General features: G+C 69.2%; 45 protein-coding genes. 22 read left to right on the top strand and 23 right to left on the bottom strand.

Translation table 11 applies throughout. The features are described from left to right. Positions 1–546 precede the first annotated feature (546 nt). The gene (locus tag E5S69_RS10030) at positions 547–825 is read left to right on the top strand and encodes an RT0821/Lpp0805 family surface protein (RefSeq protein WP_171514509.1); all 279 of its coding nucleotides are present in this window, start codon (positions 547–549) and stop codon (positions 823–825) included. Between the two features lie 199 nt (positions 826–1,024). On the opposite strand, the gene E5S69_RS10025 is transcribed toward E5S69_RS10030, so the two are convergent. The 9 genes from E5S69_RS10025 to E5S69_RS09985 are packed head-to-tail and all read right to left on the bottom strand — an operon-like array spanning position 1,025 to position 11,669. Then, positions 1,025–2,179 carry a CMD domain-containing protein gene (locus tag E5S69_RS10025; RefSeq protein ID WP_171514508.1) on the bottom strand — a complete coding sequence of 385 codons (1,155 nt, stop codon included), beginning with the start codon at positions 2,177–2,179 and terminating at the stop codon, positions 1,025–1,027. 56 nt (positions 2,180–2,235) lie between these two features. Beyond that, on the bottom strand, positions 2,236–3,546 hold the full coding sequence (locus E5S69_RS10020; protein WP_236901266.1) for an acyl-CoA thioesterase/bile acid-CoA:amino acid N-acyltransferase family protein: 1,311 nt from the start codon (positions 3,544–3,546) through the stop codon (positions 2,236–2,238). An 11-nt stretch (positions 3,547–3,557) separates the two neighbouring features. Further along, on the bottom strand, positions 3,558–5,138 hold the full coding sequence (locus tag E5S69_RS10015; RefSeq protein ID WP_171514506.1) for an ABC transporter substrate-binding protein: 1,581 nt from the start codon (positions 5,136–5,138) through the stop codon (positions 3,558–3,560). A gap of 57 nt (positions 5,139–5,195) precedes the next feature. Beyond that, positions 5,196–6,266, bottom strand: coding sequence for an ABC transporter ATP-binding protein (locus tag E5S69_RS10010; protein ID WP_236901265.1), 1,071 nt, complete (start codon positions 6,264–6,266; stop codon positions 5,196–5,198). Further along, a complete protein-coding gene (locus E5S69_RS10005; protein WP_171514505.1) occupies positions 6,263–7,273 on the bottom strand; it encodes an ABC transporter ATP-binding protein in 1,011 nt (336 codons plus the stop codon). The genes E5S69_RS10010 and E5S69_RS10005 overlap by 4 nt, the downstream gene beginning before the upstream one ends. After that, entirely contained in the window at positions 7,270–8,217 is a 948-nt protein-coding gene (locus tag E5S69_RS10000) for an ABC transporter permease (protein ID WP_171514504.1), read from the bottom strand. The genes E5S69_RS10005 and E5S69_RS10000 overlap by 4 nt, the downstream gene beginning before the upstream one ends. Next, positions 8,214–9,221 (bottom strand): ABC transporter permease, encoded by a 1,008-nt coding sequence (locus E5S69_RS09995; RefSeq protein WP_171514503.1) that lies wholly within the window; start codon positions 9,219–9,221, stop codon positions 8,214–8,216. Before E5S69_RS09995 ends, E5S69_RS10000 begins: the two co-directional genes overlap by 4 nt. Further along, positions 9,218–10,657: an FAD-dependent oxidoreductase gene (locus tag E5S69_RS09990; RefSeq protein ID WP_171514502.1), complete on the bottom strand. Its 1,440-nt coding sequence runs from the start codon at positions 10,655–10,657 to the stop codon at positions 9,218–9,220. The genes E5S69_RS09995 and E5S69_RS09990 overlap by 4 nt, the downstream gene beginning before the upstream one ends. Next, positions 10,650–11,669 (bottom strand): LysR family transcriptional regulator, encoded by a 1,020-nt coding sequence (locus E5S69_RS09985; protein ID WP_171514501.1) that lies wholly within the window; start codon positions 11,667–11,669, stop codon positions 10,650–10,652. The genes E5S69_RS09990 and E5S69_RS09985 overlap by 8 nt, the downstream gene beginning before the upstream one ends. 244 nt (positions 11,670–11,913) lie before the next feature. On the opposite strand from E5S69_RS09985, the gene E5S69_RS09980 reads away from it, so the two are divergent. Then, the gene (locus E5S69_RS09980) at positions 11,914–13,368 is read left to right on the top strand and encodes a glycine betaine ABC transporter substrate-binding protein (protein ID WP_216621293.1); all 1,455 of its coding nucleotides are present in this window, start codon (positions 11,914–11,916) and stop codon (positions 13,366–13,368) included. Here the strand turns inward: E5S69_RS09980 and E5S69_RS09975 are convergent. Beyond that, a complete protein-coding gene (locus E5S69_RS09975; protein ID WP_171514500.1) occupies positions 13,365–14,783 on the bottom strand; it encodes a PLP-dependent aminotransferase family protein in 1,419 nt (472 codons plus the stop codon). The genes E5S69_RS09980 and E5S69_RS09975 overlap by 4 nt on opposite strands. 161 nt (positions 14,784–14,944) lie before the next feature. On the opposite strand from E5S69_RS09975, the gene E5S69_RS09970 reads away from it, so the two are divergent. The 3 genes from E5S69_RS09970 to E5S69_RS09960 are packed head-to-tail and all read left to right on the top strand — an operon-like array spanning position 14,945 to position 18,334. Then, positions 14,945–15,139 (top strand): DUF2970 domain-containing protein, encoded by a 195-nt coding sequence (locus E5S69_RS09970; protein WP_171514499.1) that lies wholly within the window; start codon positions 14,945–14,947, stop codon positions 15,137–15,139. Positions 15,140–15,152: 13 nt separating this feature from the next. After that, positions 15,153–16,487, top strand: a complete 1,335-nt coding sequence (locus E5S69_RS09965) for a cytochrome c (protein WP_171514498.1) — start codon at positions 15,153–15,155, stop codon at positions 16,485–16,487. Then, complete coding sequence (locus E5S69_RS09960) at positions 16,484–18,334, top strand: NAD(P)/FAD-dependent oxidoreductase (RefSeq protein ID WP_171514497.1); 1,851 nt, start codon at positions 16,484–16,486, stop codon at positions 18,332–18,334. The genes E5S69_RS09965 and E5S69_RS09960 overlap by 4 nt, the downstream gene beginning before the upstream one ends. A gap of 7 nt (positions 18,335–18,341) precedes the next feature. Here the strand turns inward: E5S69_RS09960 and E5S69_RS09955 are convergent, their stop codons facing one another. Together E5S69_RS09955 and E5S69_RS09950 are read right to left on the bottom strand one after the other, a co-directional pair. Then, positions 18,342–19,244 (bottom strand): acetyltransferase, encoded by a 903-nt coding sequence (locus tag E5S69_RS09955; protein WP_171514803.1) that lies wholly within the window; start codon positions 19,242–19,244, stop codon positions 18,342–18,344. A gap of 204 nt (positions 19,245–19,448) precedes the next feature. Beyond that, positions 19,449–20,405 carry a SphA family protein gene (locus tag E5S69_RS09950; RefSeq protein ID WP_171514496.1) on the bottom strand — a complete coding sequence of 319 codons (957 nt, stop codon included), beginning with the start codon at positions 20,403–20,405 and terminating at the stop codon, positions 19,449–19,451. A gap of 286 nt (positions 20,406–20,691) precedes the next feature. Between E5S69_RS09950 and E5S69_RS09945 the strand changes: the two genes are divergently transcribed. From E5S69_RS09945 to E5S69_RS09880, 14 genes are all read left to right on the top strand, one after another. Further along, positions 20,692–21,477 (top strand): hypothetical protein, encoded by a 786-nt coding sequence (locus E5S69_RS09945; protein ID WP_171514495.1) that lies wholly within the window; start codon positions 20,692–20,694, stop codon positions 21,475–21,477. A 75-nt stretch (positions 21,478–21,552) separates the two neighbouring features. Further along, positions 21,553–22,716, top strand: coding sequence for a BamA/TamA family outer membrane protein (locus E5S69_RS09940; protein WP_171514494.1), 1,164 nt, complete (start codon positions 21,553–21,555; stop codon positions 22,714–22,716). A 132-nt stretch (positions 22,717–22,848) separates the two neighbouring features. After that, the gene (locus tag E5S69_RS09935) at positions 22,849–24,093 is read left to right on the top strand and encodes a formylglycine-generating enzyme family protein (protein WP_171514493.1); all 1,245 of its coding nucleotides are present in this window, start codon (positions 22,849–22,851) and stop codon (positions 24,091–24,093) included. A 55-nt stretch (positions 24,094–24,148) separates the two neighbouring features. Then, complete coding sequence (locus tag E5S69_RS09930; RefSeq protein ID WP_171514492.1) at positions 24,149–25,222, top strand: HAD family hydrolase; 1,074 nt, start codon at positions 24,149–24,151, stop codon at positions 25,220–25,222. Positions 25,223–25,338: 116 nt separating this feature from the next. Then, positions 25,339–27,036, top strand: coding sequence for an arylsulfatase (locus E5S69_RS09925; protein ID WP_236901264.1), 1,698 nt, complete (start codon positions 25,339–25,341; stop codon positions 27,034–27,036). A gap of 69 nt (positions 27,037–27,105) precedes the next feature. After that, entirely contained in the window at positions 27,106–29,742 is a 2,637-nt protein-coding gene (locus E5S69_RS09920) for a fused MFS/spermidine synthase (RefSeq protein ID WP_171514491.1), read from the top strand. Then, complete coding sequence (locus tag E5S69_RS09915) at positions 29,739–30,713, top strand: AAA family ATPase (protein ID WP_171514490.1); 975 nt, start codon at positions 29,739–29,741, stop codon at positions 30,711–30,713. Before E5S69_RS09920 ends, E5S69_RS09915 begins: the two co-directional genes overlap by 4 nt. Positions 30,714–30,733: 20 nt before the next feature. After that, positions 30,734–31,756, top strand: a complete 1,023-nt coding sequence (locus tag E5S69_RS09910; protein WP_171514489.1) for a DUF58 domain-containing protein — start codon at positions 30,734–30,736, stop codon at positions 31,754–31,756. Next, positions 31,753–32,268 (top strand): DUF4381 domain-containing protein, encoded by a 516-nt coding sequence (locus E5S69_RS09905; protein ID WP_171514488.1) that lies wholly within the window; start codon positions 31,753–31,755, stop codon positions 32,266–32,268. Before E5S69_RS09910 ends, E5S69_RS09905 begins: the two co-directional genes overlap by 4 nt. Beyond that, the gene (locus E5S69_RS09900; protein ID WP_171514487.1) at positions 32,255–33,334 is read left to right on the top strand and encodes a vWA domain-containing protein; all 1,080 of its coding nucleotides are present in this window, start codon (positions 32,255–32,257) and stop codon (positions 33,332–33,334) included. Before E5S69_RS09905 ends, E5S69_RS09900 begins: the two co-directional genes overlap by 14 nt. Further along, positions 33,334–35,010: a VWA domain-containing protein gene (locus E5S69_RS09895; RefSeq protein WP_171514486.1), complete on the top strand. Its 1,677-nt coding sequence runs from the start codon at positions 33,334–33,336 to the stop codon at positions 35,008–35,010. The genes E5S69_RS09900 and E5S69_RS09895 overlap by 1 nt, the downstream gene beginning before the upstream one ends. A gap of 95 nt (positions 35,011–35,105) precedes the next feature. Next, positions 35,106–36,383 carry a hypothetical protein gene (locus tag E5S69_RS09890; RefSeq protein ID WP_336510572.1) on the top strand — a complete coding sequence of 426 codons (1,278 nt, stop codon included), beginning with the start codon at positions 35,106–35,108 and terminating at the stop codon, positions 36,381–36,383. Positions 36,384–36,418: 35 nt separating this feature from the next. After that, positions 36,419–38,116, top strand: a complete 1,698-nt coding sequence (gene aspT / locus E5S69_RS09885) for an aspartate-alanine antiporter (RefSeq protein ID WP_171514484.1) — start codon at positions 36,419–36,421, stop codon at positions 38,114–38,116. A 131-nt stretch (positions 38,117–38,247) separates the two neighbouring features. Continuing rightward, positions 38,248–39,126: a class II glutamine amidotransferase gene (locus tag E5S69_RS09880; RefSeq protein WP_171514483.1), complete on the top strand. Its 879-nt coding sequence runs from the start codon at positions 38,248–38,250 to the stop codon at positions 39,124–39,126. Positions 39,127–39,158: 32 nt separating this feature from the next. Here E5S69_RS09880 and E5S69_RS09875 read toward each other — a convergent pair whose 3' ends face one another. The 11 genes from E5S69_RS09875 to E5S69_RS09825 form a co-directional block, all read right to left on the bottom strand. Next, positions 39,159–41,576, bottom strand: a complete 2,418-nt coding sequence (locus tag E5S69_RS09875; protein WP_171514482.1) for a spermidine synthase — start codon at positions 41,574–41,576, stop codon at positions 39,159–39,161. 30 nt (positions 41,577–41,606) lie between these two features. Continuing rightward, entirely contained in the window at positions 41,607–42,383 is a 777-nt protein-coding gene (locus E5S69_RS09870; protein WP_236901262.1) for a protein-L-isoaspartate(D-aspartate) O-methyltransferase, read from the bottom strand. Between the two features lie 45 nt (positions 42,384–42,428). Continuing rightward, positions 42,429–45,242 (bottom strand): Hsp70 family protein, encoded by a 2,814-nt coding sequence (locus tag E5S69_RS09865; RefSeq protein ID WP_171514481.1) that lies wholly within the window; start codon positions 45,240–45,242, stop codon positions 42,429–42,431. Further along, positions 45,235–47,082, bottom strand: a complete 1,848-nt coding sequence (locus E5S69_RS09860) for an Hsp70 family protein (protein WP_171514480.1) — start codon at positions 47,080–47,082, stop codon at positions 45,235–45,237. Before E5S69_RS09860 ends, E5S69_RS09865 begins: the two co-directional genes overlap by 8 nt. Further along, positions 47,079–47,669, bottom strand: a complete 591-nt coding sequence (locus tag E5S69_RS09855) for a DUF2760 domain-containing protein (protein WP_171514479.1) — start codon at positions 47,667–47,669, stop codon at positions 47,079–47,081. The genes E5S69_RS09860 and E5S69_RS09855 overlap by 4 nt, the downstream gene beginning before the upstream one ends. A 38-nt stretch (positions 47,670–47,707) precedes the next feature. Beyond that, positions 47,708–49,672: an RNA polymerase sigma factor RpoD gene (rpoD, locus tag E5S69_RS09850; RefSeq protein ID WP_171514478.1), complete on the bottom strand. Its 1,965-nt coding sequence runs from the start codon at positions 49,670–49,672 to the stop codon at positions 47,708–47,710. A gap of 328 nt (positions 49,673–50,000) precedes the next feature. Beyond that, positions 50,001–50,459 carry an Lrp/AsnC family transcriptional regulator gene (locus tag E5S69_RS09845; RefSeq protein WP_171514477.1) on the bottom strand — a complete coding sequence of 153 codons (459 nt, stop codon included), beginning with the start codon at positions 50,457–50,459 and terminating at the stop codon, positions 50,001–50,003. 53 nt (positions 50,460–50,512) lie between these two features. After that, positions 50,513–51,061 carry a cysteine dioxygenase family protein gene (locus E5S69_RS09840; RefSeq protein WP_171514476.1) on the bottom strand — a complete coding sequence of 183 codons (549 nt, stop codon included), beginning with the start codon at positions 51,059–51,061 and terminating at the stop codon, positions 50,513–50,515. Positions 51,062–51,260: 199 nt separating this feature from the next. Next, positions 51,261–52,031 (bottom strand): cell envelope integrity protein TolA, encoded by a 771-nt coding sequence (gene tolA, locus E5S69_RS09835; RefSeq protein WP_171514475.1) that lies wholly within the window; start codon positions 52,029–52,031, stop codon positions 51,261–51,263. A gap of 138 nt (positions 52,032–52,169) precedes the next feature. Beyond that, complete coding sequence (locus E5S69_RS09830; RefSeq protein WP_171514474.1) at positions 52,170–52,538, bottom strand: VOC family protein; 369 nt, start codon at positions 52,536–52,538, stop codon at positions 52,170–52,172. A gap of 70 nt (positions 52,539–52,608) precedes the next feature. Then, on the bottom strand, positions 52,609–53,304 hold the full coding sequence (locus E5S69_RS09825) for a TetR/AcrR family transcriptional regulator (protein ID WP_171514473.1): 696 nt from the start codon (positions 53,302–53,304) through the stop codon (positions 52,609–52,611). A gap of 347 nt (positions 53,305–53,651) precedes the next feature. On the opposite strand from E5S69_RS09825, the gene E5S69_RS09820 reads away from it, so the two are divergent. From E5S69_RS09820 to E5S69_RS09810, 3 genes are all read left to right on the top strand, one after another. Then, entirely contained in the window at positions 53,652–55,376 is a 1,725-nt protein-coding gene (locus E5S69_RS09820) for an AMP-binding protein (protein ID WP_171514472.1), read from the top strand. A 51-nt stretch (positions 55,377–55,427) separates the two neighbouring features. Next, on the top strand, positions 55,428–57,035 hold the full coding sequence (locus E5S69_RS09815) for a carboxyl transferase domain-containing protein (RefSeq protein WP_171514471.1): 1,608 nt from the start codon (positions 55,428–55,430) through the stop codon (positions 57,033–57,035). A 31-nt stretch (positions 57,036–57,066) separates the two neighbouring features. Next, on the top strand, positions 57,067–57,671 hold a 605-nt coding region (locus tag E5S69_RS09810), incomplete at its 3' end, for a biotin carboxylase N-terminal domain-containing protein (RefSeq protein WP_272871708.1).

Below are 57,671 nucleotides of genomic sequence, written 5' to 3'. Positions count from 1 at the left end.
CTTGAGCCGGGGCCACCCGTCATTTTTTGGCCTGTGCGTGGCCGTGGTGCCCCTCAATACTGGTACGTCAGCTGGACACCGCCCGTGACGCCGGCGGTATGGAAGGCGGTCGGCTTGTAGACGGGCATGCGGATGAATTGACCTCGACAGCTTGCGTGCTGTTGCATTGCACCAAAACCGCCTTGCGCGCGCCTTGTGGAAGGAACTGGAAAGTCTGAGAAGACAGGTCGGACGGTAGTCGTTTGTGTGGAGTGGCCTATCGACGGCTTGCTATGTCGGTTAAAGCCGTAGAAGCCGCCGGTGCGCGCCGCCCGCAAGAGATTTCCCTATGCGTGTCGTCGGAGTCCTCATAAATTGAAGGATCAGGATCTCTTCGCTCCATGTTGCATCAGCGGACGCTTGCCACCCGCAATGAGGATCACTGCCATGTCTAGGAAACCAATTCCCGTTCTGATGGCACTTGCTCTCTGCGCGGCTTTGGGCGGTCGCGCTACCTCCGTGGAGGCATACTTCGAACATCCACTGAGCGGAACCGTTATTGGGAGCATGAACAAAGCCGAAAAAGATGAACTGCTGCGAGCTATCAACACGTTGCTCGACAACGGGAAGGACCGCACGGCGGCTCCATGGAACTACCCTGCCAAGGGTTCACGCAAGGAAATCAAGGGCACGCTAACGCCCCTTAAGACAAAGACGGATCAGGGGCAGTCTTGTCGGCAATTGAATGTCCGCCTGCAGCGTGCCCAACAGAGCGGGAACTGGACGGGATGGTTCTGCAAACAAAGCGACGGCCGTTGGCTTTCACGCAGCGTTTCCCGGGACTAGCCGCGTGCAGAGCCCCATACAACTCGTCAACGCCAAGTTATGCCCCAGGGCGCAAAGGACAAGAATAGGTAGGCTGCCAATACAGCCAGGTGCACGATACCCGGCAGGACATTGGTGCGACCCATGCCCGCGGTGCGGGGCAGCACGCTGCAGCTGGCGAGGGCTGCAGCCTATCCTCCGGCCGCAGCCCCCTGACGGTTTATTCCCCGGTCTGCTCCGGGAACACCGGCTCACCCAGGTTCAGCATCAACCGGTTCGCCCACGCGAAGATTGCGACAGAGTGGATCAGGTCCAGGATCTCCGCATCCGTGAGGCCCACGTCGCGCAGCGGCTTAATTTGCCCGGCAGTGACTTGCGCCGGCTGTTCGGTCAGTTCGATCGAGAACCTCGCAATGGCCTGTTCGCGCGCGGTGGTGCCGGCGGTGCGGGGATCGTCGAACACCTGGCGGATCACGTCGTTGCGCTTGGCGAGTTGCTCGAAGCGCTGCGCGTGGACCGATGCGCAGTAGACGCAGCCGTTGATGCGGGACACCACCGTGCTGGCCAGTTCGCGTTCGGCGCGCGGCATGCCGCCGGGGGCATACATGATGGCGTTGAAGGCGGTGGAGCGCTGGCGCAGGATCTCGGGCTGGTGCACCAGGAACAGGTAGTAGTCTGACACCTTGGCCTTGGGATGGCTTTCCTCCAGCACCGCGATCTGCCCGGGCGTGGCGCTGTCGATCCGGACCACATCCAGCCAGGCCTTCCAGTCCAGCACTTCATTGGTGAAGCCATGCGCGCGGATCGGGTTCGGCAGCATGGTGCCGGCCGTGGCGGGCACGGCCTTGGTGGCCGGTTCGCCGGCGCCCAGTGCCTGCATTGCCTTGAGTCCGGCCACCAGGCGCACCTGGTAGGACAGGAAGGCGACCAGTTGCGCCAGCGTTACCACATCGGGTGTGGCAAGGCCGGACGCGGGCAGGGTCTGCAGGGCGGCCTGGTCGCCTTCCACCGGGCGCTCGCTCAGCGTGCGGGTGAACACCAGAATGGCGCGCAGGCGGGCGTCGGCCAGCGTGTCGGGGTTGCCCTGTTCAGCCACGGTGACCAGTGCTGCGTTGGCCTCGATCGCCTGCAGGCGCGCGCGGTAGTGGGCCACCAGGTCGGCGGCGCCGGCCAGGCGGGCGGCGTAGAGCGCGACCAGCAGGCGTTCGGTGAGCGTCAGGCCAGGCAGGGCGGGATCGAACAGCCCGTCGTAGCTGCCCTGGGTGGACGCCACCACCTTGTCGCGCGCGTGACGCAGCGTGTGGATGGCGGAGCCGGCGGCAAGGCCGGCGACTTGATCCACCACGTCGGTGGCGGCAGCGTTGACTTGGGTCATGCGAAGACTCCCGGAGTGTCGAAGGATGTGTTGTCGTGTGGGCTCGGCCGTGAGCGTCAGTCTGCGGCGGCCTGCTGGCGCGCGGCCACGGCCCGCGCGAGGAATGCGCGTACCCCGCGCCAGGACGCCTCATCGGCGCCGGCATTGGCCGCGGGCGTGCCACCCGTGGTGCTGATACGGCGGGACACCGGATGCGCGTAGACCGCCTGCGTGGTCGGCACGTAGGGGAACAGGATCGCATGGCCGGCGTCTTCGAAGTCAAGGTGCTCGACCGGATACGGATGGCCGGCCTCGGCCAGCTTGTCGGCAACCATGCGTGAATACAGGCTGGACGGCCATGAGCCGTCGTCGGTGCCGGACAGCAGCATTACCGGCCCGCGGATGTGCTCGACCCGGATGCGGGCGCGCGCCACGGCGTCGGCATTCTTCAGCGCGGTCAGGATGGCGCGCTCGTGCCGGTGTGGCGCCGGGCCTTCATCGAACGGCGCCCAGCTGGCGTCGGGGTTGTTCTCCCACACATGCGGCAGCGGCTTGCCATGGTGCAGCCAGGCCGCACCCTCGCGGCCGATGGCCGGGTCGGCGGCATTCTGCGCACTGTGCACCACCGCGCCCGGCACGTAGCCGACCACCGCCGACACCAGGTTGGGAAAGGTCGCGCCCAGCAACAGCACCAGTTCGCCGCCGCGCGACTGTCCGGACAGCGCGATGAAACCGTGCGCGGGTTGCAGTTCGCGATGCATCCATTGCAGGCCGCGCTCAAAGTATTCCAGCGGCGTGTTGGAAATGTAGTCCGACAGGCCCGGCGCCTTGAAGTAGCCCAGCGCCAGCGCGGCATAGCCATGCGAGGCATAAAGCGCGGCGCGCGGTTCGTTGATGCCGCCGCCGGAGCCGTTGAGCACCATCACCGCCGGATGCGGGCCGGGGCCTGGCGGGCGGTAGAGCGTGCCGACCAGCCCGTCCGCGCGGATGTCCTCGCGCACCACGCCTGGCGCGGCGAGGCGCTGCACCAGCTCGCCGCGCGCTTCGCCGCCGGCGGCACTGACGGTGATCCCGGTCAGCAGCGGCCGGGTGGCATCCGCATGGAACAGGTCGCGGCTGTCCGATGCCAGCGGGCGTTGCGCCCACAGCAGGCCCATCGGCGCCACGCCGCTGTAGGTGCCGCGCACCGGCGCGTCGCGCTCCAGGTCCACGCTGCCGTCGCTGGCGGCAATGAACTCGGCCTGGCTGGCCCAGGCGACGTCGCGGCCGCGCACGGTGCGCGTGCTGACGGCCACGGTCTCGCCGGGTTGCAGCCCGGTGATGGCGATGCGGCGCGGCACGTCGATCAGCGCATCCGCAGGCGTGACGGCAAGGGTGGGGACGGTCATCGTGGCCATGCTCACTTGCCCGTGCGCGTCACCATCATGGCGGCGGTGCGGTCGCTGGTCATCGGCGCTACCTTCAGGCCCTTCTTCGCCGCCCAGATGTTCTGGTAGTGGTATAGCGGCAGCACGCCCACGTCATCGGACACCAGCTTGACCGAGCGGCGCAGGATGGCTTCGCGCTTGCCTATGTCGAACTCGGCGGTGGATTCCTCCAGCGCGCGGTCCACGGCCGGGTTGCTGTAATGGCCCCAGTTGGATGCGCCCAGGCCTTTCTTCGCGTCCACGGTGGCCAGCACGTTGACCAGCGCATAGCTGGCCTCGCCGGTGCCGTTGCCCCAGGCCAGCATGCTGACCGCGTACTCGTTCTTGTTGGCGCGGCCGGAGTAGACCGACCAGGGCACCACCTCCACCTGGGTCTTCACGCCCACGCGGGTCCAGAACTGCGCCACCGCCTGCGCCGTTTCCGGGCCCTGCGGGTAGCGGTCGTTAGGGGCATGGATGGTCAGCTTGAAGCCGTCGGGAAAACCGGCCTCGGCCAGCAGCTTCTTCGCCTGGGCGGGGTCATAGGCAATGTCCTTGACCTCGGGGTTGTAGCCAAAGGTCCCCTTGGGCATCCATTGATTGGCTACGGTGGCGGTGTTCTGCAGGATGCGGCCCACCACGGCTTCGCGGTTGATGGCCAGCGACAGCGCCCGGCGCACGCGCACGTCAAGCAGCGGATTCTTGTCCAGCGGCTTGCCGGCGTTGTCGGTGATGTTGGGGTTGGGACCCGGCTTGAAGCTCGGCTGCAGCAGCATCACGCGCAGGCCGTTGTAGGGGAACACGCTGACGCCGGGCGACTGCTTGAGCTTGGCGAGGTCAGACACCGAGACCTTGTCGATCACGTCCACGTCGCCGGACAGCAGCGCCGCGGTGCGCGCCGGGCCGTTGTTGATATAGCGGTAATTGACCTGTTGCCAGGTCGGCTTGCCGCCCCAGTAGCCGTCATTGCGCGCCATGATCACACGGTCGCCGGGGGTGTAGGAAACGAACTTGTAGGGGCCGGTGCCCACCACCGCGCGGCCCGCGTTGTAGTCGTCGGTGCTGGCCTTGTCGCCCACATGCTTGCTGACGATGTGCACGGAGGCCAGGTTCAGCGGCAGGTCGGGGTTGGCAATATTGGTCTTGACCAGCAGCGTGTACGGGTCTTTCGCGGTAGCGGATTCGATGGTGCGCAGGTAGCCCGAGAACGAAGCCACGCTGCCCGGCACGTTGCGCGCGCGCTGATAGGAGAAGACCACGTCCTCGGCGGTGAAGGGCTTGCCGTCCTGCCATTTGACGTCGCGGCGCAGCTTGAACTCCCAGGTCTTGTCGTCCAGGGCCTTCCATGAGAGCGCCAGCCCAGGCTGCAGCTTGTTGTCCTTGTTTTCGACCAGCAGGTCCCAGAAGTGCAGGTCCACCGAGCGGTCACCGGCGTGGTTGTTCAACTGGGGGTCCAGCGACGACAGCGGATCGGCAAAGCCGATCGTCAGCGACTGCGCGGATGCCACTGCCGCGCCGGCGCAAAGCACGGCGGCCACGGTGGCGCGCAAGGAGAAGGACAGCGAGCGTTTCATGGGGCGATTCCTCGGGGCGGTTTCTGGAATGGGCGGGCAATAAGAGGGCATGCGGCGTCAGCCATCGTTGAGATGGCAGGCGCTCAAATGGTTGACGGCGATGCCGCGCAGCCTGGGCACCTCCACCGCGCAGCGCGGCATCGCATGCGGGCAGCGCGGGTGGAAATGGCAGCCGGCCGGCGGCTCCAGCGGGCTGGGGATCTCGCCGCGGATTGCGGTGAAGGTCTTGTGGCGCGCGTCCAGGCGCGGGATTTCAGCGAGCAGCGCCTGCGTGTAGGGGTGGTTGGGGCGGCGGAAGATCTCAGGAGTCGGCGCGCTTTCAACCACGCGGCCCAGGTACATGATCATCACGCGATCGGAGATATGTTCGACCACGCCCAGGTCGTGGCTGATGAACAGGTAGCTCAGGCCCAGCTGCTCGCGCAGGTCCATGAACAGGTTCAGCACCTGGGCCTGGATCGACACGTCCAGCGCTGCCACCGCCTCGTCGCATACCAGCAGTTCCGGCTGCACCGCGAGCGCGCGGGCGATGCCGATGCGCTGGCGCTGGCCGCCGCTGAACTGGTGCGGGTAGCGCTGGCGCAGCCGGGGGTCCAGGCCGGCACGCTGCAGCTGCGCGCTGACGTAGTCGTCGAAGCCGGCCGCATCCACCAGCCCTTGCAGGCGCGCGCCCTCGCCAACGATGCGGTCCACGCGCAGGCGCGGGTTCAGGCTGGCGTAGGGGTCCTGGAACACCATCTGGATTTTCAGCCGCAGCGCCTGTCGCGCGGCGCGGTCCAGGCTGGCCGGACTGCGGCCGTCGATGCGGATCTCGCCGGCGGACGGGTCGAGCAGGCCCGCGATCATGCGCCCCAGCGTGGACTTGCCACAGCCGGATTCGCCCACCAGGCCGAGCACCTCGCCGTGCTTCAGTTCCAGGTCCACGCCATCCACGGCGTGGGTGATGCGCGCGGGTTCGGACCAGCCCAGGCGTGCCAGCGCTAGGCCGATGCGCCCCGGCTTGCTCTCGCCAAAGCGCTTGGCCAGCGCGCGCGCTGACACCAGCGGCGGCCTGCCGCTTGCCGCCGCCGGCACGGATTGCGGGTGGCCCGCCTGGGCGGGATGCAATTCGCGTTCGCTGACGGTCATGCCGGCTCCATGCTGGCGGCCAGCTGGCCGGGGTGGAAGCAGCGCACCTGGCGCAGCGGCGCGGGGGTGCTGATGGCGGGCGCTTCAGCACACGCGGCGCTGGCGCGTGAGCAGCGCGCGGCAAACGCGCATCCGGGCGGCAGCGCGGCCAGGTCGGGCGTCATCCCGGGAATCTGCCGCAGCCGCTGGCCCCGCGGGTTCAGGCTCGGCAGGCTGGCAATCAGGCCGGCGGTGTAAGGGTGCAGCGGATGGTCCAGCACGTCGTCCACGGGGCCTTGCTCGACGATGCGCCCGGCGTACATGACCGCCACGTCATCGGCGAGGCCCGCCACCACGGACAGGTCGTGCGTGATCCAGATCAGCGCAGTGCCGTGCTGGCGTGCCAGCGCCTGAACTTCCGAGAGGATCTGCGCCTGGATGGTGACGTCCAGCGCCGTGGTGGGCTCGTCGGCAATGATCAGGTCGGGCCGGTGCAGCATGGCGATGGCGATGGCCACGCGCTGGCGCATGCCGCCGGAGAGCTGGTGCGGGTAGGCCAGCAGCCGTTCGTCCGGGCTCGGGATGCCCATCATGCCCAGCGTGTCGCGGGCCAGCTCGCGCGCCTGCCGGTGGCTGGCCTTGCCGTGCGCGCGCACCGCCTCGATCATCTGCGCGTCAATCCGCATCACCGGGTTCAGCGTCATCATCGGATCCTGGAAGATCATGGCGATGCGGTTGCCCTGCAGCTGGCGCAACTCGGCCGGGCGCATGCGGGTCAGCTCGCGGCCCTGGAACAGGATCTCGCCACCGGCGATGCGCCCCGGCGCATCCACCAGCCCCATGATCGAGAAGCCGGTGACCGACTTGCCCGAACCGGACTCGCCCACCAGCCCCAGGATGCGGCCGCGGGCCACGGCGAACGAGACATCGTCCACCGCCCGCAGCGCGCCGTTGCGGGTGTCAAAGTGAGTGCGCAGGTGGCGCACTTCCAGCGTGGGGGGAGCCGATGGCGTGGCGGGCGCGCTCATTTCTGCAGCCTCGGGTTGAGGACGTCGCGCAGGCGGTCGCCCACCAGGTTGATGGCCACCACGGTCAGCAGCAGCGCGATGCCGGGGAAGAAGCTGATCCAGTACTCGTCGGACAGCATGAACTGATAGCCATTGGCGATCAGCAGGCCGAGCGAGGGCTCGGTCACCGGCACGCCCAGCCCGAGAAAGGACAGCGTGGCCTCCAGTGTGATCGCGCGCGCCACCTGCAGCGAGCCGATCACGATCAGCGGCGGCATGCAGTTGGGCAGTATGTGCCCGACCACGATGCGCCAGTGCGCGATACCTTGTCCGCGCGCGGCTTCCACGTATTCGCGCCGGCTTTCCACCAATGCCTGGGCGCGCGCCGTGCGGGCGTAGTAGGCCCACTCCAGGATCACCAGCGTCAGCACCACATTGCCCACGCCCTTGCCCAGGAAGGCCAGGATCATCATCGCCACCAGGATGGACGGGAACGACAGGAGCAGGTCCACGGTACGCATGATCAGGCTGTCCACGCGCCCGCCGGCATAGGCCGCGAGCAGCCCCAGCAGGGTGCCGAGCACGCCGGCCAGCGCTGCCGAGCCGACCCCCACCACCAGGCTGATGCGCAGGCCGTAGAGGATGCCTGACAGGATGTCGCGGCCTTGCCCGTCGGTGCCGAGCCAGTAGCTGTAGGTGCCGGCACCGTTGGCGCTGCCGGGCGCCAGGCGCGCGTCCATCACGTCCAGTTGCAGCAGGTCATAGGGGTTCTGCGGCGTGATCCACGGCGCCAGCAGCGCGGCGAGCACCAGCAGCACGAGCACCCCCAGCCCGAACACGGCGGTGCGCGAGGCGAGGAAATCGGCCGCCACGCTGCGCCATGGCGATTCGCGCCGCAACGCTGGCGCCGGTGGGAGAGCAAAATCCGCGGCCGGCATGGCGCCCGTCTTGTCGCTGGCGTTCATGCCGCGCCCTCCAGTCGCACGCGCGGATCGAGCAGTTTGTAGAGCACGTCGACGATCAGGTTCAGCGTGACGAACAGGCACACCACGACCACCAGGTAGGAGACAATCACCGGCCGGTCCAGTGCGTTGATGCTGTCCAGGATCAGCTTGCCGGCGCCGGGCCAGGCGAAGATGTTCTCGGTCACCACCGCGAAGGCGATGGTGGAGCCGAACTCCAGGCCCAGCACCGTCACCAGCGGGATCATGGTGTTGCGCAGCACGTGGCCAAGCACCACGCGCTGCGGCGACAGGCCCTTGGCGCGCGCGAACCTCACCCAGTCCTGCGGCAGCACCTCGCGCACGCCGGCGCGCGTCAGGCGCAGCACCAGCGAGACCTTGAACAAGGACAGGTTGATGGCTGGCAGGATCATGTGGCGCAGTCCGTCGGCGGTCAGCCAGGACCAGGGCACGCCCAGCCATTCCGCAGTGGCGCCGCGCCCGCCCGAGGGCAGCCAGCCCAGCCGCACGCTGAAGGCCATGATCAGCATCAGGCCGACCCAGAACGTGGGCAGCGAGAAACCAACGATGCTGCCGGTCATCAGCACGCGCGACAGCGGGTGCTCGGGATACAGCCCCGCGAACAGCCCCAGCGGCACGCCCACCAGCACGGCCAGCAGCAGTGCCGCCACCGCCAGTTCCAGCGTGGCCGGCAGCCGCTGCAGGATCAGCTGGATCGCCGGCACGTTATAGACGAAGCTGTTGCCCAGGTTGCCGTGCAGCGCGCCGTTGAGAAAGCCCAGGTATTGGCGCCACAACGGCTGGTCCAGCCCCAGCGCGGCGATGGTGCGGGCGCGGTCGACCTGGTCAACGTCCTGGCCGATCAGGATGTCGACCGGATTGCCGATGGCGTGCAGCCCGGCGAAGACGATTACCGTCATCACCAGCACCACCGCCGCCGCCTGCAGCAGGCGGCGCAGCAGCCAGCGCCAGGGCCAGCGGGTGAGGGCGCCCCTCAGGGTTCTCATGGCGCCGGCGTCCATTCGTCGCCAAACACTTCGGGCTCGGCATAGGCTTCCAGGTTGGCGAAGTGAATCTCGACGTCTTCCTGGTACAGCAGGCCGGCAATGCCCTGGCCCAGCCGGCGCGCGCCGTCGCTGATGGCCGGGATGTCGCCCGACACCGTGCCGTGCGACAGCGCGGCCGGATAGCAGAAGCAGTGGATGCGCGACAGCCCGGGGCAGGCGCCGGGCGTCTTCTCGATGAACTCGAACGCAGGGCCCAGGTCTGGCGAGTCGGCCAGTTCCTGGTCTTCCTGGCCGGGGCGGGGCGTGTAGCGGTCGCGCCAGTAGCGAACCTGCGCGGCGAAGGCAGCGAACTCGGGCCTGGTTTCCAGTGCGATGCGGAAACCGGTGGAGAACACCAGGAAGTCCAGCTCGAACACGCCTTTGGGCGTCAGCACGCGCACGCCGTCGCCATGTGGCTCGATCGCTTCGATCGGACAGCCCAGGTGGAAGCGCGCGTTGGCATGGCGCGAGACCCGCAGGGTGCTGCCGCGCGGGGGCGGTACCTGCTGCGCGTTGATGTAATGGCGGATGCGCCATTTCCATTCATCGGACAGCATGGGATGGCCGTGGACCAGGCCGGGACTGCCCGCGCCCTTGCCCTTGTTGACACGCGGGATGTCGGCGCGGCGGATCAGCATTTCCACGCTGGCGGCGCCGGCTTCCAGCGCGGTTGCCGCGCTGTCCATGGCCGACGCGCCCGCACCGACCACGCCTACGCGCTTGCCGCGCAGCGAGGCATAGTCCATCTCGTCGGACGAATGCGCCCACAGGTGGCGCGGCAAGTGGTCCGCGATTGGCGGCACGTAGGCACCGCCCAGGCCATCGCGGCCGGTGGCCAGCACCACGCGGCGGGCCAGCACCGTCCGCGGGCCGTCCGGGGTCTGCATTGACAGCGCTACCAGCCCGTCCGGGCGCGGCACGATGGCATCGACCTGGTGGTTGTTGCGGATATCCAGCGCCAGCACCAGGCGGTACCAGCGCAGGTAGTCCATCCATTGCAGCCGGGGGATCTTGTCCAGCGCCGCCCAGGCGGCTTCGCCGAATTGCGCTTCGAACCAGGCGCGGAAGGTCAGCGCCGGCAGGCCCAGCGCGGGGCCGGTCAGTTGCTTGGGCGAACGCAGGGTTTCCATGCGCGCGGTGGTGGCCCAGGGCCCTTCAAGGCCCGCCGGCGCACGGTCGAACGCCCGCACGCGGATGCCGAGGTGCGTCAGCGTGGCGCAAGCAGCCAGTCCGGCCATGCCGCCGCCGATGACGGCGACGTCGAGGACTTCCTGGCCGTCCTGGATGCGCGGCACGGTCCAGGTCCTGGCGGGCAGTTCCAGCCAGGACAGGTCCTGGCGCAAACGCGCTTCGAGCGCGGCCAGGCCTGCGGGGGTGGGAGAGGAGAGGTCAGTCATGGCTTGGGAGTCCGGCGTCTTGTGTGAGCTTGTCAGTGTCGTCGCCGGCATCGCCGGCATCCCCATAGAGCGATTGCAGCAGCGCGCCATGTTCGGCGGGCTCGCGCCGGACCAGGTCGGGCAGCAGCCCCGCGGCGGCATCGGCCACGGCCTGCACCAGCCCCAGCACCGCTGTGCTGGCCGGCCGTGCCTGCGGCGTGATCACGCCGAAGTAGAAGGGAATATCCGCATCGATGGGCCGCACGGCGATATCGGTCAGCGGCAGCCCGCGCGCGGTCACGGGTTCCAGCACGGCGATGCCCAGCCCGGCGCGCACCAGGGTGAGCGCGCTGATCGAGGTGTTGGTGTCGATCACGCCAGCCTCCGGCACGCCGGCGCCGGCCAGTGCCCGATCGACACGGCGCCGCAGCCGATACGGGTTCTGCATGGTGACGATGCGGCGCCCGCGGCAGTCCTGCAGCGCGATGGCCGGCTCTCCAGCCAGTGGGTCGTCGGCACGCACCGCCGCCACGCAGGCAGACTGGCCGATCCAGTGCACGGTCACGCCGCGGTGTTCCAGCGGCAGGCTGTTCAGGCCGATATCGGCGGCGCCGGTCAGCACCGCGTGCACCACCTGTTCCGGGGAGACGCTTTGCACGGCTACGCGCTCGGGCGCGCACAGCCCGCGCTCAAAGGCCAGCGCTAGTGCCGGCGGCAGCAGGCCGGCCGCCAGAGCCGGGGTTGCGGCAATGCGCAAGGGGCGGCCATCGCCGCGCGCCAGCGCCGCGGCGCGTGTGCGGATCTGCTGCATGCCGGCCAGTGTCTGCTCCACTTCGTCGTAGAGCAGGAAGCCTTGCTCGGTCGGGCTGACGCGCGGGCCGCTGCGGGTAAAGAGGGCAAAGCCAAGCTCGGCCTCCAGTTCCTGGATCAGTCGCGTCATGGCGGGCTGCGAGCGGCCGAGCAGCCGTCCCGCAGCGGTGACGCTGCCGGTGGTGACTACCGCGGCGAAGGCTTCCAGTTGCCGGATTTCCATGGGGCGGACGCGGGGGGCTTTGTATGTGTAATCTGGATTCTGATGCCTCAAGCATGCAGATAGCAAATACTATTTTTGGATAAGGACATGCGGCAGCTATGATGTAGCGATGCCGGGCGCACACCGGCCCACCATCGGGACAGACGCTTTGGCTTGGATCCGTGGCAGTCGCCAGAAAGGGAGTGCAGGGCGTACGCTATGGCACGCATGGGCCTGGGTGCTGGCCGCGGCACTCGCCGGCGTCATGCCGGCGCGCGCGGCCGACCCGCTGCGCGTCGGCTCCAAGCGCTTCACCGAGTCATACATCCTTGGCGAACTGCTGACCCAGGCCGCAGGGCCGCCCGGCACGGCGCAGCACCAGCCAGGGCTGGGCAATACCGCCATTGTTTTCGAGGCGCTGAAGGCCGGCAGCATCGACCTCTATCCGGACTACACCGGCACGCTGGCCGCGGAGATCCTGAAGCTGCCGCCCGGCGCCGGGCTCGATGCCATCCGGAGCGCGCTGGCGCCGCTGGGCCTGGGCGCCGCGATTCCGCTTGGTTTCGAGAACACCTATGCGCTGGCCGTCTCCGATGCCCGCGCCGGCAACCTGCGCCGGCTGGGCGACCTGGCGGCACAGCCGCAATTCAGGCTTGGCCTGTCCCATGAGTTCCTCGGGCGCGCCGACGGCTGGCCGGGGCTGGCCAGCCGCTACGGCCTGCCGCAACGCCCGGTCGGCCTGGACCACGGCGTCGCCTATGAGGCCTTGGCCGCAGGGCAGGTCGATGCCATCGACATCTATTCCACCGACGCCAAGATCCGCAAGTACAAGCTGCGCGTGCTGGAGGACGACCGGCATTACTTCCCGCGCTACGACGCGGTAGTGGTCTACCGCCTCGACGTACCGCAGCGCTTCCCGCAGGCCTGGCAGGCATTGGAGCGGCTGGCCGGGCGCGTCCATGCCGACGACATGATTGCCATGAATGCTGCGGCGGAGATCGATGGCCAGCCGTTCGACGCGATCGCGCGCGCGTTCCTGACCGGCACTGCGGGGCAATCGGCAACGCATGGCGGCGCCAAACCGCGCGGCCGGCTGGTGGCCGCGCTGTTCGGGCCCGACACCGCGCGCCTGGCGCGGCGCCATGTCGCGCTGGTCGCGGGCGCTGTGGGGGCCGCGACGCTGGTGGGCGTGCCGCTGGGGATGCTGGCGGCGCGGCGGCGCCGCACCGGCCAGGCGGTGCTGGGCGCGGTCAGCGTGCTGCAGACGGTGCCGTCGCTGGCCTTGCTGGCGATGCTGATCCCGCTGCTGGGGCGTATCGGCGTGTGGCCGGCGATGGTGGCGCTGTTTCTGTATGCGCTGCTGCCGATCGTGCGCAATACCGCCACCGGCCTGGAGCAAGTGCCGCAGGGCATGCGCGACGCGGCGCGGGCGCTGGGCTTGCGCGGCGGCCAGGTGCTGCGCTACGTGGAGCTGCCGCTGGCCTTGCCGGTGCTGCTGGCCGGCGTCAAGACCGCGGCCATCATCAGCGTGGGCACGGCAACCATTGCGGCGTTCGTCGGCGCGGGCGGTTTTGGCGAGCGCATTGCCACCGGGCTGGCGCTGAACGACACCGCGCTGTTGCTCGCCGGCGCGATCCCGGCCGCGGTGCTGGCATTGGCGGTGCAGGGCGCGTTCGAGGCGCTGGAGTGGGCGCTGCGCCGCCATCGCGGCGCGCGCTAGCCGGCGTGCTGCTGCGCGATGAGCCGTCCGAGGGTGGCCACGGCGGCCTCGGCCTCGTCGTTCCACAGGTGGCCGTAGTTGAGCCGGATGCAGTTGCGGTAGCCTTGCCGCGCCGAGAAGATCGGTCCCGGCGCGATGCCGATGCCGGCTTCCAGCGCGGCATGGTGCAGCGCCAGCGCGTCGAAGCCGGCCGCGAACTCCACCCACAGGAAATAGCCGCCCTCCGGCCGCGACACGCGCACCTCTTCGGGAAAGTGCTGGCCGATCGCGTCGATCATGCGGCCCTGCTGCATCTCCAGCACGTGGCGCAGCTTGCGCAGGTGCTTGTCGTAGCCGCCATGCTGCAGGTACTCGGCCAGCGCCACCTGCGCCGGCACGCCGGCCGACAGCGTGGTCATCAGCTTGAGCCGCTGGATGGCCTCGCCAAAGCGCCCCGGCGCCACCCAGCCGATGCGGAAGCCGGGCGCCAGGGTCTTGGAGAACGAACTGCAATGCATCACCAGCCCCTGCGTATCGAAGGCCTTGGCCGGCAACGGGCAGCGGTTGCCGAAGTACAGTTCGCCATAGACGTCGTCCTCGATCAGCGGAACCTGGTGGCGTGCGAGCAAGGCCACCAGCGCCTTTTTCTTGTCTTCCGACATGCTGGCGCCAAGCGGATTCTGGAATTGCGTCATGAACCAGCACGCCTTGACCGGATGGCGCGACAGCGCCGTGTCGAGCGCGCCCAGGTCGATGCCTTCGGCGGGGTCGACCGGGATCTCCACGGCCTTGAGCCGCAGCCGCTCCAGCGCTTGCAGCGAGGCATAGAAGCCGGGCGATTCGATCGCGACCACGTCGCCCGGCTGGGTGACCGCCATCAGGCACAGGTTCAGCGCCTCGAGCGCGCCATTGGTGACGACCAGGTCTTCCGCGGGCTGCGGCGCGCCCGCGCCCAGGTAGCGCAGCGCGATCTGGCGGCGCAGCGCGGCATTGCCGGGCGGCAGGTCGTTGACCGAGTACCAGGGATCGAGCGCGCGGCCGGCACGCGCCAGCGACTTGCCCAGCCGCTCCCACGGGAACAGCTCCGGCGACGGGAAGGCCGAGCCGAACTGCACCAGCTCGCGGTCGCGCGCGCCTTCCAGCACGGCGAACACCAGCTTGGAGATGTCCACCTGCGTCGATACCTGCCGCGACGGGCGCGCCTGCGGCTGCGGCAGCTCGCGCCGCGCGGGGCCCGCCACGTAGTAGCCGGAACGCTCGCGCGCCCGCACCAGCCCCCGTTCTTCCAGCCGGTAATAGGCCTGGAACGCGGTCGACGGGCTCACCCCGTACTGCGCCACGGTCTTGCGGATCGAGGGCAGGCGCGTGCCCGGGGGCAGGCTGCCGTTGCGGATATCGGCGGCCAGGGTTTCGGCGAGGGCTTCGTACCGTTTCATGGTTGGGGCCGTGGGATGGTCGGGCAGCGGCGGTGCAAGGATTATCGCCCGGGCCCGTCCAACTGATACGTAATTTTTCCAGTTATCTGATGCTGGTATGGCCGGCAAGGACGGCCCATAATCGGCATCTCGTCCACGCAGGCGTTGTGCAAGGAGATGCCATGAATCCGTTGAGGCTGTTGCAGACCGTGCTGTGGGGCTTCTTTGGCCTGCGCCAGGGCCGGGAGCACCAGCGCGACCTGGACAACCTGCGCCCGGTGCCGCTGATTCTCACCGGCGTGGCCGTCGCCGCCGGGCTGGTGGTGTGCCTGGTGCTGGCGGCCAACTGGGCCGTGTCCGCGGCCCAGGCGGCCTGACCAGGCTGCCTCCATGCGCTGCGATCCCAACCGGCCGGGCCAGGCTGTTTCCCGCGCCTGGCGCAAGCTGGCCGGGCTGGCGCTGGCCATGCTGCTGCCAGCGGGTCTGGCGCTCGCCGCCGACGCGCAGCAAGTCGAGCGCGGCCGCTATCTGGCGCGCATCGCCAACTGCGCCGCCTGCCATACCAGCGAAGGCGGCAAGCCGTTTGCCGGCGGCCTGCCGATCCGCACCGCGGCCGGCACGCTGTACTCGACCAATATCACGCCCGATGCCGGCAGCGGCATCGGCGCCTATTCGCTGGCCGAGTTCGACCGCGCTGTGCGCCATGGCGTGGCGCGCGACGGCAAGCGGCTGTATCCGGCGATGCCGTACCCGTCGTATGCGCGCCTGCGCAGCGACGACGTGGCGGCCCTCTATGCCTACCTGCGCGCCGAGGTGGCGCCGGTCGCGCAGCGCAATCCCGCGCCGCAGATGCGCTGGCCGTTCGGCATGCGCGGCCTGCTGGCGGTGTGGAATGTGCTGTTTCTCGATGACGACCCGATCCGTACCGACCCGGCGCGCGACGCCGCCTGGCACCGCGGCGCGTACCTGGTGCAGGCGGTGGCGCATTGCGGTGCCTGCCATACGCCGCGCGGCACGCTGTTCGCCGAGAAGGGGCTGGACGAGCGCAGCCGGCACTTCCTGTCCGGCGCCAGCGTGGAAGGCTGGTCCGCCACCAACCTCACCGGCGACCAGCTCACGGGCCTCGGCGCCTGGTCGCGCGCGGAGATCGCCGAGTTCCTGCGCACCGGCCGCAATGCCCATGCGACCTCGTTTGGCCCGATGTCGACGGTGGTCTCCACCAGCACCCAGTACATGAGCCCGGGCGACCTCGACGCGGTGGCCGCCTACCTCAAGTCCCTGCCAGGCGCGCGCGGTGAAAAACAGCCGTTCCGGCACGATCCCGCCACCGCGCAGCAGCTTCGGCAGGGCCGCTTCGACCTGCCCGGCGCGCGCCAGTACGCGGTGTTCTGCATGCCGTGCCATGGGGCCGATGGCAAGGGCTTCGCCCGGGTATTTCCGCCGCTGGCCGGCAACCCGACCGTGGCCGATCCGGATCCGGCCTCGCTGGTCAACCTGCTGCTCGACGGCGCCGTGACCGCACGGGTGGGCACCGCGCCGTCGGACTACCACATGCCTGGCTATGGCTGGACGCTGGACGACCAGGAGCTGGCCAATGTGCTGAGCTTTATCCGCCGCAGCTGGGGCAACCGCGCCGCGCCGGTGCCGGAGTCCGAGGTGGCCGTGCGGCGCAAGGCCCTTGCCGCGCAGCGCCAGGCCGACGCCGAAACCATGAGCCGCCGATGACGATCACCCGCAGAGACTTCCTCAATGGCACCGCGCTGACCATCGCCGCGGGACTGGCCCCGGCGCAGCTGCTGCATGCGCAGACCCGCGCCGGGGCACCGTCTCCGTCTTATCCGCCCGCGCTGACCGGCTTGCGCGGCAACCATCCCGGCACCTATACGCTGGCCCACAGCCTGGCGCGCGAAGGCGCGAAGTATCCCGCGGTGCTGGCGCGTGAAGCCTATGACCTGGTGGTGGTCGGCGGCGGCCTCAGCGGCCTGGCGGCGGCGTGGTTCTACCGCCGCCGCTTTGGCGCCAACCGCCGCATCCTGATCCTCGACAACCACGACGATTTCGGCGGCCACGCCAAGCGCAACGAGTTCACGGTGCGCGGCAAGCGGCTGGTGACCTATGGCGGCAGCGCCGAGATGCCGGCAGGCGCCGCCAGCGACGCCGCGGTGCGCGAGCTGCTGGCCGGGCTCGGGCTCGATCCCGCGCAGCCGCCCGCCGGCGCGGCCGCTGACCCCTATGCCGCGCTCGGCATGGGCCGCGCCGTGTTCTTCGATGCCGAGCACTTCGGGCGCGACCAATGGGTCGCGGGCGACCCGTTTGGCGAAGGGATCGACGCGCGCAGCGGAGCGCGCCCGGGGGGGCCGGATGCGGCGGCCTTGTCGCGCTTTCTGGACAGCGCGCCGTTGCCCGCGGCGGACCGGGCCGCGCTGGCGCGGCTGGCCGCCGGCACCACCGATTACCTGCCGGCGCTGTCCGGCGCGGCGCGCACGGCAGCGCTGCGTGCGATGCGCTACGCCACCTTCCTGCGCGACCACGCCGGCATCGGCCTGGCCGGGCAGCGCTTCCTGCGCAGCCGCAGCCATGACGCCTATGCCCTGGATGCCGACGGCATCTCGGTGGCCGCCGCCATTGCCATCGGCCTGCCCGCTGGCGCCAACATGCCGGCGCCGGCGGGCAATGCGCGGCTGGGCAAGTCGCCGGCTTCACGGCTGTGGTTCGCCGATGGCAATGCCTCGCTGGCGCGGCTGCTGGTGCAGAGCCTGATCCCGGGCGTAGCCAGGGTGGCCCGCGCGGCTGAGGTGGGATCGGCCGCGTTCGACTACAGCCGCCTGGACCGCGACGGGCAGCCGGTGCGGCTGCGGCTGAACAGCACCGCGATCGCGGTCGAGCCCGACGGCCCGATCACACGCGTCACCTATGGGTTCAGCGGCGACTTGCATCGGGTCGAGGCGCGCCACGTGGTGCTGGCCGGCTATAACATGATGATTCCGTACCTGCTGCCGTCGCTGCCGGCGCAACAGAAAGCGATCCTGCACAACGGGGCCAAGGCGCCGCTGGTCTACACCAAGGTGGCACTGGACCACTGGCAGGCGTTTGCGGCGCTGCGTACGCGCCGCATCCATGCTCCGGCCATGGCCTACACCGATTTGTGGCTGGAGCCGCCCGCCGGCACGGAGCCCTCCGACCCCGCCGTGCTGCACATGCTCTATGTGCCGACGGTGCCCGACAGCGGCATGCCCGCGCGTGACCGCTTCCGTGCCGGCCGCGCCTTGCTGCTGGGCACGCCGTTCGACGCGATGGAGCGCGACATCCGCACGCAGCTCGACCGCATGCTGGGGCACCAGGGCTTTGCCGCGAAGGACGTGGTCCGCGGCATCACCGTCAACCGCTGGGCCCACGGCTACAGCTACATGCCGGACAGCCTGGCCGGCGAGAACGTGGCGCCCGACGCGGCGTGGCCGGGGCTGGCCGGTGTCGGCAACATCAGCATCGCCAACAGTGACAACGCCGGCAGCCCTTCGCTGACGGCCGCGGTGGGGCAGGGCAAGCGCGCCATCGAGCGACTCCCCGGCTAGCGCCGGCTCAGCCCTGGCGCGGCCGCATCAGCGCATCGATCTCGGCGTCCTTGGCCTCCCACTGGCGTGCCAGCCAGTGGTGGAATTCGGTGCGGAAGGCCTTGTCGCTGCCGTAGTCGGCCTGGCAGAAAGAAGGTGGCACCGGCAGCTGGCGCATGCGCACCAGCACCGGGCCCGCGCGCCCGCAGGCCAGGTCCCAGAAGCCCGGTGCGCCGTCCGGGTAGGCGATAGTGACATCGATCAGCGAGCGGAACTTGTCGCCCATTGCGTTCAGCGCCACCGCCAGCCCGCCGGCCTTGGGCTTGAGCAGGTGGCGGTACGGCGAAGCCTGCGCGGCGCGCTTGGCCTCGGTGAAGCGCGTGCCTTCGGCAAATACCATCACGCTGGTTGGCACCAGCGAGAACTTCGCGCAGGCGCGCCGGGCGGTTTCCTGGTCCTGGCGCCGCGCCGCCGGATTGCGCCGCAGCTCGGCCTTGCCATGGCGCTTCATGAACGGGAAGTCCAGTGCCCACCAGGCCAGGCCGATCACCGGCACATAGATCAGCTGTTGCTTGAGGAAGAACTTCAGTAGCGGGATGCGCCGGTTCAGCGCACGCTGCAGCACGAAGATGTCGGCCCACGACTGGTGGTTGCAGTTGACCAGGTACCAATCGGCATAGCGCAGCCCGTCATTGCCCCGGATGTCCCACGGCTCGCGCTGGATCCACGAGAACCAGCCGCTGTTGCCGGAAATCCAGGCGGTGGCGATGCCGTTGAGCAGCGGATCGATGCGCCGCCTGGCCGCGGCAAAGGGCAGCGCCAGTTTCAGCAGGGCCAGCGGAAACAGCAGCCCGCACCAGAACAGCGTGCTGGCGATCAGCAGGGTCCAGCTGAGGATGCCGGTGACAAAGGCGAAGCGGCCACGCGGCACCAGCGCCCGGCGGCGCGGCGGCACGGAGGGCTCGGCGGGCGCAGGCGGGCGGGTGTCGCCGGAAACGGGGGAAGAAGAGGGCAAAATCGTCATGGCGGCCAGTTTGCAGGCTGGAAATGGATTTGGGCTTGCGCTTGATCAACGCGGACGCAGCGGCTTGGTCGCTAGGCCAGCGGCAGCCCTTTGGCGGACTCCGGCATGCCATCAGAAGACCAGCGTCGCCGTGCCCATGAACGTATTGGTGCTCTTCAGCCGGTTCTTGCTCGCCACCGATGGCACCCAGCGCAGGCCCAGCGACAGCAGGCTTTTGGCGCCCACCTTGGTGTCGTAGGTGACGATCGGGCCCACCGCCCAGTCGTGCCCGCGGAAGCCGTTCAGGCGGTCCGCCAACGGGCCGCTGTCGTCGCCCAGCTGCTGCGTCGTGCCGGCGATCAGGCCCAGGCCGGCCCCGTTCGATAAGCGCTTCAGCAGCATGGTGTCGAGCGTGAACAGCGGCGCGTTCTGGTAATCGGTGGCGTGGTTGCGAGTGTAGAACTGGATGCCCGCGACCGCGTCGAACTCGAGCCCGTGTTCCGGGAACAACTTGGTGTAGGCCACCTGCGGGATGAAGGTCCAGTTGTTCAGGCTGGGGTTGGCCAGGGCGTTGGGGTCGTACTTGCCGGTCGGCGCCCACACGTTCAGGCTCAGTGCCACGTGTTCGGTCTTGGAAAAATGGTAGCCGGCAATGATGGGCGCAAAGGTGATGTCGAACAGGTTGGACGCGGTGTCCTGCGTGCTGCTGCTGCGGCCGCCGAGCGCAAGGTTGGCCGTGACCTTGGTCCACACATAGGGCAGCGTAAAGCTGGAGGCAAAGTTCCAGGCGCCGGTATCGGTGTCCCACACTTTCATCACGGTTGCCAGCGTGAAGGCGACCTTGCCGTCCACGCCGGCCGAGGCCTTGCCGGCGATCGGCACGGTACGGCTGCCGCCGATCGAGCCGTCGAGGTAGATCTCGCCGACATTGACGATCAGCGCCGGCTCCGGCGACACGATCCCCGCATTGGGGACCACGCTGGTGCCGGTCACGGGGCGTCCGAGCGCGCCTTCGGTCGCGTGGGCGCCGGCCCAGGCAAGGATCAGCGGGACGGCCATGGCAAGCCGGATGGCGAGGGTCTTTGGCATAGGCATGAACCTGGAGTGCAGCCCGGGCCCGGGGGCACGGTGCCTGTGGCTGCCGCAATGAGATGTCGCGGTGAAGGAGCGCCCCGACCGCCTGTATTCCCGATGCTGGATACTAGCAGCAAACACCCGCTTATCGGCGTACGGCCAACTCGCGAAAATTTTCATTACGGCATCGCAAACATTGACTTCACAAGGGTAAAGGCGCTCTGCCATGATGCAAACGCCATATTCGAATGGCGATGGTAATGAATTTGTTCCGGGGCGACATGCGGCAATGATTTTATTCATGCGGAAATCATGGCTTGCGGCGGGCTGTGCGGCGATGCTGCTGCCGGCACTGGCCCTTGCGGCAGGACCGTCGACCGACGACATGAATGCCTCGAACAATCCGCTGAGCCCCACCATCACGCTGAACTTGCAGGACCAGTACGTGGGGCGCTATTACGGTCTCGGCGATGAAGACGGCAACAGCGTGCTGCTGCGCGGCACCGTGCCGCACAAGTTGTTCGGGCTGCCGCAGATCCTGCGCTTCACGCTGCCCGTCGTCACCACGCCGAATGTCGCGCCCGATGGCAGCAAGACCGGGCTGGGCGACCTCAACCTGTTCAACCTGGTTCTGGTGAAGGGCCTGGGCATTGAGTGGGGCATCGGGCCGCAGCTGACCATTCCCACCGCGTCGCGCGACCAGACGGGGACGGGCAAGTGGCAGGCCGGCCTGGCGGGCGTGGGCATCGCACCGCAGCGTTGGGGGCTGCTCGGCGGGCTGGTGACCTGGCAGCACTCCTTTGCCGGCGAAGGTGACCGGCCCACGCAGGACAACCTGAGCGCCCAGCCTTTTGTCATCTATAACCTGCCGCAAGGCTGGTACCTGCGCAGCAGCGCGACCTGGAATTTCGATCTCAAGCGCGGCAACTATTACATCCCGCTAGGTATCGGCATGGGCAAGATCTGGAAAATCGGCAAGGAAACCTACAACCTGTTTGCGGAGCCGCAATGGACGGTCAGCCATGAGGGCAATGGCGTGCCGAAATTCCAGGTGTTCATGGGTTTGAATATCCAGTTTCCGCTTTGACCGTTGCCGCGGTATCTGGCCGCCGCTGGCGCCGCGAGAAGAGACTTATCGAACCGAACCCCTGAGCCTTTGCCGATGATCCGTCCTGACGTCACCAGGCGACTTGCCGCGCTGCTTGGCACACTGGCTGTGTTCTGGTGCGTCGCCGCATGCGGCCAGGCCGAGGCCGGCGCCGGCAAGCAGCCGTTGTCGTTTTTCGACCCGGAAGACGGCGCGCTGGACATGAGCGACTTCCTGCTTAACCACAAGGGCGCGCTGCCGGTGCCCACCATCATCACCGAACCGGCGGTCGGCTACGGCGCGGGCCTGGGGCTGATGTTCGTCTCGCAATCGATGGCCGATGCCGCCGCCAGCGCCAAGGCCAGCGGCAAGGGGCCGGCGCCGCCCAACATCACCGGCGTCGGCGGCGCCTATACCGAGAACGGCACCTGGGGCGCCGGCGTCGCGCATTTCCACACCTGGGACGGCGACCGCTACCGCTATCTCGGCGCCCTGGCCAAGGTCGATGCCAACCTCGACTATTACGGCTTGCGCAACCAGGCGCGTGCCTATGAGCTGCGCGGGGTGTTCCTGGTGCAGCAACTGCTGGTGCGCATCGCCGATACCCGCTGGTACGTGGGGCCGCGCTATGTGTACTTCGATTCGACCGCGACCTTCAAGTTTGGCGATGCCGGCGAGCTCGGCAGCTTCGACCGGTCCCAGCGCATCGGCAAGGCCGGACTGGTGATCGACTACGACTCGCGCGACAACATTTTCTATCCCAGCCGCGGCAGCTATGCCGAGCTGGAGGCGCAGTTCGCGCGCGGCGGATTTGGCAGTACCCAGTCATTCAACATGTACAACGCGCGCGGCTTCACCTGGCTGCCGCTGGCGCGCACCGTCATCCTGGGCCTGCGCGCCGATACGCGCTTTTCCAGCGGCGACGTGCCGTTCTATGCGCAGCCGTACGTCGACCTGCGCGGCGTGCAGAAAGGGCGCTACCAGGACCGCAATGCGCTCGCGGCGGAAATGGAATTGCGCTGGGACGTGACCCCGCGCTGGTCGCTGCTTGGCTTCACCGGCGTCGGCAAGGCCTATGGGCGCTGGCATGACTTTGCCGACGCCGACACCATCTACAGCGTCGGCGCGGGCTTTCGCTACATGATCGCGCGCAAGCTGGGGGTGTCGATCGGGCTGGATGTGGCCCACAGCAAGGGCCAGAACGCGTTCTATATCCAGGTAGGGAGCGCTTGGCACTGAGGCCGCAGCCTGCGAAAAAAACTTAATTCACTGCGCGCTGAAATCATAAAAAGCTGACTTCTGATTACTGTAGCCATCTGAGATCATTGTTTGCGCTGAATCAGCGCGGCTTTAGCATACAGAGACACTGGAATGAGCGGACAACGTGAAAGCGGCAATCCCGGCGCAGCGGCGGGGCGTTCCGGCTCAGCGGCACGGACGCCCGGATGGCGCAGCGGCAAACGGACGTGGCTGCTGGCCTTGCTCGGCCTCGGGATGGCCGCCGGCCTGGGCGGCAGCTACTGGTATCTGAAGGGCGGAACCCCGGCGGCGCCGGCCATTGTCGTCGGCGATGGCAAGAACGGTCCGGCCGGCATGGTGCGCGTGCCCGGCGGCGAGTTCTTGATGGGCAGCGACAGCAAAATGGCGCAGCTCAATGAAAAGCCGGCGCACAAGGTGCGCGTGCATGCGTTCTGGATGGACCAGCACCATGTCACCAACGCGGAATTCCGCAAGTTCGTCGAAGCCACCGGCTATGTGACGACCGCCGAGCGCGCGCCCGACTGGGAAACCCTGCGCGTGCAGCTGCCGCCGGGCACGCCGCGCCCGCCCGACAGCGCGATGGTGGCTGGGGGCATGGTCTTCGTCGGCACGCCGCGGCCGGTGCCGCTGCAGGATTACTCGCGCTGGTGGCGCTATGTCCCCGGCGCGGACTGGCGCCATCCGACCGGCCCCGGCAGCTCGATCGAGGGCAAGGACAACCACCCGGTGGTGCAGGTCTCGTACGAAGACGCACAGGCCTACGCCAAGTGGGCCGGCAAGCGGCTGCCCACCGAGGCGGAATGGGAGTTCGCCGCGCGCGGCGGGCTGGAGCAGGCCACCTATGCCTGGGGCGAGCAGTTCTCCCCCGACGGCAAGCAGATGGCCAATGTCTGGCAGGGCCAGCAGAACCAGCCGTTTCCGGTGGTCAGTCCCAAGGCCGGCGGGGCGCTGGGGACAAGCCCGGTCGGCACGTTCCCGGCCAACGGCTATGGCCTTGCCGACATGACCGGCAACGCCTGGCAGTGGGTGGCGGACTGGTACCGGGCCGACCAGTTCCGGCGCGAAGCCGGCAAGGCCCAGCCGATCGAAAATCCGATGGGCCCGCTGGCGTCATGGGATCCGTCCGAACCGGGCGTGCCAGTCAACGCGCCCAAGCGCGTCACGCGCGGCGGCTCGTTCCTGTGCAACGAGGACTTCTGCCTGAGCTACCGGCCCAGCGCGCGGCGCGGCACCGATCCCTTTAACAGCATGTCGCACCTCGGCTTCCGCCTGGTGATGGACGAGGGCCGCTGGGCGGAGCTGCAGCGGCGGCCACCGGTGGCCATGGCCGGCACGGCCGCGCCGGCGGCGCGCTAGCGCCGCTCGCGCAACCTTGCCTTCGACACGGCAGCACGCGACAGGAGCGATCAACATGAGCCGGGCAGTGCCCCCCGCAACCTTTACCAGCCACGCGCGCACGGCCCTCGCCGCACTGGCGCTGGCCGGTCTGGCGCTGGCCGGCTGCTCGACCCCAGCCAGCGCGCCCGTCGCGCAGGATGGCGCCGCGCAGGCGGTGCAGCCGGCGGGGCCGGCGCTGGCATCGTGGCGCGACGGCGCGGCCCGGCAAGCCTTGCTGAAGTTTGTCGCCGACGTGACGCAGCCGGGCTCGCCCGGCTTCGTTCCGTCCGAGGCGCGCGTGGCCGTGTTCGACAACGACGGCACGCTGTGGAGCGAGCAGCCGCTGTACTTCCAGTTCTTTTTCCTGCTCGACCAGGTCCGCGCCGCCGCGCCGCAGCACCCGGAATGGCGCGGCAACCCGGCGTTCAAGGCGCTCATGGCCAACGACATGCAGGGCCTGATGCGCAACGAAAAGCAGCTGGCCGGGCTGATCGCCAACGCCAACAGCGGCATGACCGTGGACGACTACGACCACACCATCCGCGACTGGCTGGCCAAGGCCCGGCATCCCAAATTCAACCGGCCGTACACCGAACTGGTGTACCAGCCGCAGCTGGAACTGCTGTCCTACCTGCGCGCCAACGGCTTCAAGACCTACATCGTCTCGGGCGGCACCATCGATTTCATGCGGCCGTGGAGCCAGGCCATCTACGGCATCCCGCCCGAACAGGTAATCGGTTCTTCGCAGGCGGTGCGCTACCAGTTGCGGGACGGCAAGCCGGTGCTAGTGCGCGATCCCAAGCTGGAGTTCGTCGATGACGGGCCGGGCAAGCCGGTCGGCATCTACCGGCATATCGGCCGCCGGCCTATCCTCGCGGTGGGCAATTCCGACGGCGACCTGCAGATGCTGGAGTACACCACGGGCGGCGATGGCCCGCGCCTGGCCGTGCTGGTGCATCACGACGATGCCGAGCGCGAGTTCGCCTATGACCGCCAGTCCAAGGTTGGCAAGCTCGACAAGGCCCTGGACGCGGCCCGCGCCAGGGGCTGGACGGTGGTGAGCATGAAGCGGGACTGGCAGCAGGTCTATCCGGCCGGCAAGCCATGACCATCACGGGATCAGCAGTAAACCGACCGTAACGGGTCAACCAACGGAGGCTGGATATGCACCGAGTTGAAGAACGCATAGTCAGGCGGCGGAGTTCCAGGCTGGTGATGCTGGCCATGGCGGCCGTTGTGGTCGCGGTGACGGGCTGCGACAAGAAGGAAACGCCGCCCAAGGCGCAGCAGCCGGCGGCACAGGCACCCGCCGCGGCGCCGGGACCGACCGCGCCCGCACCGGTACCGGGCAGGGAGAATCCGCCGGTGGCGACCAGTGCACCGGTTGCCGCAGCATCCGCGCCGGCGCTGGCCGCGCCAGCCGCGTCCGGCAAGAAGCCGAACATCCTGGTGATTTTCGGCGATGACGTCGGGCAGACCAACATCAGCGCCTACAGCCATGGCGTGGTGGGCTACCGGACCCCGAATATCGACCGTATCGCCCAGGAAGGGATGCTCTTCACGGACTACTACGGCGAGAACAGCTGCACGGCAGGCCGTTCCACCTTCATCACCGGCGAAGTTGGGTTGCGCACCGGCCTGCTGAAGGTCGGCGTCCCGGGTGCGCCGGTTGGCCTGCAGGCGCAGAACGTGACCATTGCCCAGGCACTGAAGCCGCTTGGTTATGCGACCGGCCAGTTCGGCAAGAACCACCTGGGCGACCGCAACGAGTACCTGCCCACGGCGCACGGCTTCGATGAGTTCTTCGGCAACCTGTACCACCTGAATGCGGAAGAGGAACCGGAGCGGCCGTACTACCCGAAGAACGACGAGGCCTGGGTCAAGGCGAACGCACCGCGCGGTGTGATCCATTCCTATGCGGATGGCAAGGTCGAAGACACTGGGCCGCTGAACCGCAAGCGCATGGAAACCATCGACGATGAGACCACGACGGCGGCGATCGGATTCATGGACAAGCAGGTGAAGGCCGACAAGCCTTTCTTCGTGTGGATGAATACCACGCGCATGCACGTGTTCACCCATGTACGCGAATCGATGCGGGGGCAGAGCGGCATGCCCGGCAACGAGTACGCCGACGGCATGATCGAACACGATGGCCACGTCGGCAAGCTGCTCAAGGCGCTGGATGACCTGAAGGTGGCCGACAACACGATCGTGATCTACAGCACGGACAACGGCCCGAACCAGTTCAGCTGGCCGGATGCCGCGACCACGCCGTTCCGCAGCGAGAAGGACACCAACTGGGAAGGGGCATTCCGTGTGCCGGCGATCATCCGGTGGCCGGGCCGCATCAAGCCCAACACGGTGTCCACGACAATGATCTCCGGGCTCGACTGGTTCCCCACGCTGCTCGCCGCGGCCGGCGATGCCGATGTCAAGGACCGGCTGCTGAAGGGCACCAGCATTGCCGGAAAATCATTCAAGGTGCACCTGGATGGCTACAATTTCCTGCCATACCTGACCGGGCAGACCAATACCGGGCCGCGCCAGGATTTCTTCTACTTCAATGATGACGGCGTACTGGTGGCGATGCGCCACAACGACTGGAAGTTTGTCTTCTGCGAACAGCGCCAGCCCGGCGGCTTCCAGGTGTGGGCCAACCCGTTCACCTGCCTGCGCGTGCCCAAGGCGTTCAATCTGCGCATGGATCCATATGAGCGGGCGGATGTCGTTTCCGACCAGTACTATGACTGGACCGCGAAGAACGCCTACATGATCAGTTATGCGTCCTCCCGCGTGGCACCATTCCTCCAGTCGTTCAAGGACTACCCGCCCAGCCAGCGGCCGGCGAGTTTCACCATCGACCAGATGACCGAGGCGGTGATGAAATCTCTCGACAAGGGAGCCGCCGGGGGCAAGTAGCATCCGGCGTTATCGGCCAGTCAGCTTCCGCCTGGCGGGCTGGCTGGTCCATTCCATAGGGATCGCACCATGGCACAAGCGCGCGCCGGCGCAAGCTCCGGCAAGGAAGCGGTGCGGTATGCGACGGCCAGGCACGGGCAGGCAGCCCGGGCCGCCGAGCAGGCAGGGCAGGATCCGCTGGTTTTGCATGAAGCCGCGCTGGTGCCTGCCCTGCTGCTTTTTGCCTCGGGCATCGCGGGGCTGGTCTACCAGGTGCTATGGATCAGGCAGCTTGCCCTGGTGGTGGGCATCGAGGTCCATGCCGTCACCGCCGCCGTGAGTGCATTCTTTGGCGGGCTGGCGCTGGGCGGCTGGATCTTCGGGCGCATCGCTGACCGCGGTGGCCGTCTTCTCAGGCTGTATGCCGCGCTGGAAATCGCGGTGCTGGTGCTGGGTGTTGGCGCCACGCTGGCACTGGCCCAGGCCGCCGCGCCGTTTGCCTGGCTGGAAAGCCGGGTGGGGGTGCTGGCGTGGGCGTTGCCGTTGGGCCTGGTGATCCTGCCGGCGGCCGTCATGGGCGGAACGCTGCCGGTGCTGGTACGCGTGCTGGCGTCACGCCCCGGTTGCGTTGGCACGCACGGCGGGCGGCTCTACGCCGCCAACACCGCCGGCGCGATTGTCGGCACGCTGCTGGCGGGCTTTGTATTGGTGCCCGCGCTCGGCATCCTCGGCAGCGCCATCGCGGCGGGCGCACTCAATGGTGCGGCTGCGCTGGGGGCCTGGCTGCTCGATCGTCGCGGGCCCGCCGCGGCGGCTGCAGGCGGCGCCAGTGCAGCGCGCGGCGCCGCTGCGCCGGGCGATGCCGCCAACGGCAGGCTGGCGTTGCTGCTGTACGCCGCCGCCGGGGGCATCGCGCTGGGTTACGAGGTGGTCTGGTCGCAGGCCATCGTGCAGTTCCTCAGCACCCGTACCTTCGCTTTCACCGTGGTGCTCGCCACCTATCTGTCCGGCCTGGCGCTCGGCAGCGTTCTGGCCGCGCGCCACGCCGATCGCGTGCGCGACCCCTGGGGCGCCTTCGGCCTGTTGATCGCGGCAGCCGGGCTGGTAACCTTGCTGGAATTCTTGCTGCTGGGCGAATGGCTGCTGCGTGCCCAGGGCAGCCTGTCGGCGTGGGTCCAGGGCGTCAGCGCCAGCCCGCTGCTGGCGGCTTGCGCCAGGTTCGCACTGGCGGCGCTGACGGTGGTGTTCGTGCCGACGCTGCTGCTGGGCGCGGCGTTTCCGTTCGTGCTGCGCGTCTGTGTGGACAGCCGGCGCATTGGCGCGGGTGTCGGCAGCGTGGTGGCGCTCAATACGCTGGGCGGCATCGCTGGTACGGCGCTGGCCGGTTTCGTGCTGGTGCCGTACCTGGGCCTGGTGCGGACCCTGTCGCTGCTGGCGATTGCGGCGGCGGTGGTCGGCGTGGTGGCGGTGGCATTGGGCAGCGGCGTACGGCCCCTGGCGCGCTGGGCCGTGCCGATGGTGGGCGTGCTGGCCGTGATCGCCGCCGCGCCGGCGCCGCAGGATCGCTTTGCCACCCTGCTGGCGCGGGCGCGCGGCGGCGAACTGGTGTTCTACGAGGAAGGGCGCGGCGCCACCGTGGCGGTGCTGGAGCAGGCCTCCGCCAGCAACCGTTTCCGCCGCCTTTATATCCAGGGCGTGTCCAATTCCGGCGACGCCATGACCTCGCAGCGCTATATGCGCTTGCAGGCGCTGCTGCCGTTGATCGTGCATAACGGCGCGCCGAAGTCGGCGCTGGTGATCGGGCTGGGCACCGGCATCACGGCGGGCGCCACGCTGGCATGGCCGGGGCTGGAGCGGCGCGTGGTGGCGGAACTGCTGCCGCCGGTGGCGCGCGCGGTGCCCCGCTTTGAGGGGAATTTCGGCGTCGCCTCCGATCCGCGCGTGGAGATCCGCCTGCGCGACGGCCGGCGCGAGCTGCTGCAGAGCCCGCAGCAGTATGACCTGGTCACGCTGGAGCCGCCGCCGCCGTCGGCCGCCGGCGTGGCCAACCTGTATTCGACCGATTTCTACCGCCTGGCGGCGGCGCGGCTGCAACCCGGCGGGCTGGTGGCGCAGTGGCTGCCGCTGCCGACCCAGAACGACGAAGACACGCGCATGCTGGTGCGCAGTTTCCTGGACGTGTTCCCGCACGCCACGCTGTGGACCACCGAGCTGCACGAGATGATGCTGGTAGGCTCGATGGCGCCGCTGGCGCTGGATGCCGCGCAGATCCGCGCGCGCTTTGCGCAGCCCGGGGTCGCCGCGGCGCTGCAGGCCGTCGGCGTGGGCTCGGCGGCGGCGTTGATGGCCACCTGGGTCACCGACCGGGCCGGGCTGGACTGGTATGCCGCCGATGCACCGGCCGTGACCGACGACCGGCCGCGCATCGAGTATGCGGGCTGGGTCCGCCCCGACGCCTTCCCGGAGTCCCTGTCCAGGCTGCTGGCGCTGCAAAGCGAGCCGCCGCTGGCCGGCGCCGACGACGCCTTCTGGCGCGAGCTGCGCCACCAGCGCCAGGTACTGCACACGTTCTACCGCGCCGGCCTCGACGCCTACCGCGGCGATCGCGAGGCCTGGGCCAGCCATATCACGCAGGCCATGCGCGCCGATCCCGACAATCCGTACTATGCATGGTTCGTCGGCGGCCAGGCCCGCCGCGCCCCGGCCGCACCAAGGAATACCCCATGAGCACGCGCGACGACGTCCTGGCCCTGCACCAGCGCATGGGCGAGTCGATCGTGGGCCAGCAGCGCATGATCGAACGCCTGCTGCTGGGCCTGCTGGCGGATGGCCACCTGCTGGTGGAAGGGCTGCCGGGGCTGGCCAAGACCCGCGCCATCAAGACGCTGGCGCGCAACCTGGATGCGCGGCTGTCGCGGATCCAGTTCACGCCGGACCTGCTGCCGGCGGATATCACCGGGTCGGAGATCTACTTCACCGAAGCCGGCAAGGGCGAATTCCGCTTCCAGGCCGGCCCGGTGTTCGCCAACCTGGTGCTGGCGGACGAGGTCAACCGCTCGCCGGCCAAGGTCCAGGCGGCGCTGCTGGAAGCGATGGAAGAGCGCCAGGTCACCGTGGGCGGCACCACGCACAAGCTTGAGCCGCTGTTCCTGGTGATGGCCACGCAGAACCCGATCGAACAGGAGGGCACGTACCCGCTGCCCGAGGCGCAGATGGACCGCTTCCTGATGCATATCAGCGTGAGCTACCCGGAAGCCGATGCCGAGGCCGATATCGTCAGGCTGGCGCGCGCGGAAGAGGCGGGCGGCGCGGCCGGCGCTGGCGCGGCGCCGGTGCGACTGGCGCCCGAGGCCATCTTCAGCGCGCGCGCGGAGATCCATGGCGTCTACGTCAGCGAGGCGGTGGAGCGCTACATCGTCACGCTGGTGCAGGCCACGCGCGACCCCAAGCCGGTCGACGACGACCTTGACCAATGGATCCAGGTGGGTGTGAGCCCGCGCGGCTCGATCGGGCTGGACAAGGTGGCGCGCGCGCATGCGTGGCTGCGCGGGCGCGACTTCGTCACGCCCGAGGACGTGCAGGCCGTGGTCGGCGACGTGTTCCGGCACCGGCTGATCCTGTCGTACGAGGCGCATGCGGCCGGCGTCGGCGCCGACGCCGTGATCGAGCGCCTGGTGCAGCAGGTGGCGGTGGCCTGAGCGTCAGCGAGGCCACTACCATGCGCCTGCCATTCCAACGCGCCATCGCCCGCGCCGCGCCGGCGGCGCACGCGCCATTGTCGCAGGCGGTGCCCGGTGTCAGTGTCGATGCCGCGGCGCTGGCCAGGCTGGAGGTGGCCGCGCGCGACTTCCACTTCCTGCCGCGCCAGCCGGTGCACAGCGTGCTGGCCGGGCGCCATGCCTCCAGGGTGCGCGGGCGCGGCCTGGCCTTCGAGGAACTGCGCCTGTACTTGCCGGGCGACGATATCCGCAGCATGGACTGGCGCGTGACCGCGCGTACCGGCCAGCCGCATGTGCGCGTCTACACCGAGGAGAAGGACCGTCCAGTGCTGCTGGTGGTGGACCAGCGCATCAACATGTTCTTCGGCAGCCGGCGCGCGATGAAATCGGTCAGCGCGGCCGAGGCCGCGGCACTGGCCGCATGGCGCGTGCTGGCTCAAGGCGACCGGGTCGGCGGCGTGGTGCTGGGCGATGCCCGCATCGAAGCGTTTGCGCCGCGCCGCAACCGCGACACCGTGCAGCAGCTGCTGGGCGGCATCGCGCGCTTCAACCAGGCGCTGCGCGCCGATGCGCCGGCGCGCCGCGCCGCGGGGCAGCTGAACGCGGCGCTGGAGCGCACCGCGCGCATGGCGCGCCACGATTGCCTGGTCATTGTGATCAGCGATTTCGACGGCCATGACGCCCGCACCCGCGACCTGATGCTGGCGCTGGCCACGCACAACGATGTGCTGACCATCCTGGTCCACGATCCGTTCCTCGGCGAGTTGCCAGGTTCGGGACAGCTGGTGGTCAGCGACGGCGAATTGCAGGTCGAGCTGGGCTTTGGCCACGCCGCCACGCGGCGCGGCATCGCCGAGTTTGCCGATGCCCGCGCCAGGTCGCTGCTGGACTGGCACCATGCCATGGGCGTGCCGCTGCTGCCGCTGTCGACGGCCGAGGAAACCGCGCCGCAATTGCGCCGGCTGCTGGGCCGGCCGCTGCAGCAGGCGCCGCTGCGGCAACGCACGGGAGCGGCGCGATGAGCCTGACCCACAGTGCTGGCCCGGCCACGCTGGCAACGCTGGCCGACCTGGCCGTGCCGCCGCCGCCATCGTGGCTGCCGCAGACCATTGGCTGGCCGATCGCCGCGGGCTTGCTGCTGCTGGCGCTGGCCTGGGCGGCCTGGCGCGCCTGGCGGCGTTACCGTGCCAACCGCTACCGGCGCGAGGCGCTGGCCGAGCTGGCGGCGCTGCGGCTGGAAACTGACCCGACGCGCCGGGCCGCGGCCTTGCGCGCGATGGCGGCGCTGCTCAAGCGCACCGCGCTGGCGGCATGGCCGCGCGCACAGGTGGCCAGCCTGGCCGGCGGCGGCTGGGCCGAATTCCTGCAGGCGCATGCGGGGCGGGCACAGGATGCCGCGCCGCTGCTGGCCGCGCTGGTGCACGACGCCGAGTACCGCGGCGAGGCGGCCCTGGCGCAATGGCCGGAGCCCCAGGTGCGGGCCGTCGCCGCGGCATGCCGGCGCTGGATCGCTGAGCACCATGTACCAGTTTGAATACCCCTGGCTGTTCGTGCTGCTGCCGCTGCCGTTGCTGCTGTGGTGGTGGCTGCCGCCGTACCGCGAGGAAAGCCCGTCGGTGCGGCTGCCGTTTTTTGGCGAGGTGGCCAGTGCCGCCGGGCTGACGCCCGCGGCCGGTGCCGTGGTGCCGCGCCGCAACCGGCTGCAATGGGTGCTGGCGCCGCTGGCGTGGGCCCTGGTGGTGACGGCGCTGGCGCGGCCGCAGTTTCTCGAAGCGCCGGTGCGGAAGGTGCAGCCCGCGCGCGACCTGCTGCTGGCGCTGGACCTGTCGCAGTCGATGGACACGCGCGACTTCCGCGATCCGTCGGGCGCGCTGATCCCGCGCGTGCAGGCGGTGCGGCAGGTGGTCAGCAATTTCGTGGCAAGACGCCCCGGCGACCGCATCGGCCTGGTCGTGTTCGGCGACGCGCCATACCCGCTGGCGCCGTTTACGCTGGATCACCAGCTGGTGCAGACGCTGCTTGCCGGCCTGCTGCCCGGCATGGCGGGGCCGAGCACGGCGCTGGGCGACGCGATCGGGCTTGGCATCAAGATGTTCGAGCACAGCAAAGCGCCGCAGCGGGTAATGATCGTGCTGACCGACGGCAACGACACCGCCAGCCGGATGCCGCCCGAGCGCGCCGGCGGCATCGCCCGCGAGCGCAAGGTGGTGGTGCATACCATCGGCATCGGCGACCCCAACGCCGCGGGCGAAGATAAGGTCGACCTGGAGGTGCTGCAGCGCCTGGCGGCGCAGACCGGCGGGCGCTATTTCTTCGGCGCCGACCAGGCCGGCCTGGAGACCATCTACGCCACGCTCGACCAGATCACGCCGCATGACCAGAAGACGCTGTCGTGGCGGCCGCGGCGCGAGTTGTTCATGTGGCCGCTGGGCGCCGCGCTGGCGCTGGTGCTGGCGTACCAGTTGCTGATGTTCGGGTATTCGGCATGGCGGTCGCGGCCGCGTCTGCGCCCGGCGGCTGAAGTGGCCGGAGTGGCCGGCGGCGCAGACACCGCGGACAGGCCGGGCGCCATGGCGGATGCCGCCGGAGGCGGGCGCTGATGCTGGCCTGGCTGGACTCGCTCTCGCATTTCCATTTCCTGCGCCCGTGGTGGCTGCTGGGGCTGTTGCCGGCCGCGCTGCTGGTGTGGGCGGTGCGCCGCCGCGGCGACGTGCGGCGGCGCTGGCGCGAGACCATCGCGCCGCACCTGCTCGACGCCCTGATGCTGGGCGAACGCCGCCGCCTGGCGCTGCGCCCGGTGCACCTGACCGCGCTGCTGCTGGCGCTGGGCGCCGTGGCGCTGGCGGGGCCGAGCTGGCGCCAGGAGCGCCCGCCGTTCCTCGATGACAAGGCGCCGCTGGCGATCGCCGTGGACCTGTCGCCCAGCATGGACTCGGTCGACGTCACGCCGACGCGGCTGGAGCGCGCCAAGCTCAAGATCAAGGCGCTGCTGGCGCGCCGCGACGGCGGCCGCACCGCCCTCTACGCCTATGCCGGCTCGACTCACATGGTGCTGCCGCTGACCGACGACGCCAGCCTGCTGCAGACCTTCGCCGATGCGCTGCAGACCCGCATCATGCCGGTACCGGGGCGCGACATGGCGCAGGCGCTGCGCGTGATCGACGCCGACCTGAAGCATGAGCCGGTGCCCGGCACCATCCTGTTCCTGACCGACGCCGTCGACCCGGCCGCCGCCGCGGCCTTCCGCGCCCAGGCGGACAGCGGCCGCAGCCAGCCGGTGGTGCTGGCGCTGGGCACCGCGCAGGGCGGCCCGCTGCGCAATGCCGCGGGCGGCTTTGTCGAGCAGGATGGCGCGCGCGTGTTTGCGCGCCTGGATGAGGCGGCGCTCAAGCGCTTCGGCGATGACAGCGACGTGCCGGTGGCAACCTTTACACCCGGCAGCGACGACGACGTGGCCTGGGTGCAGCGCCACGTGCAGTCGCATCTCGAACGGATCCAGGCCGGCGACCGCGCGCGCTGGAAGGATGAAGGCTGGTGGCTGGTGCCGCCGATCGCGCTGCTGGCGATGCTGTGGTTCCGCAAAGGCTGGGCCGTGCGCTGGAGCGCCGGCCTGCTGCTGGCACTGGCATTTGCCGCGCCGCCCGAGGCCCGCGCGCAGTCATCCACGCAATCCGCTACACCAGCATCCACGCCAGCCGATGCCGTACGCCCATGGCGCTTTGCCGACCTCTGGCTGACACACGACCAGCAAGGCCGGCGCGCCTTCGAGCAGGGCGACTTTGCCCGCGCCGCCACGCTGTTCGACGATCCGATGTGGCGCGGCGTCGCGCAGTATCGCGCGGGCCAGTATGCGCAGGCGGTGCAGAGCTTCGCGCTGGTCGACTCCGCGCAGGCGGACTACAACCAGGGCAATGCACTGGCGCGTCAGGGCCAGTACCAGCAGGCCGCCGCGCGCTATCGCCAGGCGCTCCGGCGCCAGCCGCAATGGCCCGCGGCAACCGCCAACCTGGCGCTGATGGAAAAACTGCTGGCGCAGCAGATACCCAGACAGAAGCCAGACCCCGACGACGAGGAAGAGCCCCCCGACCTGCCGCCGGACGAGATCAAGTACGACGCCGCGAAGCCGCCAGAGTCGGGCGGCAAGTCGCTGCAGGTCGGCCTGACGCAGGACGTGGAGATGTGGATGCGCGCGATCCAGACCACGCCGACCGACCTGCTGCAGCGCAAGTTCGCGCTGCAGCAAGGGCAGGGCGCGCCCGCGCAGGCGCCGCGATGAGGGCCGGCGCGATGCTCCGCGGGGTTGCGTCTCTGCTCCTGCTGGTGGCCGCGTGGCTCTGGCCGTGGTCGGCGCGGGCGGCGGCGGAGCCCATCGTGCGCGTCGAAGTGGGTGCGCGGCAGCCGGTGCTGGTGGGCCAGCAAGTCGGCATCGACATCACCATTCTGGCCCCCAACTACTTCCTGTCGGCGCCGGCGTTCCCGGCGCTTCAGGTGCCGGGCGCCGTCGTCACCCTGCCTGATGCGCGCGCACTGAATTCCACGGAGACCATCGACGGCGTGGTTTATGCGGGAATTCGCAAGACCTATGCGTTCACCGCCGAGCAGGATGGCGAATTCCGGCTGCCAGCGGTGGTCATCCGTGTTACCTACGCCGGCGATGACGGCGCACCGCGCCAAGGCAGTGTCACCTTGCCCGTCACCACGATCCGGGCTGGCGCCGGGGGCACCGCCACCGCCGCCGCGGGCGGCAGCGCGGGCCGGCGGTTACTGCCGGTGGCGCAGCTCACCGTGACGCAAACGCTGGACCATGATCCCGACCACGGCGTGGTGCGGCTGCACGCGGGCGATGCGCTGGTGCGCACCGTCACCACCTTTGCGCCGCAGACCCAGGCGATGAGGATCGTTCCGCCGCAGGCCGCGGCGCCGCGCGGCGTGCGCATGTTCCGCGCGGATCCGCGCTTGTCCGATCATGCGGGTGCCGCGCCGGGGCCGGGCGGCACCCGCATCGATACGCTGACCTATGTCTTCGAGCGGCCCGGCAGCTATACGCTGCCAGCGGTCACGGTGGACTGGGTCGATCCCGCGACGCGGCAGCCTGCCAGGTCGGAGGCGCCGATGGTGAAGGTCGAGGTGGCCGCCGCGCGCCACGCCGGGGCGCTGGCGCCAGGCGGACCCTCGGCCGGCGCGCTGCCGGGCGAGGGCGGCTGGCCGCGGCGGATGCTGCTGTGGGCCGCCGGCGCGCTGCTCGCCGCCGCGGCGCTGGCTGCGCTGTGGCGTCGGCTAGGACCGCGCCTGGCCCGCCTGCAACAACGGCGCGCCGAGCGCCGGCACGCCCGCGCCGCGCGCCCCGACGCGCGCCTGGCGGCGACACTGCAGGCCTGCCGGTCGGGCGATGCCGCCGCCGCGAGCCAGGCGCTCGACGGCTGGACCCGCGCCGTCCACGGCACCACGCCCGCGGCCTGGGCCGAAGCGGTCGGCGATGCCGGCCTGGCCGCAGCCGTGACGGGGCTGCAACGCCATCTTTACGGGCCGGCCCCGGCCCCGGCCGCCTGGGACGGCCGCCCGCTCGTCCAGGCGCTGGGGCGGCACGCCATCGCGGCCCCCCCGCGCCGCCGGCACGCCAGGCCGGCGCTGCCACCGCTCAATCCCTGACCTGCTGCTCCCCATCCACCCAATCCGCGCCCCCGATGACCTGTACCGTTGATTTCTTTGCTGCCAACCCGCTGCTGGTGCTGTTCCTCACCGTCGGACTCGGTTACTTCGTCGGCAAGGCGCGGGTCGGGCCGATCCAGCTGGGGGGCGTGTGCGGCACGCTGATCGTCGCGCTGCTCATGGGCCAGACCGGCTGCCAGATGCACGGCGAACTGAAAGACATGGCCTTTGCCTTGTTCATCTTCGCCATGGGCTATTCCGGCGGGCCGCAGTTCTTTGCCAACCTGAATCGCTCGAGCCTGCGCTATATGGTGTTGCCGCTGGTGGAGGCCGTCGTGGTGCTGTCGATCGCGCTGGGCGCGGCGGCGTACCTGGGCTTCGATCCGGGCACCGCCGCCGGGCTTGCCGCCGGCGCCGCGACCGAATCGGCGGTGGTGGGCACCGCCGCCGAAGCGCTGAAGCATCTGGGCCTGGACGCCGCCACCGTGGGCCGCTACGAGGCCAATATCGCCACCGCGTATACGCTGACCTACCTGGTCGGGCTGATCAGCATCGTGTTCTTCACCAGCCAGATCGCGCCGGCGCTGCTGGGCATCGACCTGCGCAAGGCCGCGCGCGAGGTTGCGGCGCGCATGGAGGCAGCGTCCGACGACGACGTGGCCACCCAGCCGGCGCTGCCGCGCCTGACCGGGCGCGCCTTTTCGGTCCGCCAGGCGGCCGGCATGACGGTCAGCCGCTTGCAGCAACAGGTGGGCGGCCGGGCGTCGGTGGTCACCGTATTGCGGGATGGCGCCCGCATCGAGCTGGGCGATGACGACACCGTGCAGGCTGGCGATATCCTGGCCATGGTCGGCATTCGCAGCAACCTGCTGAAGGCCGCCACGCTGATCGGGCCCGAAGTGCTGCTGCCCGAGGCGCACACCGAAGCCATCCAGTTGGTGGAAAAGCAGGTGGTGGTGAACCAGCGCCGGGTCAACGGCAAGACCCTCGGCGAGCTGGCGCGCCTGGCCGGCGCGCGGCGCCTGCGCGAGGTCTGGGTGCTGCAGGTGCGGCGCTCGGGCCTGTCGCTGCCGATCACGCGCTCGACGCCGCTGCAGCTGGGCGACGTGATCACCATCGTCGGCCTGGAGCCCTCGCTGTCCGAGGCCATTGGCGGCATCGGCGTGGAGGTCAAGGCCACCGAGGTGACCGACCCGGTGTTCCTGTGCGCGGGCATCCTGGCCGGCCTGCTGGTGGGCACGCTGAGCCTGCGCGTGGGCGGCATGAACCTCACGCTGGGCAGCGGCGGCGGGGCGCTGCTGAGCGGGCTGGTGTTCGGCTGGATCCATTCGCGGAAACCGTCGCTCGGCACCTTTCCGGCGTCCGCGGTGCAGATCCTGAAGGACCTTGGCCTGGCGGTGTTCGTCGCCTGCGTCGGGCTGTCCGCCGGGCCGGATGCGATCGCGCTGATCCGCGAGCACGGCGCGGTGCTGCCGCTGATCGGGCTGGCGGTGTCCCTCGGACCGGCGTGCCTGTCCTTGTGGATCGGGCACAAGCTGCTCAGGATCGAAGGCCCGCTGCTGCTCGGCGCGATTGCCGGGCAGCATGTCAGCACCCCGGCAATCAGCGCCATCCTGGCCGCCAGCCAGAGTTCGGTGCCGCTGCTGGGCTACACCATCACCTATGCCATCGCCAATGTGCTGCTGCCGGTGCTGGGGCCGATCATCGTTTCGCTGGCCTACCGCTTCACCTGAGCAGCAGATGGCCGAGGGCACCGGCAGGTGCCTGGTGGACCATTTCTTTGCCGTTCGCGCCGCGCCGTCCTACAACTGGAGTGGGGGCGGAGGGCACCGCGCCGCACCCGCAAAGGACAAGGAGGAGCAATATGTGCCGCTGGCTGGCTTACTCGGGCAGATCCGTTGCATTGGAAACGGTGCTGTTCCAGCCGGAACACTCGCTGATCGACCAGAGCCTGAATTCCCGGCTCGGCCACACCACCACCAACGGCGATGGCTTTGGCGTCGGCTGGTACGGGCGCCATGCCGAAGTGCCGTTCCGCTACCGCTGCCTGCACCCGGCGTGGAGCGACACCAACCTGCGCGAGACCGCCCGCGCCGTGCGCGCGCCGATGTTCGTCGCCCACGTGCGCGCGGCCACGGGCACGCCGACGCAGGAGACCAACTGCCATCCGTTCCGCTTCGGCCGCTGGCTGTTCGTCCACAATGGCCTGATCCGCGACTATCCGCTGGTGCGGCGCGACCTGATGATGGCGGTGGCGCCGCACCTGTTTCGCTGGATCGAGGGCTCGACCGATTCCGAGGTGATGTTCTTCCTGGCGCTGAGCTTTGGCCTGGAGCGCGATCCGGTCGGCGCGCTGGAACAGATGGCCGGGCTGATCGAGGAAGTCGGGCAGCGCCACGATGTGCAGTTTCCGCTCAACATGACGGTCTGCGTGACCGATGGCCAGCAGATCGTCGCGGTGCGCTATTCGAGCGAGACCAACTCGCGTTCGCTGTTCCACAGCACGTCGTTCCGGCAGCTGCGCGAACTCTATCCGGACGACCCGCGCATCGCCGCCGCGGGCGACGACGCCTTCCTGGTCCTGTCGGAGCCGCTGATCGACGTGCAGGGGGTCTGGGAAGAGATTCCCGAGGGCACCATCCTGGTGGCGCGCGGCGGCGAGATCGACCGCCACCGCTTCGTGCCGCGCCGGCCGAGCCCGCCGCCCTTGCATGCGCCCCAGGGCAATGCGGCCGGTGGCTGATGCCGCCGGCGCATCGGCAGCGCACCAGCAGTTCAGGGGCACGCCAGCGCGGCCGCGACATACAGCAGCAATGCCACCAGCACTACCACGGTAAAGCCGGCGTGGATCGCCAGCAGCGTGGCCAGCACCGCGGCCACCACCGAGGCGCAGGCGTTGATGCCCCAGGCCCACGGCACCAGCGTGCCGTCGCGCGCCGCGACCCTGGACAGGCCCAGCGGGAACGGCATGCCCATCACGAAGGCCAGCGGCGCGATCAGCGCCACCGCGATGCCGACCCTGGCCGGTTCCGGCAATGCGATCAGCAGCCTGAACCCTAGCGGCAGCACCGCAAGATAGACCAGCGACGCTGCACAGATGCCGCCGATCGCCAGCGCCGCCTGGCGGCGGCCGCGCCCGGGCAGGCGCGGAGCATAGCGGCTGCCCAGCCCGGCAAAGCACAGGAACGCGCATAGCACCACCGCGACGGCATAGAGCGGGTGGCTCAGGAACAGGATGAACTTCTGGATAAAGGCGATCTCGACGAACAAGAAGCCGAGCCCGACCGCGCCGAAGTAGCAGCCGGTGCGCCATGCCGGCACGGGCGGCTGCGCTGCACCCTGGCCGCCGGGCCCCCGGCGCCGGCGCAGCACCCACAGCGGCACGCCGATCAGCAGCATGGCCGCGGCCGTGGCCTGCAGCAGCGTGGCCACCAGCACCGGATAGCCCCAGTCCAGCAGTGGCAGCCCGCCCTGCGCCTTCAGCGCGAGCAGTTCCGGCAGCGTGCGCCATTTGAAGAAATGAAAGAAGTACGGCCGGTCGTCGGTGGCGGGCCGCACGTCGAACTTGTAGCGCGACAGGAAGCGTTCGCGCTCAGGGCCAAGCAGCGCTTGCGCGGCGGCGAAGAAGTCCGGCTGGTCGAGCACGTTGTAGCGATTGGCCTCGCCCGGCCGGATGCCGGGATAGTATTCCACGTCGAACGAGCGGGTCCGGCTGAAATCGCGCAGCGCGTCGATTTCCGCGGGACGGAAGTCGCCGTGCTTCACCAGCAGCGTAGCCGTCTTCCAGCCGCGCACCAGCACCAGCCGGCGCGACGGCTCGGGCACGCCCGCGCGCGCCATCGCCGCCACCGCCGTGGCAAACAGTTTCGGGATATCGCGCGGCGGCAGCGACACCCAGCGCGTGATCGCCAGCAGGCCGCCGGGCCGCAGGTGGCGCAGGTATTCCGCGAACGCTTCCACGGTATAGAGGTAGCTTTCGGAAAGCGCATACAGGCCCGCCGACGAGGTGCTGAAGGAGTCCAGCAGCGCCACCTGGATCAGGTCGTAGTGCCGGTTGCTGGCGGCCAGGAACCCACGCGCCTCGCCGACATGCACCTGCACGCCTGGCGCGCTGTACGGCTTGCCGGAGAACGCACCGAAGCGGTCCTGCACCAGTCCGATCACCTGGGCGTTCAACTCCACGGCATCGACCGTGCTGGCGCCGTGGTAGAGCGCCTGCAACACGTCGGCGCCGGCACCGCTGCCCAGCACCAGCACGCGCGGCGCCTGCAGCAGGTGATACGGCAGGGCAGAGGTCAGGTCGCCGAGGTAGGCGAGCGGTTCGCGCCGGCCGTCGTAGTGGTTGAGCGCGCTCAGGCCATCGCCGTCGGTCAGCACGGCGAGTTGCGGCGGCGGCTCCGCCGTGGCATTCAGGCTGAGCCCGGGCGCATGCCGCAACGGGATCGACGGACTCTCGACCACCGTGACCAGGCCGAGCGGACTCGATCGCTGCGCCACCACGCGCGCGTCGCCAATGCGCAGCACCTGGCTCAGTTCCTTGTACTCCGACGGCCGCAACGCCATCCACCCGCCGGGGATGGCCGCCGGCACGATGGCCGCCGCCAGCAGCAGTGCCGGCAGCCAGGGGCGATGCGCGCGGCATTCCATGCAGGCCAGTGCCGCGGCTGCCATGCCTGCCATGCTGACCAGGCGCAGGGCATCGACCGGATCGAGTACGAACAGCGCTGCGATGATGCCCAGCGCACCCAGCCCGGCGCCGAGGATATCGAAGCTGTAGAGGCGGGGCACCTGCAGGGGATAGCGGGCAAAACTCAGGCAGACGCTGGTGGCCGCGCACAGGAACGGCACGAACAGCAGCAGGTAGATCGCCACCAGGCGCAACGGCTGCGATGGCTCCCACAGGATTTCCAGCGGGTTGAACCCGACCCGCTGTGCAAGCTCGAAGCTGGCCATGGCGCTGATGCCGAACAGCAGCGCGCCACCGGCAAACACCGGCATGAAATGCCGGACCAGCGTGGGCTGCGCCAGTGCCACCAGCGCCCCCGCGGCGCCGTAGCCCAGCAGCGCCACGCTGATCATCATGTAGGTGAAGTGATGCCACAAGATGATGGAAAGCAGCCGCATCAGCAGGATTTCATAGCCCAGCGCGGCGGCGGAGAGCAGGGCCAGGGCAAACAGCGGCGGGCGTGGCATCGGGTAAGCCGGCCGGCGGCGTGCCGCGCCTCAGTGCTTGCCGACCAGCGGCACGAAGCGGACCGGCAGGATCTGCCGGGTGCTGACGGTGCCGTCCGCGGATTTTTCGACCAGCAGCAGATACTGCGTCAGGAACTGCGCGCCCACCGGGATCACCATGCGGCCGCCCGGCTTCAGCTGGCGGATCAGCGGCGGCGGCACGTGGCTGGCCGCGGCGGTGACGACGATCGCGTCATAGGGCGCATGCTCGTCCCAGCCGTAGTAGCCGTCGCCCACCTTGCACGCCACCTGATGGTAGGCCAGCCGGGTCAGGCGCTCGCACGCCTGGCGCCCGAGCGGCTCGATGATCTCGATGGTGTAGACCGCGCGCGCCAGCCCGCCCAGCACCGCGGCCTGGTAGCCGGAGCCGGTGCCGATCTCGAGCACGGTGTCGCCGGGCCGGAGCCGCAGCAGGTCCGTCATCAGCGCAACGATATACGGTTGCGAAATGGTCTGGCCATGGCCGATCGGCAGCGGCCGGTTCTCATAGGCGTGCGGCTTCTGCGGGTCGGGCACGAATTCATGGCGTGGCACCTTGCCCATGACGGCCATCACGCGCGGGTCAAGCGCATGCCGGCCGCTCTGGGCGCCGGCAGCTGCCGCGACCGCGGCAATCTCGGTGACCATATCGGCGCGCCGGGCGTCGTCGCCGGCCGCGGCGGCATGGCCGAGCCAGGCCAGGGCCAGGGCGGCAAGGCAACGGAAGGGAGGCGGCGCGGACGGCTTCACGGCGGGACAGGCAGGGAACCTACCGTCATCGTAGGTCATCGGCCCCGGTCGCGCCCGCAAGTGGCAAATGCGAGGCTTGCTGGGCTATCCCGCGATCAGCTTGAGACCGGCAGGCAGCGCCTCGCCGAATACCCGTCCTTCGTCGGCGGCATCGAGTTCCACCACTTCGCGCACCATCGCAATCCAGGCTGGCGGCGCATTGGCAGCCTCCAGCCGGCGCACCACGTTCGCGCGAATCTCGTCCGGCAGGTCGCGGGTGCGGTCGCCGGTCATGCGCGCGATCTGCACGGCGGCGAACGCGGCCGGCTCGACCTTTTTCCAGTCCAGCGCCAGGATGGCGTCCAGCCATGGGCCGGCGGTCTCGGCCGGCACCACGCTGTGCGCGCTGCCGTAGAACGGCATGCGCGCGCCGATGCGTCCCACCGCCCACCAGCCCTGGTTGTTCTCGGAGGGCTTGCGCAGCCGGGCCAGCAGCCATCCGGCCAGCTCGATCTTGGCGTCGGCGGGCAGGCGCTCGAGCGAGCCGGCCAGCCGCACCATGTCGGCATAGCCGCCGCGGGTCGGCCCGGCCGGCTTCTTGTAGCGGCCGCTGCCGGGCGGCTGCAAGTAAAAGGCCATGTCTTCCAGCAGGCGCAGCTGCGCGCTTTCATCCAGCCCGCCGGCGGCGCGCCGCCACAGCGTCCACCATTCCGACCAGTTCTGGCTTTCATTCACATACTGGATGCCCTGGTCGTACTGAGACCAGAGTTGCCCGACGCGCCATTCGTCAAGCGGGTAGCCAAAGCCCGGCCGCACGCAATAGCCGGCCAGGTTCAGCCAGACGCGCTCATGGTCGGCCGTGCGCCGCCGTCGCTTGGCACGTTCCCACAAGGCGCCGAACAGCTCGCGCAGCAGCGCGCTGTCCCACTGCTCGCGCGCGCCCAGCAGCTGCTCGAGCTGCGCGCGCAGGCGCTTGACCTCCTTGGGGCCGACGTCCTGCGAGCGTGCGCCAAAGGTTCGGTCTATCACCTCCAGCGCTTGCGGCAGCGATGGGTGTGCCGCCTCGGCGGTGAGGGCGGCGGCCGCCGCCGGGGCATCGTGGCCGCGCAGCTGGAACTCCAGGCGCCATCGCCGCGCGGTGTCTTCGATGTCGATGCAGTGGACCTCGAGCGTACCGACCTCGGTCAGCGCGGTGGTGATCTGCACCGGCGTTTCGCGCGGGCCACCGGCGCCGCGCGTCGGCACCACGGTGGCGATCGGCGGCAGGCGCACGAAGTCGCCGCCAGCCAGGTCGGTCAGCGCGCCGGGCTGGTAGGGCGTCTCGGCCACCGACGAAACCAGGTGGAACTGCACCGGGTGGCCGAGCCGCAAGGCGAAGGTGCGGTCGCTGAGAGCGATCTCGTGGCCTTCTTCGGTGCCGCGCGGCAGCAGGCAGATCCCTTGCTGGCCCGCGGCGCCGTCGTCGAGCACCAGGAAATAACTGCGCGCCGAGCCGCCGCCGATACGCGGCGCCTGGCCGGCGCGTGCACGCGCATACGCGACCGCGCCACGGGCCACGGCAATGTCGGGATCGGCGTTGTGCAGCACCTGCAGCGGCGCGCCGCGCCAGCCCCCCAGCGTCTCCGCGAGGCGGTGGGCCAGTGCCTGCGCGCGGAACACGCCGCCATTGAGCAGCAGGGTATCGGGCACCGGCAGCGCGTGCTCCGGCGCATCCGCGATTTCAAGTGCGGCGCGCGATTGCGCCGCGTGCTGGCTCAGGAAGGCGGCCACGTGCCGGGTCACGGCAGGGTCGGACGCATACGGCAGGCCGAACTCGACAATCGCGCCGCGCGCGCGCCCGGGCCGTTCGCTGGCGGGCACCCTGGGGAAAAAGCCGTCGACGACCAGCTGTTCGACTTCCTGCCGCGTCACTTCCACCGAACGTGCGCCGCCGACCAGCCTGGCGCCGGCGCCGAGCAGCGTCACCGTGACCGAATCGGGTGCCTCCGCGCTCAGCAGCTGTTCCTTGGCGGCGCGGCAGCGCGCGACCAGCTGCGACAGGCTGGCCGCCGACAGCCGTGCCTGCGCCGGCCCGGCCGACGCGAGGCGCGCTTCAACCCGGTGCGCCAGCCCCAGGTCCATGTTGTCGCCGCCCAGCATCAGGTGATTGCCCACGCCGATGCGGGTCAGTTGCGGCTGCCCGTCCTGCATCGCGACGCGGATCAGCGTGAGGTCAGTGGTGCCGCCGCCCACGTCGCAGATCAGCACCAGGCGGGTTTGCGCCAGGTCCTGGTCCAGGGTCCGGCGATGGTGGAACAGCCAGTCGTAGAGCGCGGCCTGCGGCTCTTCGAGCAGGCGCAGCGCGGGCAGCCCGGCCAGGCGCGCGGCTTCCAGCGTCAGCGCGCGCGCGCCCTCGTCGAACGAGGCCGGCACGGTGAGCACCACGTCCTGGTGTTCGAGCGGCGCATCGGGGAAGCGGTGGTTCCAGGCGGCGCAAACATAGCCGAGGTAGCTGGCGCTGGCGACCACCGGCGAGATCTTGTCGAGATCCTCCTCGCCGCCCCATGGCAGGATCGGCGCGGTGCGGTCGACCGCGGCATGCGACAGCCAGCTCTTGGCGCTGGCCACCAGCCGGCCCGGCACCTGCGCGCCCAGCGTCGCCGCTAGCCGGCCGAACACGGTCCGGCGCGCGGCGGCGCTTGCCGCCGATTGCCAGGGCAACTGCAGGTCATCGCCGTTGAGCTCGCCCGGCGCCGCGTGGTAGCGCACCGACGGCAACAGCGGGCGCGCCGCGACCTCGCCGGGTGCGACCAGCTGGTCGATGTCGAACACGCGGATATCGTCCGACCCGGCCCTGGCATAGGCCACTACGGTGTTGCTGGTGCCCAGGTCGATGCCGACGACGTATTGCTGCAGCGCCGGTGCCGCGGCTTCAGGCATCGGCAGTGCCGCGCACGTCGAACTGGACCTTCCAGCGTTCGCCGCTGCCGCGCGGCACGGCCTCAAGCTCGAGCGTGCCGGCCTCGGTCACGCGGGCATGCAGCCTGACCGGCACCACGTCGCCCGCGGTGCGGCCCTCGGCGGGCAGGGTCGCCTGGATTTCTTCAAGTTCCTGCAGTTCTTCCGGCCCCCAGTAGTCCAGCAGGGTGCCGACCTGGTCCTGGCGGCGCACCGACGAGCCAAAGAAGCGGAAGTGCACCGGTTCGCCGACCACCAGGCCGAATTCCTGCGGCGGCAGCTCGGCCTCGGTGCCTTCCTCCATGCCGAACGGCGCCAGGCACAGCGCCTGGATCGGCGGCTCGAAGCCCGGCACGGCCGGCATCGACGATTCCACCGCCACGTAGTAGGCGCGCGCGGTGCCGCCGCGGATGCGCACGCCCTTGCCGCGCCGCACATAGCCGTAATAGGCCGCGCCGCGCGCCACTGCCAGGTCCAGCTCGGCGCCGTCGAGCAGGCGCGCCGGCGCCGCGTCCTCGGCGGCAAGCCAGCCGTTGAGCGTCTGCAGGATGCGCTCCACCAGCAGGCCCGACTTGAACACGCCGCCATTGAACAGCACGGCGGTGGGATGCAGGAACGTGGCGCCTTCCGGCTGCGCGGCCGGGAGGCCTTTGATATCGGCCAGCGCCGCCACCTGCCGGCCCAAGAATGCCGCCAGGTGCCGCGTGATGGCCGCGTCCTGCGCGTAGGGCAGGCCCAGCTGCGTCAGGCCGGCGCGGGCCCGGCTGACGGGGCGCGCCGACGCGTCGACTTGCGGGAAGAATCCTTCGAGGATGGTCTGGGTCAGCTCGGCGCGGGTCAGGTCGGTGCGGATCGAGCCGCCGATCAGCTTGGCGCCGCGGCTGGGCACGACCAGCGGTACGCTCTCGGCGGCCGGGTCGGTCAGCAGCGTTTCCTTGGCGGCGCGGCAGGCATAGGTCAGCGCCCGCAGCTGCCACGGATCGGCCTGCGTGCCTTGCGCGGCGAGCTTGCGCGCGACCACGTGCGCCAGCGCCAGGTCCATGTTGTCGCCGCCCAGCAGGATATGGTCGCCGACCGCGATGCGATGCAGTTCCAGGTTGCCTTCGCGCTCGATCACGGCGATCAGCGACAGGTCGGTGGTGCCGCCGCCGACATCGACCACCAGGATGATGTCGCCCACCTTGACCTGCTTGCGCCATTGGCCGGCGCTTTTCTGGATCCAGCTGTAGAGCGCGGCCTGCGGTTCCTCGAGCAGCGTCATGCGGGCATAGCCGGCCGCCGCGACGGCCTCGGCGGTCAGCTCGCGCGCGGCCGGATCGAACGAGGCCGGGATGGTCACGGTGATGTCCTGCTCGCCGAACGGTGCCTCGGGGTGGGCCTGGTCCCACGCTTCGCGCAGGTGCGTCAGGTAGCGTACCGAAGCCTCGAGCGGCGACACGCGCGGCACCTCGGGCGGCGCGTCGGCAGGCAGGATCGCCGCGCGGCGGTCGACGCCGGGATGGCACAGCCAGCTCTTGGCGCTGGACACCAGCCGGATCGGCGTGCCCGCGCCGCGGCTGCGCGCCATCTCGCCGACCGCGAAGTCGCGTGCGGCGCTCCACGGCAGGTTCAGGTCGCCCGGGGCCATCTCGCTTGCATGCGGCAGGTACAGGAACGAGGGCAGCAGGTCGAGGTCCTCGACCGCGCCGGGCGCGGTCAGCTGCGTGACCGGCAGCACGTGCTGGCTGGTCTTCTCGCCATCGCTGGCGGCCAGGTCGACATAGGAGACCGCGCTGTGGGTCGTGCCCAGGTCGATGCCGATGGCATAGCGTGCCTCGCTCATAGCTCCACCTCGGCGGGGGCGATCACGCTGGCGTCATGGCGTTCGGCCAGGCGCGGCAGGCGCACTTCATCGACCTTCCAGCCGCGATGGCTGATGGCGCCATGGAACGGCGCGCTACCCACCACGTTGCCGGTCAGGCGGATCGCGCTGGCGTCGAAGCCGTCGGCCAGCGTTACGCGGCTGCCTTCCGCTTCTTCGCGCACCGGCCGGATGGTGAAATGCTCGCGCAGCACCGCGCGGCAGCCATCGTGCACCAGGCGCGCGGCGGCGCCGATCTCGGCGTCGGCATAGCGCGCGATGTCTTCCTCGACGAAGTCGACAAAGCGCGCGTCGCGCTGGAGCAATCCGAGCAGCTGGAGCGCGGCGACGGGACTGGCTTCCTTCAATGCGGGCGCGCTTTCCGGAACCGGCGCGGCAACCGGCGCGGGGGCAGGTGCCGGCACCGGGGCAGCGTCGGCCTGCGCAGCTGGGCCGCCTTCGCGCAGGCGCTTGACGCGGCCTGCCAGGTCCGGGTTGCCAAGGATGGCGAAGAACGTGCCCATGGCAAGCGAGAGCCTGCCAAAGAAAGAGAGGTTCGAGTCAGGCATGGATAACACTCCTCTGTGCGCGGAGGCGGGGGGGCCGCTCAGGCGTCGCGCAGATAGGTGATCAACTGGTCCGCGCGGCTGGGGTGCCGCAGCTTCTTCATCGCCTTGCTTTCGATCTGGCGGATCCGCTCGCGCGTGACATCGAACTGCTTGCCGACTTCTTCCAGCGTGTAGTCGGTCGACATGTCGATGCCAAAGCGCATGCGCAGCACCTTGGCTTCGCGCGGCGAGAGCTCGTCCAGCATCTCGCGCACCACCGCGCGCAGGCCGGCCTGCAGGGCGGCGTCGGCGGGCGTGGCGGTGTCCGAGTCGGCGATCATGTCGCCCAGGCTGGTGTCGCCGTCCTCGCCCACCGGGGTTTCCATCGACACCGGCTCTTTCGCGATCTTCATGATCGAGCGGACCTTGTCCTCGGTCATGTCGAGGCGCTCGGCCAGCACCGCCGGATCGGGTTCCTTGCCGGTCTGCTGCATGATTTCGCGCGACAGGCGGTTGAGCTTGTTGATCTGCTCGATCATGTGCACCGGCACGCGGATGGTGCGGGCCTGGTCGGCGATCGCGCGCGTCACGGCCTGGCGCACCCACCAGGTGGCGTAGGTGGAGAATTTCCAGCCGCGGCGGTATTCGAACTTGTCGACCGCCTTCATCAGGCCGATGTTGCCTTCCTGGATCAGGTCCAGGAACTGCATGCCGCGGTTGGTGTACTTCTTGGCAATCGAGATCACCAGGCGCAAGTTGGCCTGCGTCATCTCGTGCTTGGCCTGCCGCATCTGGCGCTCGGCAGCCAGCATCTTGCGGTTGACGGCCTTCAGTTCGGGCAGCGGCAGCGCCGCGCGGGCCTGGATGTCGATCAGCTTCTGCTGGTGGGCTTCCAGGTCCGGCAGCGCGCGCGCCACCGCCGCGCTGTAGGGGCGAGCTTCCGCGGCCAGGCCCTGGCCCCAGGCGAGGTTGGTCTCGTTGCCGGGGAAGCGGGCGATGACGTCCTCGCGCTCCATGCCGCAGCGCTCGACCAGCAGCTGGACCACCTGGCGCTCGATCACGCGCACTTCGTCGACCATGCCCTGGACGTTGGCGCACAGGCGCTCGATGGTGCGGGCGGTAAAGCGGATCGTGCGCAGTTCCTCGCGCACCGCATCGCGCGCGGACGCGAACGCCGCCGATGCCGGACCGCCGGCCTCGCTTTCGGCGCGCATTCGCTCGAACTGCTCGGCGACGCGCGCGAAGCGCTTCATGCATTCGTCGCGCAGCCTGGCCAGGTCGGCTTCGGCGCTTTGCTGGCCGCTGCCTTCATCGGCGGCGTCGTCGGCCTCTTCGTCGGCCTCGTCAGTGCTGTCGATGGGGCTGTCGTCGGCGTCGTCCGCGCCGGCTGCCGCCGGCTCGGGGATGCTCTCGTCGCTCAGGCCGTCGACCACGTCGTCGATGCCGATTTCATTGCTGGCGACCTTGGCCGACAGCTCCAGAATCGTGGCGATGGTGAACGGGCACGCCGAGATCGCGTGGACCATGTTGTTCAGGCCGTCCTCGATCCGCTTGGCGATCTCGACTTCCTGCTTGCGCGTGAGCAGCGTAGCCGAGCTCATTTCGCGCATGTACATGCGCACCGGGTCGGTGGTGCGGCCGAACTCGGAATCGACCGTCGCCAGCGCGACCTCGGCTTCCTCTTCGGCCTGCTCGTCGGAGGCCACCGCCGGGCCGTCGCTCAGCAGCAGGGTCTCGGCATCCGGGGTCTGCTCATAGATCTTCACGCCCATCTCGGCGAAGGTGCCGACGATGCTTTCCATCGCGGCCGTGTCCGTGAAGTTCTCGGGCAGGTGGTCGCTGATATCCGCGTGGGTCAGGTAGCCGCGCTGCCTGCCCAGCTGGATCAGCGCACGCAGTTGCTGGCTGCGTGCGGCGGCTTCGGCCGACGGATCCGAGTGTGCCGCGGCCGCGCTGGCCTGGCCGGTGTCCTTGACTGCTGCTGCTCGTGTTTTGGCTGCCGTTCGTTGTGCGCCACTTGTCATTGACTGCTGTTTCCTTCGTGCATCGCGTTTCGACGGCAGTGCGCACGAGGCGCGCGTGATTCCAACCTGCTGTCAAGGCTCGCGGGGGTTCGGCGGGAGGCGAGGGTAAAAACCGTACGCCGCGGCCGTTTGAATAGGGGCCGCATATTCTACAGCCATTGCTGCGTCGCAGCAGGTTCCTGGCAGGGAAAGCGTGCCGGCAAGTCTGCCGGAACGCGGGGTATTTGCAACAGGATGCGAAAAAAAGCGCGGGGAAAGGCGCTGAAATGGCGGAAATTGCCAGCGGCGACGGGGTCAGAGGCCTTGGCTGGCCCGTACAAGTGAAGCCTCAGGCATAGTCGAGCGGCAAGGCCGTGGTGTACTTGATCTGTTCCATCGCGAAGCTGGAGCTGACATCGGCCAGTTCCGCGCCCTGGATCAGCTTCTTGTAGACCCGGTCATAGGCGGCGATATCGGGCACCACCACGCGCAGCAGGTAGTCCGTGTCGCCCGCCATGCGATAGAACTCGGTCACTTCCGGGATCGACGAGACCAGTCCGTGAAACTGCTTGAGCCATTTCACGTTGTGCTGGCTGGTACGGACGGAGACGAACACCGTGACACCGGCATTGAGCTTGCCGGCGTCGAGCAGCGCCACGCGCTTGCGGATCAGTCCGGCTTCTTCCAGCTTCTGGATACGGCGCCAGCACGGCGTCGAACTCAGGCCGACCCGCTCTCCGATTTCCGCCACCGGCAAGGTGGCGTCTTCCTGCAGGATGGCGAGGATCTGTTTGTCGTAGCGGTCCATGGCGCGGGGCGGTCAGTTGAGGGCGCGCCCGCACCAGGTGCGGAGTGGGGCGGCTAGGCGTCGGCGGGCACCAGCAGGTTTACGCCGGTCGCAATATGGTCGCGGCTGACACCGTAGAGATGCAGCGAAACCGCGATCTCGTCGCTGGTATTGCCGAGCGCATGGATGTGCTGCAGGCCGCCCGGCACGCTGAAGGTATCGCCGGCGGTGCGCGTGACGGTGTTGGCATGGCGCGCGTGCCGGCTGGCGGCATCCCACCGGTAGTGCTGCTCGGTCAGCGTGCCGCGCAGCACGCGGTAAGCGCACCAGGTGCGATGGCCATGCACCGGGCTGGCCTGCCCGGGGCGCCACACCAGCACCATGGCGGAGAAGCGTTCCAGCGGATCGCCATAGACCAGGTGCCGGGTATAGGTCTCGGCCGAGCCCAGCAACGCGCCCGGCGGCAACGCGGCCAGCAGCGTGTCGGTGTCGGGCAGGTGCTGCGCGAGGTGGCTGGCGACCATGCGTGCGCTGTGGGTGAAAATGTCGGCCAGGTCGAGCGCCAGCTGGTCGAGCGGGACGCCAACCGGTCGGGCGGCAGTGAGAGGAGAGGCGGTCGTCATGGCGGGCTCCGTCGGCTTGTTCTTGTCTATTCATGATAGGGACGGGCGGGAGCACAGGCATGCGATTTGTCCTTCCAGGCAAGCTGGAATTGTAATGTCATTCCAGCAAGGGTTGGATTATTGGAATATTTTTCTATTCAGCCGCAGTTGGTGCGACAACGCACGCTACTGGAACCGGCCGCGGCCAGGCGGCGAGGGCTTAGCCGCCCTCATCTTTGGGCCAGAAGGTGATGAGGATGTCGGACGGCGCCACGCCGTTGCTGTCGCGCGGCAGCGGGTCGGACCGCTGCACCGCGCGCAGCACGGCGTTGTCCCAGCCCGCATTGCCACTGGACCTGGCCAGGCGCGCCGACAGCAGCGAGCCGTCGGGCGCCATGTGCACGGCGACCACCGCGGCCGGATTGCCGGCGACGTCCTCGTTGAAGATGATGTTCGGCTTGACCCGCTGGCGCACGCGCTCGGCATAGCCCGAAGACGGCTTCGCCGAGGATCCGGAACCGGCCCCGGCCCGGGCGTTGGCCGCGGCACCGGCACCGCCCGCCTGCGCGCGCAAGCGGGCCAGCTCGGCCTGGCGCTCGGCATTGCTGGCCTGGCGTTGCGCTTCCATGGCCCGGCGCTGGGCATCCTTGCGGGCCGCTTCGGCGCGGGCCTGGCTGTCGCGCTGCCGCGCCTGCTCGGCCTCACGCTCGGCCAGCCTGGCCTTGCGCTGCTTTTCCTGCAGCGAGATATCGGCGTCTTCTTGCTCGACCGGCGGTGGCGTCGGCGCCGGCTTGATGGCGGGCTCGGGGACGGTGGCTTCGGGGACGGGCTCCCACAGTTCCGCCGCCACACCGGTGGGCACGGCATTGCGCCAGCGCACGCCGTAGTACAGCAGGGCCCCCAGCAGCAGGTGCATGAGCAGGGCCAGCAGGAAGCAGGTCAGCGTGCGCCGCTCGCGCACGGGCTGGTAGGGATAGGCGGCGGTCTGCATGGTCCTTCGATGCGCGGAAACCAGGCCATTTCATTCTATGAGGCGCAACCGCATCAACCAAGCGCAGGACGGGTACAGGCGGCGGGACGTGGCGGGCTTGCCGGTGTCTCGCCAAAGGCACTGCAAAGCCGGTCGGCTTCAGCCCCTGGTGAAAATCTCGAGGAAGTGCTTGCTCGGATCCTCGAAGTAGATGCGCCGGCCGCCGTCGTCCGTATTGACCTCGCCAGGCCGGCGACGGTAGGGGTCGGCCCAGTACGCAAGGTTGCGTGCGCGGATGCGGCCAAAGCCGTGGTCGAACTCGGCGTCGCTGACCAGGAATGCATAGTGCTGCATGGCAACCTCGCCCTGCGCGTCCATGAAATCGAGCGTGACGCCGTTGTCCAGCGCGACGCCAAGGAAGGGCCCGAACGGCTCGGCCGGCGGGCGGCCCAGGACCTCGCACAGGAAATCCGCGGAGGCCTGCTTGTCATGAGAGAAGACGATGGTGTGGTTGAGCTGGACGGCCATGTCGCAATCTCCGTGGGGGAACGCCTCCTCCAGCGTACAAGGAATTTGCCGGCTTGGCCGAGCGATCCGGTCAGGCGCCGTCCAGCTTGCGCAGCGCCGCGCCAACTTCGCCATGGAAGGCCCGCAGGGCCTCCAGTTCGATATTTGCGGGCTGCAGCGCGGGCCACAGCAAGGCCACCATGCCTGCGGCGGTGGTGTCGATATCGACCTCGCGCTCGCGCGCGATGGCATCCCACAGGATATGCTCCATCGGGCCCAGGATGGCGGAGCGCATCAGGCTCAGCGGCAGGTCGGCGCGAATCTCGCCATGTTCGCGGCCGCGCGCGAGCAGGTCCATCAGCGGCGCCGTATAGCGGCGTTGCAGCGGCACGAACTCCTGCCCCAGGTCCGGCCCCTTGGCCCGGCCTTCCGACAGCACCAGCGCGCACAGCCCGGTGCCCTGGATCAGGAACAGGCGCAGGTGCGTCTTCACGTAGAACGCCAGCTGCGCTTTGATGCCCTGGTCGCGCGGCATGCCTTGCTCGATCGTGCCGATGATTTCGTCGTACCAGTCCTCGATCACCCGCACGCACAGCTTGCGCTTGCTTTGGAAGTACGTGAACACCGTGGCCTCGGAAACGCCCAAGCGCTGGGCAATCTCGGTCGTGGTGGTTTTTTCGTAGCCCAGTTCGGCAAACACCTCGCGGCTGACACGCAGGATGTCGCGGATGCGTTGTTCCGCCCTGGCGCCGGACGGGGTCCGGCGGGTGGTGGCGATGTCTTCCATGATGTCGGATCCCTGCAAGCGAAGCGCGAAATGTTAGGCCATCCCCGGGCGGAGCACTAACCTGCGGTAGCGCGGCGTTGGCGGTTGCTGCGCGACGCCGTCACATCGTACTCCATTTTGCCTCGAAGTTGAGTGCGCCTCAAATTAAGGTTGAATTTTCGCCTGAGCCCGTATACCTTTTCGTCATTCCGATGTGACGAGACCGGGAATCGCCTAACCATCCGGCAGCACACGATAGCAGCTTATCGGGGTTAACCCCCAATTTTGGGCAGGATCACCCCGACGATATTCGTGTTCTTGAGTTACGCTCAACTCAAGTCGAAACCGAACGCGCTTTGGAGACAACGATGAAGATGCAGGGAGATCCGCTTCCCACCATTCTGCCGATCGGCGGGCTGTCGCATGTCCGTGGCGACACCAGCATTGCGCTGTCCGAGCAGACCGTCTCGGCGCTGCTGGCGCAGACCGTGGCAGCGTTCCCCGAACGCGAGGCCGTGGTGTTTCGCGAGCAGGGCGTGCGCTGGAACTGGCGCGAGTTCGCCGAAGCCATCGATGCGCTGGCCGCCGGGCTGCATGCGCTGGGCCTGGCCAGGGGCGATCGCGTCGGCATCTGGGCGCCCAACCGCGTGGAATGGCTGGTGACGCAGTTTGCCACCGCCCGGCTGGGCGTGGTTCTGGTCAACATCAATCCGGCCTACCGGCTGGCGGAGCTGGAGTACGCGCTGAACAAGGTCGGCGTCAAGGCCATCGTCGCCGCCGAGGCCTTCAAGACCTCGCGCTACCTCGAGATGCTGCAGGCGCTGGCGCCGGAGCTGGCCACCAGCGCAGCGGGCACGCTGCAGGCCGCGCGGCTGCCGTCGCTGCGCTGGGTGATCCGCATGGGAGAGGGCGAGACCCCCGGCATGATCCGCTATGCGGACGTGCTGGCCCGTGGCGCCAGCGTGGCGCGCGCGGAGCTCGATGGCATCACGGCGCAGCTGGACCGCTATGACCCGATCAACGTGCAGTTCACCAGCGGCACCACCGGCGCGCCCAAGGGCGCCACGCTGACGCATCGCAATATCGTCAACAACGCGCGCTTCATCGCCATGGCGATGCGCTTCTCGGAGCAGGACAAGCTCTGCATTCCGGTACCGTTCTACCACTGCTTCGGCATGGTGCTGTCGGTGCTGGCCTGCGTCTCCACCGGCGCGGCGATGGTGTTCCCGGGCGAGGCCTTCGACCCCGAGGCCACCATGCAGGCGGTCAGCGAAGAGCGCTGCACGGCGCTGCACGGCGTGCCGACGATGTTTATCGCGCAGCTGGACCACCCGCGCTTTGCCGACTACGACTTCTCGTCGCTGCGCACCGGCATCATGGCCGGGTCGCCGTGCCCGATCGAGACCATGAAGCGCGTGGTGGCACAGATGCATATGTCCGAGGTAACGATCGCCTACGGCATGACCGAGACCAGTCCGGTGTCGTTCCAGAGCAGTACCACCGATCCGCTCGACAAGCGCACCACCACCGTCGGCCGCATCCAGCCGCACCTGGAAGTGAAGATCGTCGACGCCACTGGCGCGACCGTGCCGGTCGGCGAGAAGGGCGAGCTGTGCACGCGCGGCTATTCCGTGATGCTCGGCTACTGGGATGATGAGGCCCGCACCGCCGAAGCCATTCGCGACGGCTGGATGCACACCGGCGACCTCGCCACGCTCGACGAGGAGGGTTACTGCAATATCGTCGGCCGGGTGAAGGACATGCTGATCCGCGGCGGCGAGAACATCTACCCGCGCGAGATCGAGGAATTCCTGTTCCGCCATCCGAAGGTCCAGGCGGTGCAGGTATTCGGCGTGCCCGACGCCAAGTACGGCGAGGAGGTATGCGCGTGGATCGTGCTCAAGCCCGGCGAGCGCGCCACCGAAGACGAGATCCGCGCCTTCTGCCGCGACCAGATCGCGCATTACAAGATCCCGCGCTATATCCGCTTTGTCGAAGAGATGCCCCTGACCGTGACCGGCAAGGTGCAGAAGTTCGTCATGCGCGACCAGATGGTGCGTGAACTGAATCTCGATGAATCCAGGACGGCCTGAGCGCGCCTGAGATAAAACACAAACACCAATAACCGACTGCCCGAGGCCCTTATGGCGGCAATTGAAACCAAGCTGAACGCCCGCTCCGAGTCGTTCAGGACCAACGCGCAGACCATGCAGGCACTGGTTGCCGACCTGCAGGAAAAGATCGCGAAACTGGCCGAAGGCGGCGGCGCCGACGCGCGCGCCAAGCACCTGTCGCGCGGCAAGCTGCTGCCGCGCGAGCGGGTGCAGCAATTGCTGGACCCCGGCACGCCGTTCCTGGAGCTGTCGCAGCTGGCCGCGTACGACATGTACGAAAACGCCGCGCCCGGCGCCGGCATCATCACCGGCATCGGCCGCGTGGCCGGGCAGGAATGCGTGATCGTCTGCAACGACGCCACCGTCAAGGGCGGCACGTATTACCCGATGACGGTCAAGAAGCACGTGCGCGCGCAGGAAATCGCCGAAGAGAACCACCTGCCGTGCATCTACCTGGTCGATTCGGGCGGCGCCAACCTGCCCAACCAGGACGAGGTGTTTCCCGACCGCGACCACTTCGGCCGCATCTTCTACAACCAGGCCAACCTGTCCAAGCGCGGCATCCCGCAGATCGCGGTGGTGATGGGATCCTGCACCGCGGGCGGCGCCTACGTGCCGGCGATGAGCGACGAGTCGATCATCGTCAAGAACCAGGGCACCATCTTCCTGGGCGGCCCGCCGCTGGTGAAGGCGGCCACCGGCGAGGAAGTCAGCGCCGAAGACCTCGGCGGCGCCGATGTGCATACGCGCCTGTCGGGCGTGGCCGACTACTTCGCGCAGAACGACCACCACGCCCTGAGCCTGGCGCGCAATATCGTGCAGCACCTGAACCGCCGCAAGCCGGACCAGATCCGCCTGCACGCGCCGGTCGAGCCGCTCTATCCGGTGGAAGAGCTGTACGGCGTGATCCCGACCGACACGCGCAAGCCGTACGACGTGCGCGAGGTGATCGCGCGGCTGGTCGACGGTTCCGAGTTCGACGAGTTCAAGGCGCGCTACGGCACCACGCTGGTGTGCGGCTTCGCGCGGATCTGGGGCTATCCGGTCGGGATCGTCGCCAACAACGGCATCCTGTTCTCGGAGTCGGCGCTCAAGGGCGCGCACTTCATCGAGCTGTGCTGCCAGCGCAAGATCCCGCTGGTGTTCCTGCAGAACATCACCGGCTTCATGGTGGGGCGCAAGTACGAGAACGAAGGCATCGCGCGCAACGGCGCCAAGATGGTGACCGCGGTCGCGACCGCGCAGGTGCCCAAGTTCACGGTGATCATCGGCGGCTCGTTCGGCGCGGGCAACTACGGCATGTGCGGGCGCGCATATTCGCCGCGCTTCCTGTGGATGTGGCCGAACGCGCGCATCTCGGTGATGGGTGGCGAGCAGGCCGCGAGCGTGCTGGCGACGGTGCGCCGCGATGGGATAGAAGCAAAGGGGGGCCAGTGGAGCGCGCAGGAGGAAGACGCCTTCAAGCAGCCGATCCGCGACCAGTACGAGCACCAGGGGCATCCGTACTACGCCAGCGCGCGGCTGTGGGACGACGGCGTGATCGATCCCGCGCAGACGCGCACGGTGCTGGGGCTGGGACTGTCGGCCAGCCTTAACGCGCCGATCGACGAGATGAAGTTCGGCGTGTTCCGCATGTAATCGTGGCATGTCACAACGACTAGGAAGCTCAATGTTCAACAAGATCCTGATCGCCAACCGCGGTGAAATCGCCTGCCGCGTGGCCGCCACCTGCCGCCGGCTGGGCATCCGCACCGTCGCGGTGTATTCCGATGCGGACGCCGAGGCGCGCCATGTCGCCTTCTGCGACGAGGCCGTGCATATCGGCGGCGCCGCCGCGCGCGACAGCTACCTGCGCGCCGACCATATCATCGAGATGGCGAAGGAGAGCGGCGCCCAGGCGATCCACCCGGGCTATGGCTTCCTGTCCGAGAACGAAGCCTTCGCCGAGGCCTGCGCCGCGGCCGGGCTGGTCTTTATCGGCCCGCCGGCGTCGGCGATCCACGCGATGGGCAGCAAGAGCGCGGCCAAGCAGTTGATGGAAAAGGCCGCGGTGCCGCTGGTGCCGGGCTACCACGGCGAAGACCAGGACCCGGCGCTGCTGCGCCGCGAGGCCGACCGCATCGGCTATCCGGTGCTGCTCAAGGCCAGCGCGGGCGGTGGCGGCAAGGGCATGCGCGTGGTCGAGTCGGGCGACGGTTTCGACGCCGCGCTGGCGTCGGTCAAGCGCGAGGCGTCGGCCAGCTTCGGCGACGACAAGGTGCTGGTCGAGAAATA

Source organism: Cupriavidus necator (assembly GCF_013141915.1).
Classification (GTDB): domain Bacteria; phylum Pseudomonadota; class Gammaproteobacteria; order Burkholderiales; family Burkholderiaceae; genus Cupriavidus; species Cupriavidus necator_B.
This window is presented reverse-complemented; position numbering and strand designations above follow the sequence as displayed.

Coding starts and splice junctions, on each gene's coding strand:
- E5S69_RS10015 (WP_171514506.1), bottom strand. CDS start 5,138: ATGAAACGCTCGCTGTCCTTCTCCTTGCGCGCCACCGTGGCCGCCGTG.
- E5S69_RS09870 (WP_236901262.1), bottom strand. CDS start 42,383: ATGACCTACGATGACGGTAGGTTCCCTGCCTGTCCCGCCGTGAAGCCG.
- E5S69_RS09940 (WP_171514494.1), top strand. CDS start 21,553: ATGATCCGTCCTGACGTCACCAGGCGACTTGCCGCGCTGCTTGGCACA.
- E5S69_RS10000 (WP_171514504.1), bottom strand. CDS start 8,217: ATGAACGCCAGCGACAAGACGGGCGCCATGCCGGCCGCGGATTTTGCT.
- E5S69_RS09910 (WP_171514489.1), top strand. CDS start 30,734: ATGCGCCTGCCATTCCAACGCGCCATCGCCCGCGCCGCGCCGGCGGCG.
- E5S69_RS09875 (WP_171514482.1), bottom strand. CDS start 41,576: ATGCCACGCCCGCCGCTGTTTGCCCTGGCCCTGCTCTCCGCCGCCGCG.
- E5S69_RS09980 (WP_216621293.1), top strand. CDS start 11,914: ATGCCGGCGCGCGCGGCCGACCCGCTGCGCGTCGGCTCCAAGCGCTTC.
- E5S69_RS10030 (WP_171514509.1), top strand. CDS start 547: ATGAACAAAGCCGAAAAAGATGAACTGCTGCGAGCTATCAACACGTTG.
- E5S69_RS09860 (WP_171514480.1), bottom strand. CDS start 47,082: ATGAGCGAGGCACGCTATGCCATCGGCATCGACCTGGGCACGACCCAC.
- E5S69_RS09815 (WP_171514471.1), top strand. CDS start 55,428: ATGGCGGCAATTGAAACCAAGCTGAACGCCCGCTCCGAGTCGTTCAGG.
- E5S69_RS09935 (WP_171514493.1), top strand. CDS start 22,849: ATGAGCGGACAACGTGAAAGCGGCAATCCCGGCGCAGCGGCGGGGCGT.
- E5S69_RS09925 (WP_236901264.1), top strand. CDS start 25,339: ATGGCGGCCGTTGTGGTCGCGGTGACGGGCTGCGACAAGAAGGAAACG.
- E5S69_RS10010 (WP_236901265.1), bottom strand. CDS start 6,266: ATGACCGTCAGCGAACGCGAATTGCATCCCGCCCAGGCGGGCCACCCG.
- E5S69_RS09865 (WP_171514481.1), bottom strand. CDS start 45,242: ATGCCTGAAGCCGCGGCACCGGCGCTGCAGCAATACGTCGTCGGCATC.
- E5S69_RS09840 (WP_171514476.1), bottom strand. CDS start 51,061: ATGACGACCGCCTCTCCTCTCACTGCCGCCCGACCGGTTGGCGTCCCG.
- E5S69_RS09950 (WP_171514496.1), bottom strand. CDS start 20,405: ATGCCAAAGACCCTCGCCATCCGGCTTGCCATGGCCGTCCCGCTGATC.
- rpoD (WP_171514478.1), bottom strand. CDS start 49,672: ATGACAAGTGGCGCACAACGAACGGCAGCCAAAACACGAGCAGCAGCA.
- E5S69_RS09845 (WP_171514477.1), bottom strand. CDS start 50,459: ATGGACCGCTACGACAAACAGATCCTCGCCATCCTGCAGGAAGACGCC.
- E5S69_RS09905 (WP_171514488.1), top strand. CDS start 31,753: ATGAGCCTGACCCACAGTGCTGGCCCGGCCACGCTGGCAACGCTGGCC.
- E5S69_RS09830 (WP_171514474.1), bottom strand. CDS start 52,538: ATGGCCGTCCAGCTCAACCACACCATCGTCTTCTCTCATGACAAGCAG.
- E5S69_RS09960 (WP_171514497.1), top strand. CDS start 16,484: ATGACGATCACCCGCAGAGACTTCCTCAATGGCACCGCGCTGACCATC.
- E5S69_RS09895 (WP_171514486.1), top strand. CDS start 33,334: ATGCTGGCCTGGCTGGACTCGCTCTCGCATTTCCATTTCCTGCGCCCG.
- E5S69_RS09825 (WP_171514473.1), bottom strand. CDS start 53,304: ATGGAAGACATCGCCACCACCCGCCGGACCCCGTCCGGCGCCAGGGCG.
- E5S69_RS09820 (WP_171514472.1), top strand. CDS start 53,652: ATGAAGATGCAGGGAGATCCGCTTCCCACCATTCTGCCGATCGGCGGG.
- E5S69_RS09970 (WP_171514499.1), top strand. CDS start 14,945: ATGAATCCGTTGAGGCTGTTGCAGACCGTGCTGTGGGGCTTCTTTGGC.
- E5S69_RS09920 (WP_171514491.1), top strand. CDS start 27,106: ATGGCACAAGCGCGCGCCGGCGCAAGCTCCGGCAAGGAAGCGGTGCGG.
- E5S69_RS09995 (WP_171514503.1), bottom strand. CDS start 9,221: ATGAGAACCCTGAGGGGCGCCCTCACCCGCTGGCCCTGGCGCTGGCTG.
- E5S69_RS09855 (WP_171514479.1), bottom strand. CDS start 47,669: ATGCCTGACTCGAACCTCTCTTTCTTTGGCAGGCTCTCGCTTGCCATG.
- E5S69_RS09975 (WP_171514500.1), bottom strand. CDS start 14,783: ATGAAACGGTACGAAGCCCTCGCCGAAACCCTGGCCGCCGATATCCGC.
- E5S69_RS10005 (WP_171514505.1), bottom strand. CDS start 7,273: ATGAGCGCGCCCGCCACGCCATCGGCTCCCCCCACGCTGGAAGTGCGC.
- aspT (WP_171514484.1), top strand. CDS start 36,419: ATGACCTGTACCGTTGATTTCTTTGCTGCCAACCCGCTGCTGGTGCTG.
- E5S69_RS09880 (WP_171514483.1), top strand. CDS start 38,248: ATGTGCCGCTGGCTGGCTTACTCGGGCAGATCCGTTGCATTGGAAACG.
- E5S69_RS09965 (WP_171514498.1), top strand. CDS start 15,153: ATGCGCTGCGATCCCAACCGGCCGGGCCAGGCTGTTTCCCGCGCCTGG.
- E5S69_RS09900 (WP_171514487.1), top strand. CDS start 32,255: ATGTACCAGTTTGAATACCCCTGGCTGTTCGTGCTGCTGCCGCTGCCG.
- E5S69_RS10020 (WP_236901266.1), bottom strand. CDS start 3,546: ATGACCGTCCCCACCCTTGCCGTCACGCCTGCGGATGCGCTGATCGAC.
- E5S69_RS09985 (WP_171514501.1), bottom strand. CDS start 11,669: ATGGAAATCCGGCAACTGGAAGCCTTCGCCGCGGTAGTCACCACCGGC.
- E5S69_RS09990 (WP_171514502.1), bottom strand. CDS start 10,657: ATGACTGACCTCTCCTCTCCCACCCCCGCAGGCCTGGCCGCGCTCGAA.
- E5S69_RS09930 (WP_171514492.1), top strand. CDS start 24,149: ATGAGCCGGGCAGTGCCCCCCGCAACCTTTACCAGCCACGCGCGCACG.
- E5S69_RS10025 (WP_171514508.1), bottom strand. CDS start 2,179: ATGACCCAAGTCAACGCTGCCGCCACCGACGTGGTGGATCAAGTCGCC.
- E5S69_RS09945 (WP_171514495.1), top strand. CDS start 20,692: ATGCGGAAATCATGGCTTGCGGCGGGCTGTGCGGCGATGCTGCTGCCG.
- E5S69_RS09915 (WP_171514490.1), top strand. CDS start 29,739: ATGAGCACGCGCGACGACGTCCTGGCCCTGCACCAGCGCATGGGCGAG.
- tolA (WP_171514475.1), bottom strand. CDS start 52,031: ATGCAGACCGCCGCCTATCCCTACCAGCCCGTGCGCGAGCGGCGCACG.